The organism is Rhodococcus sp. NS-SX18 (assembly GCF_057367935.1).
On the sequence record NZ_CM170633.1, the window covers coordinates 1,873,716 to 1,929,596 of the forward strand.

54 protein-coding genes and 1 tRNA gene (2 of these 55 running past the window's edge) are annotated in these 55,881 nt (G+C 71.0%); 28 read left to right on the plus strand and 27 right to left on the minus strand.

Going from position 1 to position 55,881, the window contains the following annotated elements:
* Positions 1-625, plus strand: the 3' portion of a protein-coding gene (locus AC2IPW_RS08780) for a carbohydrate ABC transporter permease (RefSeq protein ID WP_054374513.1). The gene continues 200 nt to the left of window position 1, outside the view; the window shows 625 of its 825 coding nt (coding positions 201-825); the start codon falls outside the window, past its left edge; it ends in the stop codon at positions 623-625.
* A gap of 48 nt (positions 626-673) precedes the next feature.
* The gene (locus tag AC2IPW_RS08785) at positions 674-2,323 is read left to right on the plus strand and encodes a glycoside hydrolase family 13 protein (RefSeq protein ID WP_450120946.1); all 1,650 of its coding nucleotides are present in this window, start codon (positions 674-676) and stop codon (positions 2,321-2,323) included.
* Between the two features lie 75 nt (positions 2,324-2,398).
* On the opposite strand, the gene AC2IPW_RS08790 is transcribed toward AC2IPW_RS08785, so the two are convergent.
* Positions 2,399-3,049 (minus strand): hypothetical protein, encoded by a 651-nt coding sequence (locus AC2IPW_RS08790; RefSeq protein WP_450120945.1) that lies wholly within the window; start codon positions 3,047-3,049, stop codon positions 2,399-2,401.
* Positions 3,050-3,496: 447 nt separating this feature from the next.
* Between AC2IPW_RS08790 and AC2IPW_RS08795 the strand changes: the two genes are divergently transcribed.
* Positions 3,497-4,627 (plus strand): hypothetical protein, encoded by a 1,131-nt coding sequence (locus tag AC2IPW_RS08795; protein WP_450120944.1) that lies wholly within the window; start codon positions 3,497-3,499, stop codon positions 4,625-4,627.
* Positions 4,628-4,644: 17 nt separating this feature from the next.
* Complete coding sequence (locus AC2IPW_RS08800; RefSeq protein WP_450120943.1) at positions 4,645-7,479, plus strand: FtsW/RodA/SpoVE family cell cycle protein; 2,835 nt, start codon at positions 4,645-4,647, stop codon at positions 7,477-7,479.
* Here AC2IPW_RS08800 and mreB read toward each other — a convergent pair whose 3' ends face one another.
* From mreB to AC2IPW_RS08815, 3 genes are all read right to left on the minus strand, one after another.
* Complete coding sequence (gene mreB, locus AC2IPW_RS08805) at positions 7,480-8,469, minus strand: rod shape-determining protein (protein ID WP_040781454.1); 990 nt, start codon at positions 8,467-8,469, stop codon at positions 7,480-7,482.
* Between the two features lie 168 nt (positions 8,470-8,637).
* Entirely contained in the window at positions 8,638-8,916 is a 279-nt protein-coding gene (locus tag AC2IPW_RS08810) for a GNAT family N-acetyltransferase (RefSeq protein ID WP_003935193.1), read from the minus strand.
* A 162-nt stretch (positions 8,917-9,078) separates the two neighbouring features.
* Complete coding sequence (locus tag AC2IPW_RS08815; RefSeq protein ID WP_450120942.1) at positions 9,079-9,600, minus strand: hypothetical protein; 522 nt, start codon at positions 9,598-9,600, stop codon at positions 9,079-9,081.
* A gap of 128 nt (positions 9,601-9,728) precedes the next feature.
* Between AC2IPW_RS08815 and AC2IPW_RS08820 the strand changes: the two genes are divergently transcribed.
* On the plus strand, positions 9,729-10,046 hold the full coding sequence (locus AC2IPW_RS08820; protein WP_450120941.1) for a hypothetical protein: 318 nt from the start codon (positions 9,729-9,731) through the stop codon (positions 10,044-10,046).
* Positions 10,047-10,062: 16 nt separating this feature from the next.
* Here AC2IPW_RS08820 and AC2IPW_RS08825 read toward each other — a convergent pair whose 3' ends face one another.
* Genes AC2IPW_RS08825 through AC2IPW_RS08850 form a run of 6 tightly spaced genes read right to left on the minus strand, consistent with a single transcriptional unit; the run spans position 10,063 to position 13,319 of the window.
* Positions 10,063-10,686 (minus strand): Type 1 glutamine amidotransferase-like domain-containing protein, encoded by a 624-nt coding sequence (locus tag AC2IPW_RS08825; protein ID WP_450120940.1) that lies wholly within the window; start codon positions 10,684-10,686, stop codon positions 10,063-10,065.
* Between the two features lie 11 nt (positions 10,687-10,697).
* The gene (locus AC2IPW_RS08830) at positions 10,698-11,570 is read right to left on the minus strand and encodes a maleylpyruvate isomerase family mycothiol-dependent enzyme (protein WP_450120939.1); all 873 of its coding nucleotides are present in this window, start codon (positions 11,568-11,570) and stop codon (positions 10,698-10,700) included.
* Positions 11,567-12,007 carry an HIT family protein gene (locus AC2IPW_RS08835; RefSeq protein WP_450120938.1) on the minus strand — a complete coding sequence of 147 codons (441 nt, stop codon included), beginning with the start codon at positions 12,005-12,007 and terminating at the stop codon, positions 11,567-11,569. The genes AC2IPW_RS08830 and AC2IPW_RS08835 overlap by 4 nt, the downstream gene beginning before the upstream one ends.
* A 4-nt stretch (positions 12,008-12,011) precedes the next feature.
* Positions 12,012-12,782, minus strand: a complete 771-nt coding sequence (locus AC2IPW_RS08840; RefSeq protein ID WP_450120937.1) for an SIR2 family NAD-dependent protein deacylase — start codon at positions 12,780-12,782, stop codon at positions 12,012-12,014.
* A 4-nt stretch (positions 12,783-12,786) separates the two neighbouring features.
* Complete coding sequence (locus AC2IPW_RS08845; protein ID WP_003935200.1) at positions 12,787-12,957, minus strand: hypothetical protein; 171 nt, start codon at positions 12,955-12,957, stop codon at positions 12,787-12,789.
* The gene (locus AC2IPW_RS08850; protein ID WP_003935201.1) at positions 12,954-13,319 is read right to left on the minus strand and encodes a DUF488 domain-containing protein; all 366 of its coding nucleotides are present in this window, start codon (positions 13,317-13,319) and stop codon (positions 12,954-12,956) included. Before AC2IPW_RS08850 ends, AC2IPW_RS08845 begins: the two co-directional genes overlap by 4 nt.
* Positions 13,320-13,596: 277 nt before the next feature.
* Here AC2IPW_RS08850 and AC2IPW_RS08855 point away from each other — a divergent pair, with 277 nt between their 5' ends.
* The 4 genes from AC2IPW_RS08855 to AC2IPW_RS08870 all read left to right on the plus strand — a co-directional run bounded on the left by AC2IPW_RS08855 (position 13,597) and on the right by AC2IPW_RS08870 (position 17,245).
* Positions 13,597-14,691 carry a Re/Si-specific NAD(P)(+) transhydrogenase subunit alpha gene (locus AC2IPW_RS08855; protein ID WP_486376714.1) on the plus strand — a complete coding sequence of 365 codons (1,095 nt, stop codon included), beginning with the start codon at positions 13,597-13,599 and terminating at the stop codon, positions 14,689-14,691.
* Entirely contained in the window at positions 14,692-15,036 is a 345-nt protein-coding gene (locus tag AC2IPW_RS08860) for an NAD(P) transhydrogenase subunit alpha part 2 (RefSeq protein WP_289378465.1), read from the plus strand.
* A complete protein-coding gene (locus AC2IPW_RS08865; RefSeq protein ID WP_486376715.1) occupies positions 15,033-16,463 on the plus strand; it encodes an NAD(P)(+) transhydrogenase (Re/Si-specific) subunit beta in 1,431 nt (476 codons plus the stop codon). The genes AC2IPW_RS08860 and AC2IPW_RS08865 overlap by 4 nt, the downstream gene beginning before the upstream one ends.
* 158 nt (positions 16,464-16,621) lie before the next feature.
* Complete coding sequence (locus tag AC2IPW_RS08870; RefSeq protein WP_054375109.1) at positions 16,622-17,245, plus strand: NADPH-dependent FMN reductase; 624 nt, start codon at positions 16,622-16,624, stop codon at positions 17,243-17,245.
* On the opposite strand, the gene AC2IPW_RS08875 is transcribed toward AC2IPW_RS08870, so the two are convergent.
* The 4 genes from AC2IPW_RS08875 to pdhA form a co-directional block, all read right to left on the minus strand.
* On the minus strand, positions 17,242-18,348 hold the full coding sequence (locus AC2IPW_RS08875; protein WP_486376985.1) for an MFS transporter: 1,107 nt from the start codon (positions 18,346-18,348) through the stop codon (positions 17,242-17,244). The genes AC2IPW_RS08870 and AC2IPW_RS08875 overlap by 4 nt on opposite strands.
* Positions 18,349-18,444: 96 nt before the next feature.
* Positions 18,445-19,722, minus strand: coding sequence for a dihydrolipoamide acetyltransferase family protein (locus AC2IPW_RS08880; RefSeq protein ID WP_486376716.1), 1,278 nt, complete (start codon positions 19,720-19,722; stop codon positions 18,445-18,447).
* A 10-nt stretch (positions 19,723-19,732) separates the two neighbouring features.
* The gene (locus AC2IPW_RS08885; RefSeq protein WP_054375112.1) at positions 19,733-20,716 is read right to left on the minus strand and encodes an alpha-ketoacid dehydrogenase subunit beta; all 984 of its coding nucleotides are present in this window, start codon (positions 20,714-20,716) and stop codon (positions 19,733-19,735) included.
* Positions 20,713-21,816, minus strand: a complete 1,104-nt coding sequence (gene pdhA / locus AC2IPW_RS08890) for a pyruvate dehydrogenase (acetyl-transferring) E1 component subunit alpha (protein WP_486376717.1) — start codon at positions 21,814-21,816, stop codon at positions 20,713-20,715. Before pdhA ends, AC2IPW_RS08885 begins: the two co-directional genes overlap by 4 nt.
* Positions 21,817-21,983: 167 nt before the next feature.
* On the opposite strand from pdhA, the gene AC2IPW_RS08895 reads away from it, so the two are divergent.
* Positions 21,984-22,454, plus strand: coding sequence for an Lrp/AsnC family transcriptional regulator (locus tag AC2IPW_RS08895; RefSeq protein WP_003935210.1), 471 nt, complete (start codon positions 21,984-21,986; stop codon positions 22,452-22,454).
* 91 nt (positions 22,455-22,545) lie between these two features.
* Here AC2IPW_RS08895 and AC2IPW_RS08900 read toward each other — a convergent pair whose 3' ends face one another.
* From AC2IPW_RS08900 to AC2IPW_RS08910, 3 genes are all read right to left on the minus strand, one after another.
* Positions 22,546-23,718: a thiolase family protein gene (locus AC2IPW_RS08900; RefSeq protein WP_486376718.1), complete on the minus strand. Its 1,173-nt coding sequence runs from the start codon at positions 23,716-23,718 to the stop codon at positions 22,546-22,548.
* A 93-nt stretch (positions 23,719-23,811) separates the two neighbouring features.
* Positions 23,812-24,288, minus strand: coding sequence for an acyl-CoA thioesterase (locus AC2IPW_RS08905; RefSeq protein ID WP_003935212.1), 477 nt, complete (start codon positions 24,286-24,288; stop codon positions 23,812-23,814).
* Positions 24,285-25,472: a benzoate/H(+) symporter BenE family transporter gene (locus tag AC2IPW_RS08910; protein ID WP_486376719.1), complete on the minus strand. Its 1,188-nt coding sequence runs from the start codon at positions 25,470-25,472 to the stop codon at positions 24,285-24,287. Before AC2IPW_RS08910 ends, AC2IPW_RS08905 begins: the two co-directional genes overlap by 4 nt.
* 79 nt (positions 25,473-25,551) lie before the next feature.
* Between AC2IPW_RS08910 and AC2IPW_RS08915 the strand changes: the two genes are divergently transcribed.
* Positions 25,552-26,388, plus strand: a complete 837-nt coding sequence (locus tag AC2IPW_RS08915) for a sulfurtransferase (protein WP_486376720.1) — start codon at positions 25,552-25,554, stop codon at positions 26,386-26,388.
* 10 nt (positions 26,389-26,398) lie between these two features.
* Here AC2IPW_RS08915 and AC2IPW_RS08920 read toward each other — a convergent pair whose 3' ends face one another.
* The 3 genes from AC2IPW_RS08920 to AC2IPW_RS08930 are packed head-to-tail and all read right to left on the minus strand — an operon-like array spanning position 26,399 to position 28,346.
* Complete coding sequence (locus AC2IPW_RS08920) at positions 26,399-27,223, minus strand: shikimate 5-dehydrogenase (protein WP_486376721.1); 825 nt, start codon at positions 27,221-27,223, stop codon at positions 26,399-26,401.
* 46 nt (positions 27,224-27,269) lie between these two features.
* Positions 27,270-27,971, minus strand: coding sequence for an HNH endonuclease family protein (locus AC2IPW_RS08925; protein WP_486376722.1), 702 nt, complete (start codon positions 27,969-27,971; stop codon positions 27,270-27,272).
* 48 nt (positions 27,972-28,019) lie between these two features.
* Positions 28,020-28,346: a hypothetical protein gene (locus AC2IPW_RS08930; RefSeq protein ID WP_003935217.1), complete on the minus strand. Its 327-nt coding sequence runs from the start codon at positions 28,344-28,346 to the stop codon at positions 28,020-28,022.
* Positions 28,347-28,482: 136 nt separating this feature from the next.
* Between AC2IPW_RS08930 and AC2IPW_RS08935 the strand changes: the two genes are divergently transcribed.
* The 7 genes from AC2IPW_RS08935 (at position 28,483) to AC2IPW_RS08965 (ending at position 37,655) form a co-directional block, all read left to right on the plus strand.
* On the plus strand, positions 28,483-31,290 hold the full coding sequence (locus AC2IPW_RS08935) for a DEAD/DEAH box helicase (protein ID WP_486376986.1): 2,808 nt from the start codon (positions 28,483-28,485) through the stop codon (positions 31,288-31,290).
* Entirely contained in the window at positions 31,287-32,045 is a 759-nt protein-coding gene (locus AC2IPW_RS08940; RefSeq protein WP_003935219.1) for an SWIM zinc finger family protein, read from the plus strand. The genes AC2IPW_RS08935 and AC2IPW_RS08940 overlap by 4 nt, the downstream gene beginning before the upstream one ends.
* Before the next feature lie 189 nt (positions 32,046-32,234).
* Positions 32,235-33,746 (plus strand): CoA-acylating methylmalonate-semialdehyde dehydrogenase, encoded by a 1,512-nt coding sequence (locus tag AC2IPW_RS08945; protein ID WP_003935220.1) that lies wholly within the window; start codon positions 32,235-32,237, stop codon positions 33,744-33,746.
* Between the two features lie 13 nt (positions 33,747-33,759).
* A complete protein-coding gene (locus AC2IPW_RS08950; protein WP_003935221.1) occupies positions 33,760-34,914 on the plus strand; it encodes an isobutyryl-CoA dehydrogenase in 1,155 nt (384 codons plus the stop codon).
* Entirely contained in the window at positions 34,911-35,972 is a 1,062-nt protein-coding gene (locus tag AC2IPW_RS08955; protein WP_054373245.1) for an enoyl-CoA hydratase/isomerase family protein, read from the plus strand. Before AC2IPW_RS08950 ends, AC2IPW_RS08955 begins: the two co-directional genes overlap by 4 nt.
* 1 nt (position 35,973) lies before the next feature.
* Positions 35,974-36,882, plus strand: a complete 909-nt coding sequence (gene mmsB / locus AC2IPW_RS08960; RefSeq protein ID WP_416063268.1) for a 3-hydroxyisobutyrate dehydrogenase — start codon at positions 35,974-35,976, stop codon at positions 36,880-36,882.
* A complete protein-coding gene (locus AC2IPW_RS08965) occupies positions 36,879-37,655 on the plus strand; it encodes an enoyl-CoA hydratase (RefSeq protein ID WP_003935224.1) in 777 nt (258 codons plus the stop codon). The genes mmsB and AC2IPW_RS08965 overlap by 4 nt, the downstream gene beginning before the upstream one ends.
* 57 nt (positions 37,656-37,712) lie before the next feature.
* On the opposite strand, the gene AC2IPW_RS08970 is transcribed toward AC2IPW_RS08965, so the two are convergent.
* Positions 37,713-38,240: a MarR family winged helix-turn-helix transcriptional regulator gene (locus tag AC2IPW_RS08970; RefSeq protein WP_003935225.1), complete on the minus strand. Its 528-nt coding sequence runs from the start codon at positions 38,238-38,240 to the stop codon at positions 37,713-37,715.
* Positions 38,241-38,416: 176 nt separating this feature from the next.
* Here AC2IPW_RS08970 and AC2IPW_RS08975 point away from each other — a divergent pair, with 176 nt between their 5' ends.
* The gene (locus tag AC2IPW_RS08975; protein WP_040781461.1) at positions 38,417-38,962 is read left to right on the plus strand and encodes an arsenate reductase/protein-tyrosine-phosphatase family protein; all 546 of its coding nucleotides are present in this window, start codon (positions 38,417-38,419) and stop codon (positions 38,960-38,962) included.
* Here AC2IPW_RS08975 and AC2IPW_RS08980 read toward each other — a convergent pair.
* The 3 genes from AC2IPW_RS08980 to AC2IPW_RS08990 form a co-directional block, all read right to left on the minus strand.
* Positions 38,947-40,095: a sulfotransferase family protein gene (locus AC2IPW_RS08980; RefSeq protein WP_003935227.1), complete on the minus strand. Its 1,149-nt coding sequence runs from the start codon at positions 40,093-40,095 to the stop codon at positions 38,947-38,949. The two genes, AC2IPW_RS08975 and AC2IPW_RS08980, sit on opposite strands and share 16 nt — an antisense overlap.
* 61 nt (positions 40,096-40,156) lie before the next feature.
* The gene (locus AC2IPW_RS08985; protein ID WP_003935228.1) at positions 40,157-40,957 is read right to left on the minus strand and encodes an SDR family oxidoreductase; all 801 of its coding nucleotides are present in this window, start codon (positions 40,955-40,957) and stop codon (positions 40,157-40,159) included.
* Positions 40,954-42,120, minus strand: a complete 1,167-nt coding sequence (locus tag AC2IPW_RS08990; protein ID WP_486376723.1) for a hypothetical protein — start codon at positions 42,118-42,120, stop codon at positions 40,954-40,956. Before AC2IPW_RS08990 ends, AC2IPW_RS08985 begins: the two co-directional genes overlap by 4 nt.
* 83 nt (positions 42,121-42,203) lie before the next feature.
* Here AC2IPW_RS08990 and AC2IPW_RS08995 point away from each other — a divergent pair, with 83 nt between their 5' ends.
* From AC2IPW_RS08995 to AC2IPW_RS09025, 7 genes are all read left to right on the plus strand, one after another.
* Positions 42,204-43,118: an IclR family transcriptional regulator gene (locus AC2IPW_RS08995; protein ID WP_486376724.1), complete on the plus strand. Its 915-nt coding sequence runs from the start codon at positions 42,204-42,206 to the stop codon at positions 43,116-43,118.
* A 179-nt stretch (positions 43,119-43,297) separates the two neighbouring features.
* Positions 43,298-44,215: a sulfate adenylyltransferase subunit CysD gene (gene cysD / locus AC2IPW_RS09000; protein WP_450120754.1), complete on the plus strand. Its 918-nt coding sequence runs from the start codon at positions 43,298-43,300 to the stop codon at positions 44,213-44,215.
* Positions 44,215-46,050, plus strand: coding sequence for an adenylyl-sulfate kinase (gene cysC, locus AC2IPW_RS09005; RefSeq protein ID WP_486376725.1), 1,836 nt, complete (start codon positions 44,215-44,217; stop codon positions 46,048-46,050). The genes cysD and cysC overlap by 1 nt, the downstream gene beginning before the upstream one ends.
* The gene (locus AC2IPW_RS09010) at positions 46,047-47,162 is read left to right on the plus strand and encodes a 3'(2'),5'-bisphosphate nucleotidase CysQ (protein ID WP_486376726.1); all 1,116 of its coding nucleotides are present in this window, start codon (positions 46,047-46,049) and stop codon (positions 47,160-47,162) included. The genes cysC and AC2IPW_RS09010 overlap by 4 nt, the downstream gene beginning before the upstream one ends.
* Before the next feature lie 51 nt (positions 47,163-47,213).
* Positions 47,214-48,209, plus strand: a complete 996-nt coding sequence (locus tag AC2IPW_RS09015) for an MBL fold metallo-hydrolase (RefSeq protein ID WP_486376727.1) — start codon at positions 47,214-47,216, stop codon at positions 48,207-48,209.
* Positions 48,210-48,222: 13 nt separating this feature from the next.
* Positions 48,223-48,603 (plus strand): limonene-1,2-epoxide hydrolase family protein, encoded by a 381-nt coding sequence (locus tag AC2IPW_RS09020; protein ID WP_003935235.1) that lies wholly within the window; start codon positions 48,223-48,225, stop codon positions 48,601-48,603.
* Between the two features lie 150 nt (positions 48,604-48,753).
* Positions 48,754-49,923, plus strand: coding sequence for an MFS transporter (locus tag AC2IPW_RS09025; protein ID WP_486376728.1), 1,170 nt, complete (start codon positions 48,754-48,756; stop codon positions 49,921-49,923).
* 148 nt (positions 49,924-50,071) lie between these two features.
* Here the strand turns inward: AC2IPW_RS09025 and AC2IPW_RS09030 are convergent.
* A tRNA-Arg gene (locus AC2IPW_RS09030) sits at positions 50,072-50,147 on the minus strand.
* A 240-nt stretch (positions 50,148-50,387) separates the two neighbouring features.
* Between AC2IPW_RS09030 and AC2IPW_RS09035 the strand changes: the two genes are divergently transcribed.
* Positions 50,388-52,778, plus strand: coding sequence for a phosphoketolase family protein (locus AC2IPW_RS09035; protein WP_054373234.1), 2,391 nt, complete (start codon positions 50,388-50,390; stop codon positions 52,776-52,778).
* A 55-nt stretch (positions 52,779-52,833) separates the two neighbouring features.
* Here AC2IPW_RS09035 and AC2IPW_RS09040 read toward each other — a convergent pair whose 3' ends face one another.
* Positions 52,834-53,538 (minus strand): DUF305 domain-containing protein, encoded by a 705-nt coding sequence (locus AC2IPW_RS09040; protein WP_486376729.1) that lies wholly within the window; start codon positions 53,536-53,538, stop codon positions 52,834-52,836.
* A gap of 1 nt (position 53,539) precedes the next feature.
* Positions 53,540-54,373, minus strand: a complete 834-nt coding sequence (locus AC2IPW_RS09045; protein ID WP_486376730.1) for a thioredoxin-like domain-containing protein — start codon at positions 54,371-54,373, stop codon at positions 53,540-53,542.
* Between the two features lie 180 nt (positions 54,374-54,553).
* Here AC2IPW_RS09045 and argS point away from each other — a divergent pair, with 180 nt between their 5' ends.
* On the plus strand, positions 54,554-55,881 hold the 5' portion of the coding sequence (gene argS / locus AC2IPW_RS09050) for an arginine--tRNA ligase (RefSeq protein ID WP_486376731.1). Its footprint extends 325 nt past the window's final position; 1,328 of the gene's 1,653 nt are visible here — the first part of the coding sequence; the start codon lies at positions 54,554-54,556; the stop codon falls past the right edge of the window.

Genomic DNA, 55,881 nt, shown 5'->3' on the forward strand with positions numbered 1-55,881 from the left:
GATGGTCTCGAGCATCATCCTCGTCGCCGGCGTCGTTCCGGTCGCAGCGCTGTTCGCCGCGATGGCCGGCTACGGGCTCGGGCAGTTGCACGTGCCCGGAGGCACCGTCGTCTTCCTGCTCCTGCTCCTGGGATTGACCCTCCCGAAGGAAGCGACGATCGTGCCGCTCTACTACCAGCTGCGCGAGATGAACCTGCTCGACACCCGCCTCGGGCTCATCCTGGTCCTCATCGGCACGTTCACGCCCTTCGCCGTCTTCTGGATGCGAGCCCACTTCTTGTCCATGCCGAAAGAGCTCACCGAGGCTGCGGCCCTGGACGGGGCGGGCCCCTGGCAGGCCTTCCGTCACATACAGATCCCGCTCGCGGTTCCGGCGCTGGCCTCGCTGTGCCTGCTGCTGTTCCTGTGGACCTGGAACACCTTCCTGCAGGCAATCGTCCTCATCGACGACCCCGGTAAGCGGACCATGGCGGGCGCACTGCAGAACTTCGTCGGCCAATACTCCACCGACGTCGTCCTTCTCAACGCCGGATCCCTGCTGATCATGGCACCGACCATCGTGGTGTTCCTGCTGTTCCAGCGCCACTTCGTCAAGGCGATGATCGCCGGCGCCGTCAAGGGCTGACCCGTGCCGCCCACACAACCCCGCCCACACCGTCCCCAGGGGGAGACCATGCCCACATCCCGTCAGTGGTGGCACGACGCCGTCATCTACCAGGTGTATCTGCGCAGCTTCGCAGACGGCACCGGTGACGGCATCGGCGACCTCGCAGGGCTCGCCGAGCGCCTGCCGTATCTCGTCGACCTCGGCGTCGACGCTGTCTGGATCACCCCCTGGTATCCGTCCCCGATGGCGGACGGCGGCTACGACGTCGCCGACTTCCGCGACATCGATCCGCTCTTCGGCACTCTCGACGACGCGGACACCCTGCTGGCCGCCGCCCACGCCGCCGGACTCCGCGTCATCATCGACCTGCCCGCCAACCACACCTCCGACAGCCACCCCTGGTTTCGGGAGGCCTTGCGCAGCGCCCCCGGTTCGCGAGAGCGCGCCAGATACTTCTTCCGCCCCGGCCGCGGTGACACGGGCGAACTTCCGCCGAACGACTGGATCAGCGCCTTCGGCGGACCGGCCTGGACCCGCACCACCCGAGACGACGGACAGGCGGGCCAGTGGTATCTGCACCTGTTCGCACCCGAACAACCCGACCTCGACTGGACCAACCCCGAGGTCCGCACCGAATTCGCCGACGTTCTGCGCTTCTGGTTCGATCGCGGCGTCGACGGCATACGCATCGACGCCGTGTCGGCAATGGCCAAGGTTCCCGGACTGCCGGATGCCGGCCACGCACCGGGAGCCCGGTTCGAATCGAGCACGTGGGTCGACAATCCGCACTGGGATGTCGACGAACTTCACGACATCCTGCGCGAGTTTCGCGCCATCGCCGACGAATACGGCCCCGATCGCATGTTCGTCGCCGAGGCGATCGTCCGCAGCCCCGAGCGCCTGGCCCGCTATGTGCGCCCCGGCGAGTTGCACACCGCCTTCAACTTCGACTTCCCGAGAGCCGGCTGGGATCCGACAGCGCTGCGCGAGGCCATCGACCGCAGCCGCGAGGCCCTCCGCGAGGTCGGTGCACCGACCACCTGGGTGCTTTCGAGCCACGACGAAACCCGGCACCTCACCCGATTCGGGCGCGCCGAAACCAGCACCCTGCCGATGACCCTGACCGCCGCCACCGACTCCGATCTCACCCTCGGCACCCGGCGCGCCCGCGCCGCGGTCCTGCTCATGCTCGGTCTGCCGGGCGGTGCCTACCTCTACCAGGGCGAGGAGCTCGGCCTCGAGGAGGTCACCGACCTCCCTGCGGAACTGCTGCAGGACCCGACCTGGGAACGGTCCGGGCACACCATCCGTGGCCGCGACGGATGCCGGGTCCCGCTGCCCTGGAGCGGCGACCACCCACCCTTCGGATTCGCCGCCGACGACGTCCGGCCGTGGCTACCCCAACCCGACAGCTGGAAGTCGAAGACCGTCGTCGCCTTGTCCGACGCCCCCGATTCGATGCTCACCCTCTACCGCACCGCACTCCGGCTCCGACGCACACTGCCCGCCCTGCGCGACGACTCCTTCTCCTGGCAGCCGTCGCCCCCCGATACCCTCGCCTTCGACCGCGGGACGGCGTTCCGGTGCGTTGTGAATCTGTCCCGCCACCCGATTGCGATCGACCCGGACGCAACCGTCCTGCTCGCCTCCACCGACCTGAACGATGCACGTTCTCTGCCACCGGACACCGCCGCCTGGTTGCGCACCAGCCGGTAGGGCGGTGGCGCACCCACTCCACCCCGTTCCCGCTCGATCGGCCCGGCTCCGGCGTCCCCCGCAGCGACGGCACCCTCAACGCTTCTCCGGACGCCGTGACCTGCGCTGCGCCGTGACGTTCTCGACGGAGCCGATGGTGGGGGCGAGCCGCCACAATCCGGCGGCGGCGAGAAGGTGCCACAGTGCGTGGCCCTGAAGCGCACTGCTCGGCCGGCAGAGCGATGTCCGGTCGCCGAGGGTGCCGAGCAGGGCACCCGACGCGAGAAGAAGTGCCGCGACGATCGTCGACCGTCGCAGGTGCGGGCGGATGCGGGCGCGGTCGAGGGCCAGTCCGACGGCGACGACGGCCAGCAATGCCTGTACGACGGTGGAGACCGACGGCCCGGCGGCCACGACGGGAACCATCAGGAACGGAACGACGCGCCACCACCACGGTGACAGCCGAGTGCCGAACCGGTCCGAAGCGGCGTCTACGGCGACGAAGGCGAGCAGCGTCGCGAGAGGGAGGTCGTGTGCGTACGCCTGCCACGGCGGGTTCGGTCCGTGCGCGACGAGCGACCCGGCGCCGACCGCGACGACGAGCAGACCGTAGGTGACGCTCGCCGTGTCCCGGCGCGCGAGGACCGCGACACCGGCCACTACGAAGGCCAGGCTGCTGACGGTGGCCGCGGGCTGGCCGACGAGGCCTGTGCCTCGATACAGCTCGCAGGCGTTCGCCAGCATCATGGCTCGAGATTAGCCGCTGCAGGCCGGTCGCAGATGTGCACCGCGGAACCGGGGATGGGATGCCGCCACCGGTGAAGGGAAGCGACGCGGTGCCCGTTTCGAGAGGGCTGCGCGGATCGGGCATGTCCGCGCGGCAGACGGTCGCTCGGACATACAGCCCGCCTGCAGCCGGTGAACGAGACGGACCGGGTCTCGGATGAGTAAACGGCATGTCCGCCAGCGCGAGTCGGAGTTGAATGGATACCCCAGGGGTAGTGGAACTCGACAACAACCAATCCGAAGTCATGGTTCACCGTCGCCCGTCCCGGTTGCGACCTGTGCGGGCGGCGCAGCGGTTCGGGGTGCACGATGAGCGAAGCAGTGACAGAGCTCCGGGGGAGAGGGCGCGAGCCTGTCGAGCCCCGATGGGAACCCTCCCTACTCGACGACGAGACTCCTGGCGACGGTGTGCCGCTCCGGCGTCTGCTCGCGGTGGCCACGTTGACCCGAGCGCAGGCTGCACTGCTCGTCGACGATCTGATCTGCCGGCTCGAACGCCGTCGGCACCGCTGTCCGAGCCGGCTGCGGGACGACGCGGTGACGGTGTCCGAGGTCGGACGGCTCACGATCGCATGGAACGAGAGCGCGACGGACGGGCGCGCAGCGGACGAGTCGGCGGCGAGACTGCTCCGCGGCATCGTGACGAGCTGCCGCTGTCCGGAGTGGGCCGAACAGGTGAACGAATCGATCGACGAAGCAACAGATCTCGCGGACCTGATGCACCGGGTCCGGCACACGATCGCAGCGGACCGCGACCTGGCCGAGGAGTCCCGGGTGCGGTGCCAGCTCGCCGCACTCGTCGCGGTGATGACGGGACGTCCCTTTCCGGACGGCCCGGCGGTGGCGCGGGCGGACGCGCCGCGGAGTCCGGACCGAGGGGCCGGGACGTCTCTCGCCCCGGCCGGATGGTATCCGCCGGTGCGCAGTGGGTGGCATCGCCGGCGGAGACGACCGTCGCGACGGCAGGGGGTGCTCGGCCTCGTCGCGATCCTGATTCTCGTCGGGACGCTGTGGGTGGCGCCGCGGGCGTGGGAGGAGTTGCGCCGCGGCTGGGACGCCGTCCTGAACCCGGTGGATACGGGGGAGCCGAACCGGATCGAGCCGGTCTCGCCTCCGCCACCCGAACCTGAGGGCGGTCAGGACGGGTCGGCAGTGGGCGCGGGCACGACGGCGCCCGGGCCGGTCCAGGTCGGCGCCCCGGCAAGCGCGGGTCCGATCAAGCTGGTCACCGCCACCTTCGCCAACGGTGGATGCGCGCCCGGACGCATGTGCGCCGTCCGGGTGGACGTACACCTCGACTCCACGGCAAGTGCCGGCACCGTGACCTGGGCGCTGAACGTCTACGACAGATGTTCCGGCGCGGTCGGCACGAGCGCCGAGGTCTCGCTGGCCGCCCAGCCGGGCGAGGAGGAGGTGTACGGAATCAGCTGGGCGGATCTGCCACCCGGTAGGGCGCTGGCTGTCGCCGCGGTGACCAGCGCCCCGGCGGCAGCCGCCTCGGAGCCACTGTCGGTGCCCGCCGAGAACGCGACCTGCTGAGACGGCGAGGAGGGGACATGGCCGAGCGCCGGCGGGAATCCGATCCCTGGATCGTCACCGCGGCCGTGGTACTCGTGGTGCTCGGTCTGCTGAATCTCACCGCGATCGGGATGACGTCGAATGCCGTTCGGCACGCATTGTTCGCGGCAGTCGGTCTCGTCCTGATGCGCGTCGTTTCCCGCCTGCGGGCGACTGATCTGCGGGCATTCGGATGGGCGGTGCTCGCCGCGGCGACCGTGCTGCTGGCCGCCGTGCCGCTCGCCGGCGTCGCGACCAAAGGCGCTCAACGCTGGCTGGACTTCGGCGTGTTCACCGTCCAGCCCGCCGAACTCGCCAAACTCGCTGTCGTGCTGGTCCCGGCCGGCATTTTGGCCGGTGGCTTCACCCTCGGCCGGTTCGCGGCAGCCCTGACGGCCACCGGGGTACCGATTGCGCTCGTCGCGCTGCAACCGGACCTGTCGACTGCCCTGGTGCTCGTCGCGACGGTCATGGTCATGCTCATCCTGGCCAGGGTGCCGCTGCTGCCCCTGCTTCCGTTGTTCGCGGTGGGAGTCGCGTCGCTGCCGCTCGCCGTTCTCGTCCTCCGCCCCTATCAACTCGAACGCGTGCACGTGTTCCTGTCGAGCAACGTCGACCCGAGTGGGGCGGGCTGGGCCGCGTTGCAGGCGGATATCGCCATCGGCAGCGGCGGATGGTGGGGTCTGGCGCGAGACCCCCTCTACGAGGTGAGAGCCGACTATCTCCCCGAATCGGAACACGATCTCGCCTTCGCGAGCGTCGTGTACGGATGGGGACTGTTCGCCGGCCTGGCAGTCGTGGTCGCCACCACGGTGATCGTGTGGCGGGCGGTGCTCGCCGCCCGCACCGCCCGGACCCGCGAGGCGGCGCTGGTCGCGGCGGGAATCGGCGCGACGTTCGGGATCCACGCCCTGGTATCGATCGGTGCGAGTCTGTCCCTGATCCCGCACACCGGCATGCCGATTCCGCTGTTCAGCTACGGGGGGACGGCCGCCCTCGTCGCATTCGTTGCTGTCGGACTTGTACTCGCGGTGCGCAGAGACGGCGTCGCGCGGCCGCTCTGGCGTCCGGAACCGAGACGGCGCCGCCGCCTTCGAGGGGTGTCGGCAGGGGCGGTCGGGCTGACAGCCGCGCTCGTCGCGATGTCGATGGTCACCTGGCAGCTGCAACACGTCCGCGGTGCGGAGCTCCGCACCGCGGGTGAGGCGCAGATGATGCGCTGTATCCGGCTGCCCGCCGAGCGCGGTCTCATCGTCGACCGCAACGGCGTGCCGCTCGCGCTGAACGCCGCCGAGTACGCCGTTGCCGTCCTGCCCCAGGTGTTCGGCGAGAACGATGCGGGCTCGCGCAGCCGACTCGCGGCGCTGATCGGCCTCTCCTCGGACGAACTGGCCGAGGTGATGAGTGGACGTTCCGAAGGGGAACCGCAGGTTCTCGTCGGCAGGGTCGCACCCGAACAGGCTCGGCAGGTCGTGAACGAACGTTTTCCCGGGGTCCTCGTCGCTCCGTCCGGCCGCAGGACCTACCCGTACGGGGCGATGCTCGCGTCGGTACTCGGCCATGTCGGGGTCGCCGATCAGCAGGACATGGAGCGCTGGCCGCATCTGGCGCTCGGATCACGGGTCGGCAAGGCCGGAATCGAGAAGCAGTACGACGCGTTGCTGCGCGGCACCGACGGCAGGCAGTGCATGTACGTCGATCCGACCGGACGTCCGGTCGCCCCCGGCACGCGGGTGGATCCGATACGGGGACACGACCTGCGGTTGCACCTCGACATCGGCCTGCAGGACCTGGCGACCACTGCGTTGACCGAAGCCGTCCGCACCAGCGGCGGCGACCTGGGGGCCGCGATCGTGATGGACGCCCGCACCGGAGCGGTACGGGCCATGGCCAGCGTGCCCGGATTCGACAACAACGCCTACGGCCCGCCGGCCGACCTCGTCGCCCTCGCGGCGCAGGCCCAGTCGTCCGGGCCGGGGGCGATGGTCAACCACGTCGCCCAGACCGCCGCACCGCCCGGGTCGACGTTCAAGATCGTCACCGCCGCCGCGAACGCCGAGAACCCGGTTCTGGCACCGGAGACCGTGATCGCCACGGGCGCGGCCTACACCTACGGTGGGCACACCTTCCGGAACTGGCAGCCGATGGGGCCGCACGACCTGCTGCAGGCCATCCAGTGGTCCGACAACGTCTATTTCTACCGCCTGGCCGAACTCCTCGGGCCCGAGCGGATCGCCGCGGTCGCCGAGCAACTCGGCGTGGGGCAGCGATCGGGAATCGACCTGCCGGGCGAGGCCGAAGGTTTCCTCGGCACACCGGAGTCGGTGGCACGTATCGGCGCCACCTGGTATCCGGGCTCGACGCTGCTGATGGGCATCGGCCAGGGCACCGTCAGTGCGACCCCGCTGCAGGTGGCGCGCTGGACGACGGGCATCGCCACCGGTGCGATGGTCACCCCTCGGCTCGCAGCGGCGTACGGGTCGGAGGACGACATTCCGATTCCCACGGCGGAGCCGCGCCGGCTGCCGTTCGCCGACCACCTCGGTCCCGTACGGGCGGGGATGCGGGCGTCGGCGTCGGCCGGTACGGCCGGGCAGCTGGCCGATCTGCCGGTGCAGGCGGGCGCCAAGACCGGCACGGCGGAGGACCCGTCCGCGCCCGGGAAGGGTCTCAATGCGTGGTTCTCCGCGGTCGCACCCATGGACGCGCCCGAGATCGTGGTGTCGGTGCTGGTCCGCGGCGGCGGGTTCGGGTCGGCGACCGCCGGGCCGGTGGTCGAGCAACTCCTCCGGTGGTACTTCCCGTCACAGCCGGCCCCGGAGCCGAACCGGTGATCAGCTGCTGTACGCCGCAACCACCTCGGGGTGCTCCAAGCAGGCCTTGGCGCCTTCCGCGACACAGGTGAGGGGACGCTCCGCGGTCTTCACCGGGAATCCGAAGGACTCCTCGAGCAGCTGCGACAGACCGCGCAGCATAGCCCCGCCACCGATGGCGAGCAGCCCCTCCGACATCACGTCGCCGATCGCCTGGGCGGGGAGGTCCTCGAGGCAATCGGTCAGGGTCTGCACGATCCCCGTCGTCGTCGGCCGCAACGCCTCCACGATCTCCTCGATCTCGAGCGTGACCAGCCGCGCGCGGCCGGTGACGGCATCGCGTCCCTCCACGACGAGGGCCTGCCCGTCGGGCGTTCCGGGCGTGCCCACCTTCGCCCGCTCGGCGGTGAGCTCGCCGACGACGATCTTGTGCTCCGCGCGGAGGTACTGGTACAGCGCGGTGGTCAGTTCGTCCCCGGCGAGTCGGCAACTGCGATGGGAGAGAATGCCGCCGAAACAGATCGCGGTGACTTCCGAAGTGCCGCCGCCGATGTCCACGACGAGGTGCGCACGTGCTTCGAGCGGGTTGATCCCACAGCCCAGGGCGCCGGCGACCGGCTCCGGTACCAGGCCGACCTTGCGAAGACCGGCCTCGTGCCCGACCTCGAGCACCGCGCGGCGCTCGAGGGGCGTGGCCCCCGCGGGAACCGAGATCACGCCGTTCGGGCGTAGACCGTACGACCTGTGCGGGGCGACCCGCTTGATGACGGCCGTGACGAAGGTGCGGGCCGACTCCAGATCCACGATCACGCCGTCGCGTATCGGGCGAACCGGGGTGATGCCGACCGGGGTGCGGCCGACCAGCTCACGCGCATCCTGGCCGATCGCAAGCGCGCGATGCGGGTCCTTCTCGCGCACCAGCAGGAACGACGGCTCGTTGAAGACGACGCCGTCTTCGGGGGTGGCGACGACTGTGTTGGCAGTTCCGAGATCGATTCCGAGTCCACCCATGTCGGCCTCCGAAAGGGTTCGAACCGAGACCGTTTCGATGTTACGCAGCGCCGGCTCCGCAGGGGGCGGATATGACGAGTCGCCGACGAGGCCGTCCGTTCGCCGCCGACCGTGTCCGAGCCCGACACCGCCGACGTCCGGAACACGCGTCCCGGGATCTGCTGCGGATCAGTTGCGGTATTCGGGGTTCGCGTCGAGGAACTTCGCGACGTACCAGCACGAGGCCGCGATCTTGCGGCCCTCCGAGCGCGTCTCGTCGAGGGCGTGGCGGACCACCTCGGCGGCGAATCCGTGGCCGCGGAACTGAGGCTGGGTGACGGTGTGGTCGAAGTCGCGCACCCCGTCCGAGTCGGTGTAGTCGGCGAACGCGGCGAGCGTGTCGCCGGTGTACAACGCGAACCTGGACTGGTCGGGGTGATGTTCGATGCGGTGCTCGTCGTTGGTCACACCATCGACCCTACCGGCCTGCGCGGGGGCCGTGGGATCTGCCCGAGGCGGTAATGGGGCCGGCGTGGGATGCGATGTTCTCTTTGTGGACCTGTGTCGAGGGCGGGCCGGTGTGAGCGGTGACGTGGTGGTGACGCGATGCAGGCGACGGTGGAGACGGGGTCAGGCGGTGACCTGGCCGGCCGGGGGGTGCGCCGCGCGGACGGCGTCGACGAACGCGGTCTTGCGCGCCAGGTAGCGGTCGCGGAACTCGTCGAGATCGTCGGTCCCGTCGCTCGAGACGGCGGTGAGGTACCCGAAGAGGGCGACTGCGGCGGTGAGCACCGGCTCGGGGGCGGACAGCCGCATCTCGTTGACGATCGCGTCGAGGTCGACGATGCCGCGGGCGACGGAACGCAGATGCAGATCGTCGGACTGCAGGGCTTCGGCGAGGTCGGCCTCGGCGAGAGCCGAGTGGTCCGCCTCGAACAGGTGGTTGTAGACGGTGTCGGCGGCATGCAGGAAGCGGACCTGCAACGCGCGATCGGCCGCCCGCAGGGGAGCGGCTGCTGCGGCGGCCCGCCGCGACGGTCGCGCGCCGATCCGGGTGGCGAAGACGCCGAGCAGGACGCCGGCCGCGAGTCCCACCGGTACGGCCCACCAGGGCGCCGCACCGCTCGTGAGCAGGTCGGTCAGGGTCTCCACCGTAGGAATGCTAACAGCGGAAGTCACATCAGTCGCACCAGTCACTCTGTTACCGAATCGTTCCGCCGGTGCGATCGGGTGGTTGTGGCAGGTCACTAACGTCAACGGTCGTTCGAAGGAGGTGCCGTATGACCGCATCCGTGCTGTCGGACGCACGACTCGTGCGCGCCCTGTCCGACGAATTCCTTTCGCGGCGGGTCGATTACAAGGCTCTGGAGAGTCTTCACCGCGGGAACGTGGCGGACTGGGCCGCGGCGGCGAGCCGGTTCGCGGCGCTGTCGGACGAGGAGGAACGGCAACTCGTCCGGCGCTGGGAGGGCAATCCCCGCGAACTGCTCGACATCCTGCTCGCACGCGCCGACGAGGTCACCGCACGCCGGTGCCGCACTGCCTGGGTCTCCCTCGACCGGTTCGCGCCGTTCGTCCGCGCGAGCAGCGGCCCGTGAGCGACGGCGCGCAGTCTCACGCCTCGTCCACGACGATCACCTGGTCGTCGTCGAGTGCCCGGAACGGCAGCCGCTGCTGCGTGAGATATTCCAGCGTGCGCGCCACGCCCGCGTCGGCCAGGGCCGAGTCCCCGGCATGCGGGACGATCGCGTAGTCCACCCACCCGAGACCGTCCCAGCGGGCCGGAACCCCGCAGACGACGTCCACCTCGCCGGGATCGTCGGAGAATTCGAGGCCGCGCAGGGACGGCGTCACCAGGCAGGCCCCCGCGCTGTACCCCGCGTAGGCCAGCCGACCGGACCGGACCAGGTCCGTGAGGATTTCGTCGCCGCCGCACAGCGCGAGCCGCATCCGCAGCACGAACGTGTTGCCACCGCGCACCCACAGCGCCCCGAACCGCGACAGCGCCGCCCGCAGCGACTCGGGCGAGCCGGCGTGGTCCCGCAAGTCCACCTCGACGGGTTCGTATCCCAGTGCGCGCAGCGGCGCGAGCTCGCTCGCCACCGCCGAGCCCCGGGCCCGGGACGGCCACGCGTCGGCCGCGTTGGCGATCACCGCGATCGGGCACGGGCCTCGGGTGACCCCGAGCAGCAACCCGGGATCCGCGCCGAACCGGTAGGACGACAGGAACAGCCGCACGGAGTCGCCGATCAGATGACGAAGGCGAGGTTGTCCACGATCCGCCGGCCGACCGTCGTGTCGCCGCCGAGGGTGATCTCGTCGAGGCGGTCGAATGCGTGCACGCGGCCGCCGGCGAGCCGCACGAACAGCCGCGAATCCATCGCCACGGTGCTCGTCGCCGGACCGGACAGGGCCGGCACGACCGAGGCCCGGCCGTCCACCTCGACGTGAACGGTGCGGGCGAGGGGTCCGCTCAGCTCGAACGTGATCCGTGCCCCGGCGGGAGCCTTACCGAGCTTGCCGACAACGAACGCGAGGGCCCCGAAGATCTCCGCGGACGCGAGTTCGGCTCGCGGGCCGCCCTCGTCGCCCGGGACGCCGAGCGCGTCGCGGAGGTCGAGCTCGTGCATCCAGCAGTCGAAGATGCGGATCCGCATGAACCGGCCGTAGGTCGCCTGGCCTGCCGGCGTCATCGCCGGTGCCTCGAAGTCCTCCTGGGTCATGGCCGCGAGCTGCTCCCGGCGACGGGCGACGATCTCGCGGTAGCGGGCCAGCACCTCGTCACCCGGTGTGCCACGCAGGAACTCGATCCAGCGTTCGTTGAAGGCGCCGATCTCGTTGCGGACGTGGCCGAGGGCGTGCACGTCGATCGCGACGTGCGGCGTCTCGATGCCGGCGAGCATCGACTCGGTTCCGATCAGGTGCGCCGTGATGTCCTTGACGGTCCATCCGGGCAGGGTCGTGGGCGTGTACCAGGTGTCCCCGTGGACGTCGGCGAGCAGCCCGTCGATGGCGGCGAACTGCTCGAGGAGCAGCGTGCGGATCGGTTCGACCGGAAACTCCGGCGCTCCGTCGGGGTCCGGCGTGGTGCTGCCGGGTGCCGGTCTGTTTCCGTGGGTCACAGTGCGTCCTCCGCTTCGAGACGGGCCAGGCCGGCGCGGATCGCCGCGCCGGTGGCCTCCGGGTCGTGGGGTCGGCGCCGCAGCAGTCCTGCCGCAAGGCGCAGCTTGTCGCCGCGCCGTCGCGGCAGCACGTGCAGATGCGCGTGGAAGACGGTCTGGAAGGCGGACCGACCGTCGTTGAACACCAGGTTGGCACCGTCGGCGGCGAGATCCGAGCGTTGCACGCCCCGGGCGATGCACTGCCCGGCGCGGAACAACGCGGCGCCGTGCCCGGGATCGAGATCGTCGAGCCGGGGTGCGTGAACCCGCGGCACCACCAGGGTGTGGCCCCGGGCGATGGGCCGGATGTCGAGAAAGGCCAGTACGTCGTCGTCCTCGTACACCCGCACGGCCGGGGCGTCGCCCCGGACTATGGCGCAGAACACGCAGGAGTTCACCCGCTCACTGTAGGCGGGGCGTCCGTTCCGCGGCGACCGCTGCGACGAGTTGCGGCAGGCCCACCGCCGCGGTGGTGCGCCACACCTCGTCCACCTGATCGGACAGGCCGGTCTGGTCGGGGTTGACCTCTACGACGGGGATGCCGTGCTGCCGAGCCAGCGAGGGCAGGCCGGCTGCGGGGTACACGATCCCCGACGTGCCCACCACGAACACCAGGTCGGCGGTGAGCACGGCTGCGGTGGCGGCCTCCCACGGCCCGGTCGGCAGGGGCTCGCCGAACCACACCACGCCGGGCCGCACGTCGCCGCCGCACGCGCCGCAGTCCGGCGGATCGAGGCGGGCGACCGGCTCGGCGGGGGCCTCCGGAAGGTCGGCGGGGGTGCCGCAGTCGGCGCACCGCGGCGAGAACAGGCTGCCGTGCAGGTGTGAGAGCACGGGACTGCCGGCGCGCTCGTGCAGGTCGTCGACGTTCTGGGTGACTATCGACAGATCCACGGTCCGTCCCCAGTCGGCCAGCGCACGATGGCCGGCGTTCGGCCGCACTCGCCGGACCAGGGCCACGCGCCACTGGTACCAGGCCCACACGGACGCACGGTCGCGGTCCCAGGCCTCCGGGGTCGCCAAGTCGGCCGGGTCGAAGTGTTCCCACAGGCCGGTCTGTGCGTCACGGAACGTGGGCACGCCGCTCTCGGCGGACATCCCGGCGCCCGTGAGCACGGCGATCCGTCGTGCGCGCCGAGCCAGACGGAGGATCCGAGGAGGGGGAGTGGTCATCGGGTCAGGGTAGGGGGCCGGGTCCGGACTCGTCGGTGCCCTCGGCATCGTGGCGGAACACGGCGCCACAGCGCGGGCACGGCGCCTCCGGTTCCTCGAGGAAGAAGCCGCAGTCGGGACAGACCCGGTGCATCCAGCACACCGGGTCGCCGCCGAGGTCGGGCACGTCGTTCACCGCGCACCCCGCATCCGTTCCGCGAGGACGGCGGCGCCGCTGTGCTCGACGTCGCGGGTCGCGGTGAGCAGGACGATCGACCGGCCGTCGGCCAGAGTGTCGACGCGCGCGAGCGCGGCCCGCGCGTCCGGGCCGTCCAGTTCGGCGAGGTACCGGTCCCGGAACTCGGTGAACTGCGACGCGTCGTGCGAGTACCACTTGCGCAGCCCGGTCGACGGCGCCAGGTCCTTGGCCCAGTCGTCGTGATGGAACGCGTCCTTGCGCAGGCCCCGCGGCCACAGTCGGTCGACGAACACCCGGAACGCCTGCTCGTCGCCCGGATGGTCGTACACGCGCTCGACGACGACGCTGCGACGTGCCATGGACTCGTGCCTCCTTCCTCACGGCCGATACGGCAGAATTGTGAAGTGAACTACCTCACATTCTGGCATCGACTCACTGTTCGGACTCGATTCAGACGAAACCGAACGGTTGCGCCCCTGATCGGGGCGCGGTACGTCTGACTGGGCTCATCGCCCATAGTGCACGGCCCGAGTCGGCCGCTCGTCGCACATGACCCGCCGCTCATCGCGGTGAGGTGCCGATTCAACGCAGGAGTCGAAAACTTTGGAAACCGGGGATAGGGATACGGGACGTGCGGTGACAGCGCGCCCCACCGTCGGCGTCGTTCGGGAAACGGGCGACGGCGAGCGGCGGGTCGCGCTGGTGCCGATGATCGTGCCGTCGTTGATCAAGAAGGGCCTCGACGTGGTCGTCGAGGCCGGGGCCGGGCTCGGTGCCTTGATCCCGGACGAGGCCTATGTCGAGGCCGGGGCGCGGATCGGGGATGCCTGGTCGGCGGACGTGGTGCTCAAGGTGGCGCCGCCGTCGGACGCGGAGGTCGCGCGGATGCGGTCGGGGCAGACCCTGATCGGGTTCCTCGCCCCCCGCAATGCGGAGAACCAGATCGGTGCGCTCGCCGCGGCCGGGGTGCAGGCGTTCGCCGTCGAGTCGATCCCGCGGATCTCCCGCGCGCAGGTGATGGACGCGCTGTCGTCGCAGGCGAACGTCGCCGGGTACAAGGCGGTGCTGGTCGCCGCGTCGGAGTCCACCCGGTTCTTCCCGATGCTCACCACCGCCGCGGGCACTGTCAAGCCCGCCACGGTGCTGGTGCTCGGTGTGGGGGTGGCCGGGCTGCAGGCGCTGGCCACGGCCAAGCGCCTCGGTGGGCGCACCACCGGGTACGACGTGCGGCCGGAGGTCGCCGATCAGGTCCGTTCGGTCGGGGCGCAGTGGCTCGATCTCGGGATCGACGCGGCCGGGGAGGGCGGGTACGCCCGCGAGCTCACCGAGGACGAACGCGCGCAGCAGCAGGCGGCGCTCGAGGAGGCCATCAAGGGCTTCGACGTGGTGATCACCACCGCGCTGGTGCCGGGCCGGCCCGCGCCGCGGCTGGTGACCGCCGCCGCCGTGGAGGGCATGAAGCCGGGCTCGGTGGTGGTGGATCTGGCCGGGGAGACCGGCGGCAACTGCGAGCTGACCGAGCCGGGACAGACGGTGGTCAAGCACGCGGTGACGATCGCCAGCCCGCTGAACCTGCCGGCGACCATGCCCGAGCACGCCTCGCAGCTGTATTCGAAGAACGTCGTGGCCCTGCTCGAGCTGATGCTCGACGAGGACGGCGGGCTCGCGCCGGACTTCTCGGACGAGATCCTCGCCGGCGCGTGCGTCACCCGCTCGAAGGAGAACGTCTAGATGTATACGGAACTGTTGGCGAACATCGCGATCCTGGTGCTGGCCGGGTTCGTGGGCTTCGCCGTGATCTCCAAGGTGCCCAACACGCTGCACACCCCGCTGATGTCGGGCACCAACGCCATCCACGGCATCGTGGTGCTCGGTGCGCTGGTGGTGTTCGGGCATCTGCCCGCCGACGCCCCGTGGAGCATCAAGGTCATCTTGTTCGTGGCGCTGGTGTTCGGCACGCTCAACGTCGTCGGCGGATTCGTCGTCACCGACCGCATGCTGGGCATGTTCAAACCGAAGAAGACGGTGACGCCGCAGGCCGCGCCGGTGGTGGAGAAGGGAGCCGACGCGAAATGAGCTACCTCGTCTCCGTCCTGTACATCGTCGCGTTCGCGATGTTCATCTACGGTCTGATGGGCCTGACCGGCCCGAAGACCGCGGTGCGCGGCAACTACATCGCCGCCGCCGGCATGGCCGTCGCGGTGGTGGCGGTGCTGATCGACATCCGCGACACCGACAACTGGATCTGGATCGTCGCCGGCCTGGCCGTCGGTGTGGTGCTCGGCGTGCCGCCGGCGCTGCGCACGAAGATGACCGCGATGCCGCAGCTGGTGGCGTTGTTCAACGGTGTCGGCGGCGGCACCGTCGCGCTGATCGCCTGGGCCGAGTTCCTCGACTCGGACGGGTTCACCACCCTCGACGAGCAACCGACGGTGCACGTCGTGGTCGGCTCGCTGTTCGCCGCGATCGTCGGCTCGGTCTCGTTCTGGGGCTCGCTGGTGGCGTTCGCCAAGCTGCAGGAGCTGCTGAACAAGAACCTCGAACGCCGCCTGGTCGGCGCGGCCAAGGCCTTCCAGGTCGCGAACATCGTGCTCGCGCTGGCCTCGATCGCGATCGCGGTGTACATCGGCCTGAACGCTGACCCGGCGAACGACCCGACGTCGGCGGTGTGGATCGTGGCGCTGCTGGTGGTGGCCGGGCTGATGGGTCTGTTCGTGGTGCTGCCGATCGGCGGCGCGGACATGCCCGTGGTGATCTCGCTGCTCAACGCCCTGACCGGGCTGTCGGCGGCGGCGGCGGGTCTGGCGCTGAACAACCAGGCGATGATCGTCGCGGGCATGATCGTCGGCGCCTCGGGTTCGATCCTGACCAACCTGATGGCCAAGGCGATGAACCGGTCCATCCCGGCGATCGTGTTCGGCTCGTTCGGCGGCGACGGCGGCGCCGGCGCGGGTCCGGCCGGGGCGGGCGGCACCGTCAAGGCCACCTCCGCCTCGGATGCGGCGATCCAGATGGCCTACGCCAACCAGGTCATCGTGGTGCCCGGGTACGGGCTGGCGGTGGCGCAGGCGCAGCACGCGGTCAAGGAGATGGCGGCGCTGCTCGAGGACAAGGGGGTGGAGGTCAAGTACGCCATCCACCCGGTCGCCGGCCGGATGCCCGGGCACATGAACGTCCTGCTCGCCGAGGCCGAGGTGCCCTACGAGGCCCTGAAGGAGATGGACGACATCAACGGGGAGTTCTCCCGCACCGACGTCACCATCGTCATCGGCGCCAACGACGTCACCAACCCGGCCGCCCGGCAGGATTCGTCCTCCCCGATCTACGGCATGCCCATCCTCAACGTCGACCAGTCCAAGTCGGTCATCGTGCTCAAGCGCTCGATGTCCTCCGGGTACGCCGGCATCGACAACCCGCTGTTCACCGCCGACCAGACCTCCATGCTGTTCGGCGACGCGAAGAAGATGGTCTCCGAGGTCACCGAGGAACTCAAGGCGCTGTAAAACTCGAGGCGCTGTAAAAACTCGAGGCGCTGTAAGCAGATCGGCGCGTCCGGGGCGTCCGCACGGAAACACCGTGCGGGCGCCCCGTCCGTGTGCGACCGTCGGAGGGGCAGGCGGGCCGCGCCCGGCCCGTCGCACCGACGGAAAGGACGCGTCCTGTGACCGAGCACCCCGTGACCGAGCCTTCGGGGACCGAACCCCCCCGGACCGGCACCGACAGGACCTACAAGGTCGGCTACTTCGTCGGGAGCCTGTCGTCCACCTCGATCAACCGGATCCTGGCGAAGGCACTGATCCGGCTCGCGCCGTCCGACCTGGACTTCGTCGAGATCCCTATCCGGGACCTGCCGCTCTACAGCCCCGACTACGACGCGAACTACCCGCCGGAGGGGGCGGCGCTCAAGGACGCGATCGGCGCCGTGGATGCCGTGCTGTTCGTCTCACCCGAGTACAACCGGTCGATTCCCGGGGCGTTGAAGAACGCCATCGACTGGGCATCGCGGCCGTGGGGGCAGAACTCGTTCGATCACATCCCGGCGGCCGTGATCGGCGCGTCCATCGGCGCGATCGGCACCGCCGTCGGGCAGCAGAGCCTGCGCGCCGTGCTGAGCTTCTGCAACGCGCGGCAGATGACGTCGCCCGAGGCGTACATCCACTACACGCCCGAGGTCTTCGGCGACGACGGAACCGTGCACAACGCCGGCACCGAGGACTTCCTCCGCAATTACATGCGGGAGTTCCGCGACCACGTCGTGAGGGTGCTGACCGTGCTGCCGCGTTAGCCGACCGATTCGTCCACCCGCTCGAGCGTGCGCCGGCTCCGCTCACTGACGGAGCCGGCGAGGGCGGCCGCAGCGAGCACGCACGCCAGCGGCACCGTCATCGCGACGGTCAGCGACGTCGCCTCCGACAGCCACCCGATGGTGGCGGGTCCGGCCAGGAAACCGATGTACCCCATGCCGACGACGCGGGACATGTTGCGGCCCGGGGCGCCGGCGTCGATGTTCCCGGCGGCGCTGAAGATCTGCGGCACGGCGCCGGACAGGCCCAGCCCGAACAGCGCCCACCCGGCGAGCGTCACCGGCAGCCACGGGGAGGCGATGACGGTGCCCATCCCGAGCGCTGCCAGCAGCGTGCCGTACCGGACGACGGCGACGGCGCCGATGCGGGCGCTGACCCGGTCCGCGACGAAGCGCCCGAGCGTCATCGTCGCGGAGAACGCGCCGAAGGCCAACGCCGCGACCGCATCCGGGCTGCCCAGGTGGTCCTTGACCTGCAGGGCGCTCCAGTCGTTGGCGACGCCTTCGCTGAGCATGAGCACGAACGCGAGCCCGCCGAGCAGCAGCACCCGGCGGGTGTATCCCCCACGCGGGCCGGACCCGCGCGGATGCCCGACCCGGGGCACCCGCACGAGGTGCGGCGCCGCGGCCGCGACGACGAGCATGCCGACGAGGCCGGCGCCGCCGAGGGCCACGGCCGGGGCGAGCCCCGCGGCCAGGGTGCCCGCTCCCACCAGCGACCCGGCCACCCCGCCCACCGAGAACAATCCGTGGAACGCGGCCATGATCGGCCGCCGGTAGCGTTGCTCGACCGCCACGGCCTGCGAGTTCATCGACACGTCCAGGGCGCCGTTGGCGAATCCGAACACCGCGAGCGCGGCGCCCAGCTGCCAGGCCGCGCCGGCCAGACCGGGGCCGACGGTCGCCGCCGCCAGCAGGACGGCCGCGGCGACGGTGGTGCGGTCGCTGCCGAACCGGTCCGCGAGCGGGCCGGTGGCCTGCATCCCTGCGATCGCACCCGCCGCGAGGACCAGCAGCAGGGAACCCAGCGTGGCATGGTCGATGCCGACGCGCTGCTCGATCGCGGGGATGTGCACCACCCACATCGCGAGCAGGAACCCGTTGACACCGAAGGTCGCGAACACGGCCGCACGGGCACGGCGAAGATCCGGAGCGTTCACGTGTCCCGACGCTACCGCCCGTCAGATGCCGGCGAGCAGTTCCGGCACCGGGTCGGTGAGGATCGCCCCGATCCCCGCAAGCGCCCGCGCCGCCTGCTCACCGTCGACGAGACGATGGTCGAACGACAGCGACAGCGTCGTGACCTGCCGGACGGCGAGCTCGCCGTCCACCACCCACGGACGCGGGCCGATCGCACCGAGCGCGAGGATGGCGGTCTCGCCGGGGTTGAGGATGGGGGTGCCGGTGTCGATCCCGAACACGCCCACGTTGGTGATCGACACCGTGCCGCCGGTGAGCTCCGCCGGGGTGGCGCGGCCGGAGCGGGCGGTCTCCGCCGCCCGGGCGATGGCGTCGGCGAGCTCCGGCAGCGACAGGCGGTCGGCGTCGCGGATCACCGGCACCATCAGTCCCGCCTCGGTGGCGGTGGCGATGCCCAGGTTGACGTAGTGACGGGTGACGATCTCCTGGTGCTCCTCGTCCCACGCCGCGTTGAGGATCGGTTGGTGTGCGAGCACCCGGAGCAGCGCCTTGGCCACCACGGTGAGCGGCGTCGGGTGCCGCCCTTCGAAGGCGGGCGCGCCGCGGAGCCGGGCGACGAGCTCGACCGTCGCGGTGACGTCGCAGGTGAGGAACACGGTGACGTGCGGGGCGGTGAAGGCACTGCGCGCCACCGCGGCGGCGGTGCGCTTGCGGATCCCGTGGATCGGGGTGCGGGTCTCGCGCGCCGGCTCGGCCGACGTCGGCTGTGCGTCGCGGACTTCCGCAGCCCGGCGCACGTCGGGCACGGTGACGGCGCCGCCCGCACCGGTGCCGGTCACCTCGGTGAGATCCACGCCGAGCGCCCGGGCCTCGCGGCGGGCCGACGGCTTGGCGTCCGGCCGGTGCCGCTCCCCGGTCGGCGGCTGCGGGGGCTGCGCCGCCGCGGCGCGTGCCGCGCGCCTGCTGGCCGGGGCGGCGCCCGGACCGTAGCCGACGAGCACCTGCACGGGCTCGCCACCGTCGCCCGGTTCCGCCGCGCCGGGGACGGCGAACCGGATCAGGGGGTTTCCGACAGGCACGCTGTCGCCGGGCTCGGCGAGCAGTTCGGCGACCGTCCCGGCGTACGGGGACGGCAGTTCCACGGTCGCCTTGGCGGTCTCGACCTCGGCGATCACCTGGTTGAGCTCGACCCGGTCACCGACGGCCACCGTCCACGACACCAGTTCCGCCTCGGTCAGGCCCTCCCCGAGGTCCGGCAGCCGGAACACCTCGCTGCGTCCGGTCGCCACGTCGCCGCGTTCACTCACGCTCTGTCCCATGTCCCGGTCCTCACGCCGCGAGGCTGCGGTCGACGGCGTCGAGGATGCGGTCCGGGTCGGGCAGGTGGTGCGCCTCGAGTTTCGCCGGGGGATAAGGGATGTCGAATCCGCCGACCCGCAGCACCGGCGCCTCGAGCTGGTAGAAGCAGCGTTCCGAGAGCCGGGCGGCGATCTCGGCGCCGATGCCGCAGAACACCGGTGCCTCCTGCACGACGACCAGGCGCCCGGTGCGCCGCACCGACGCCTCGACGGTGTCGAAGTCGACGGGCGAGACGGACCGCAGGTCGATCACCTCCACCGAATGCCCCTCGGTCTCGGCGATCTGCGCGGCCTGCAGGGCGGTCGCGACCATCGAGCCGAAGGTCACGACGGTGACGTCCGTGCCCGCGCGGGTGACGCGGGCCCGGTCCAGCGGCAGGTCCGGCTCGGCGTCGAGATCGACCTCGGCGCGGTCCCAGTACCGGCGCTTGGGCTCGAGGAAGATCACCGGATCGTCGAGGGCGACGGCCTGCTGGATCATCGTGTAGGCGTCGGCCGGGTTGCTCGGGCTGACGACCCGCAGTCCGGCGGTGTGCGCGAAATACGCCTCGGGTGACTCGGAATGGTGTTCGACCGCCCCGATCCCGCCGCCGTAGGGGATGCGGATGGTCAGGGGAGCGGTGACCTTCCCGGCGGTGCGGTAGTGGATCTTGGCGACCTGCGAGACGATCTGGTCGAACGCGGGGTAGACGAAGCCGTCGAACTGGATCTCGCACACCGGCCGGTAGCCGCGCAGCGCCATGCCGAAAGCCGTTCCCACGATTCCGGATTCGGCGAGGGGGGTGTCGATGACGCGGTTGTCGCCGAAGTCCTTCTGCAGGGTGTCGGTGACCCGGAAGACCCCGCCGAGCCGGCCGACGTCCTCGCCCATGATCACCACCTTGCGGTCGTGTTCGAGGGCCCGGCGCAGGCCGGCCCCGAGGGCGGCGCCGAGGGCCAGGGTGGTGGTGGTCATGACAGCGCCTCCTCGTGGGTCGCGTTCTCGAAACCGGCGAGGTAGTCGCGGTAGCCGCTGCGTTCCTCGGCGATCGTCGGGTGGTCGGTGGCGTAGACGTGGTCGAACATGCTCAGCGGCTCCGGATCCGGGGCGCCGAGGGTGCCGGCGCGCAGCCGGGCCGCGGCCTCGTCCGCGGTTGCGCCGACCTCGTCGAAGAACCCGTCGTCGGCGTGGCCCTCGCGCTCGAGCAGCCGGTGGAACCGGTCGATCGGATCCCGCATCCGCCACAGTTCCGCCTCGGCAGGGGTGCGGTAACGGGTGGGGTCGTCGGAGGTGGTGTGCGGGCCCATCCGGTAGGTGACAGCCTCGACGAACGACGGGCCGCTGCCCTCCCGGGCGTGCCGGGTGGCCTGACGGGTGACGGCGAGCACCGCCAGCGCGTCGTTGCCGTCGACCTGCACCGCCGGCATCCCGTAGCCGGCGGCGCGCTGCGCGATCGGGACGGGACTGTGCGAGTGGACCGGATTGCTGATCGCCCAGTGGTTGTTCTGGCAGAAGAAGACCACGCCCACCCCCCATGCGACGGCGAAGCCGAGCGCCTCGGCGATGTCGCCCTGACTCGTCGCGCCGTCGCCGAAGTAGACGACGGTGGCGATCTCGGCGCCGTCGAAATGGGCGCCCATCGCGTAGCCGGTGGCGTGCAGCCCCTGGGAGCCGACGACGATCGCGGGGTTGGTCATGTTCACAGTGGCCGGGTCCCAGCCGGAGTGGGCGCACCCCCGCCACAACCGGGTCATGTCGGCGGGATCGACGCCGCGGCACCAGGCCACGCCGTGCTCGCGGTAGCTGGTGAACACGTAGTCGTCGCGGTGCAGGGCGTGCGCGGAGCCGACCTGAGCGGCCTCCTGGCCGAGCAGTGGTGCCCACAGTCCGAGTTCGCCCTGCCGTTGCAGCGCGGTGGCCTCGGCATCGAGGCGCCGGACGACGACCATGTCGCGGTAGAGGGCCCGGAGTTCGTCGGGCCCGACGTCGGCGACGAGCGCGGAGTACTCGGGATTGTGGACCCGTCGGCCGTCGGGCTGGATCAGCTGGACCGGGTAGGCAATCTTGTCGACCACCGTGCACCACCTCGCTATGGCGGGACCGGTCGCCCTCGTGAGGCGTTCCGGACAAACCTGTGTTGTACATCACATGATCCACGCGGGGTGCAGGTGCGCAATCGATCGCAGCGTGATTGTGCAACAAGCACGGTTTCGGGGGGTCGCGCGCTGTCATACTGCGAAATATGACCAGTCTCGATGCCACCGACGCCCGGATGCTGCTCGAGCTCGCGCGGACTCCGCGGGCGACCGGAGTGGAGTTGTCCCAGCGTCTGGGGCTGTCCCGCAACACGGTGCAGGCGCGGCTCGCGCGGTGGGATGCGGAGGGGGTTCTCGGCTCGTTCGAGCGCCGGGTGGATCCGCGGGCGCTCGGATACCCGCTGGCCGCGTTCGTCGCGACCCGGGTCGATCAGCACCGGCTCGACTCCGTCGTCGCGGCGCTCGGGCAGATCCCGGAGGTCACGGAGGTGTACGGCATGACAGGGCAGACGGACCTGTCGGTGAAGGTGGTCGCGCGGGACGCCGACGATCTCTACCGGCTGGCCGGGCAGATCCTCGAGATCCCCGGTGTCGAGCGCACCAACATGGCGCTGGTGATGCGCGAACTGGTGGGTCCGCGCACGGCGCCGCTGCTCGAGCGGCTCGCACAGCGTTGAAGCGCCCTCTGCACAGCGCTGAGGCGTCTTCTTCTGCACAGCGCTGAGGCGCCTTCCGGGACCGGACCCGGAAGGCGCCTCGACGTGGGGACTAGAGGATCTCGTAGATCGTGGCGTTGGCGGTGCCCCCGCCCTCGCACATGGTCTGCAGACCGTAGCGGCCGCCGGTGTGGCGCAGGTGATGGATGAGCGTCGCGGCGAGCCGGCCGCCCGAGGCGCCGAGGGGGTGGCCGAGGGCGATCGCGCCGCCCAGGGGGTTCAGCTTCTCGCTCGGCGCGCCGGTCTCGCGCTGCCACGCGAGCGGCACGGAGGCGAAGGCCTCGTTGACCTCGAACGCGTCGATGTCGTCGAGCGAGAGTCCCGACCGCTTCAGCGCCAGGGCGGTGGCCGGGATGGGGCCGGTGAGCATCTTGACCGGATCGTCGCCGGTGACGACGGCGGTGTGCACGCGCGCGAGCGGCGTCAGCCCCAGCGCCTTCGCCTTCTCCGACGTGGTGATCAGCAGCCCGGAGGCGCCGTCGGAGATCTGCGACGCGTTGCCGGCGGTGACCACGCCGTTCTCCCGGAAGGGTGCCTTCAGGCCGGCGAGCTTGTCGACGGTGGAGCCGCGCCGGATGCCCTCGTCGGAGTCGATCACGGTGCCGTCCGCCAGGGTGTAGGGCGCGATCTCGTCCGCGAACCGGCCCTCGTCCTGGGCCCGGGCGGCGCGCTCGTGCGAGCGGACGGAGTATTCGTCGAGTTCGGTGCGCGAGATGCCCCACTGCTCGGCGATCATCTCGGCCCCGACACCCTGGTTGAAGCGGCCGTTGAAGCCGGGCGCGGTGAGCTCGTCGGCGTACCGTTCGCGCGCCGGGCCGCCCATCTGCCCGGTGCCTTCGGGCGCGGAGGAGCCGAGCGGAATCGCCGACATGATCTCCACGCCGCCGGCGACGACGAGGTCGGCCTGGCCGGAGATCACCGCCGCGGCCGCCGTCGAGACGGCCTGCTGGGACGATCCGCACTGCCGGTCGATGGTGAAGCCGGGCACCGACTCCGGCCAGCCCGCGCCGAGCACCGCCATGCGGCCGATGTTCCCGGACTGCATGCCCACGGACTGCACGGTGCCCCAGTGCACGTCGTCGACGAGGCTCGGGTCGATACCGGTGCGCTCGGCGAGGGTGCGCAGGACGTGGGCGGACAGCTCGACGGCATGAACGCCGGACAGGCCACCGTCCCGCTTGCCGATGGGGGTGCGGACGGCTTCGACGATGACTGCATCGCGCATCTTCGGATCACTCTCTGTCGGGGACGTGCGGATGCCCCGGAGTGTAATCCGGTAGATGAATATGATGCCAAGCGGATGCTTGGTGGGTGGGAGCTATTCCGCCGGCGGCGTCACCAGCTGCGCGACCGCCTTCTTGATCTCCTTGGGGATCGCCACGGGACGGCGCGTGCGGGCGTCGACGTACACGTGCACGAACCGGCCGGTCGCAGCCGCCTGCAGACCGCCCTCGCCGTCCTCCCGGAAGATCGCCAGCGAATAGGTCACGCTGCTGGTTCCCAGCCGCTCCACCGCCAGGCCCACGCGCAGCCGGTCCGGGAACGACAACTCCGCCAGATACCGGCACGACGTCTCCGCGACCACACCGATCGCATCGAGTTCCCGGATGTCGACCCCGGTCGTGGCCATCAGCCACCCGTTGACGGCGGAGTCGAAGTACGAGTAATAGGTGACGTTGTTGACGTGGCCGTAGTGGTCGTTGTCCGCCCACCGGGTCTGCATCGGCCACAGGACCGGAAACCGGGCGGGAACGGGTGGGTCGGCGGCGGGCGTCGTCGGCTGGCGGTTCGTCACCGTCCTGACGATAGTCCCACGCGGACGGCAAGTCCGACCATCAACGCCCAGAATGCCGATCCGATACCGAACAGGCTCCAACCGGACGCCGCGACCAGGAACGTCACGACCGCCGCTTCGCGTTCCGGCGCGTCGCGCAGAGCCGAGGCGAGCGCCCCGCCGAGCGTCGCGAGCAGGGCCAACCCGGCCACCGCCTCCACCACACCGTCCGGCGCCGTCGCCACGACCGTCGCGAGCCCGGTCGAGCACAGCGCCAGTGCGAGGTAGGACCAGCCCGCGCACCACGCGACCCGCCATCGGCGCGCCGGGTCGGGCTCGGCCCCGGGTGCCGCCGCCAGCGCGGCGCTGATCGCGGAGAGATTGACGGCGTGCCCACCGGCCGGCGCGCCCACGACGGTGCCGAGCCCCGTGACCGTCATCGCCGCCCGCCACGGCGTGGCGTAACCGAACGAGTCGAGCACGGCCGTGCCCGGAATGTTCTGCGACGCCATCGTCACGATGTAGAGGGGAAGAGCGATGCCGAGCAACGCCTGCCAGGTCCACGTCAGGGCCGTGAGCTCGATCGCCGGCAGCAGCTCCCGCGCCGCCGGCGCGGATCCCGAGCGCAGCAGATGGATCGCGATCACCACGGCCGCGGTCCCGAATGCTCCCGGCACCGCCCAGCGTGGCCGCAGCCGCTGCAGCACCAGCCACGTCGCCACCACCGGCAGGATCGCGGCCGGGGAGTCGATCACGCCTTCGACCGGGGCGAGGCAGAGAGGCACGAGTATCCCGGCGAGCATGGCCTGCGCCAGCGATGCCGGGATCGCCGCGATCAGAGCGCCGAGGCGCGGCCACAGCCCCGTCAGGACGATCGCGGCCCCCACGACGACGAACGCGCCCACCGCCGCAGGCCATCCGCCCGCCACCACGCCGGTGCCCGCGAGCAGCGCGGCGCCCGGCGTGGACCACGCGAGCGTGATCGGCGTGCGGAACCGTCGTGCGAGCCACAGGATGCCCAGGCCCTGCGTCAGGCAGAGCGCCAGCAGCCCCGACGCCGCCTGCGACGGCGACGCCCCCACCGCCTGCAACCCCGTCAGCACCACCGCGAACGAACTGGTGAACCCGACGAGAGCGGTGACGACGCCCGCCCCGAGCGGCCGGACGAGCGAGTCGGGACGGCTGGGTGCGGGAGCATCGGACACGGGCGGCAATTCTGCCGCAGCGGGACGGCCCGGCCCGCGCCACCCGGCACCGCCCGCGCCGGCATGCCAGGATCGGGGCATGGTTGCCGATCCCGTGCTGATGACCGTGGACGAGCTGGCCGACCTCGTCGAGGCGGGCACGCCTCCGGTGCTGCTCGACGTCCGATGGTCGCTCGACGACCCGGACGGCGAGGACCGCTACCGGGAAGGCCACATTCCCGGGGCGGTGTACGTCGACCTCGCCACCGAACTCGCCGATCCGGGATCGCCCGACCGCGGCCGGCACCCGCTGCCCGACGTCGCCCGGCTGCAGGACCATGCCCGCCGGTGGGGGATCGACAACGGCGACACCGTCGTCGTCTACGACGACACCGGGGGCCTCGCCGCCGCCCGCGCCTGGTGGCTGCTGCGCTGGGCGGGTCTGAAGGACGTGCGCCTGCTCGACGGCGGCCTGCCGCTGTGGACGGCGACGGGCCGTGGTCTGGCGGCGGGCCCCGGCGAATTCGTCGAGGCCGGCTCGGTGACCCTGCGCGGCGGCTACCTGCCCACCGTCGACATCGACGAGGCCGGGCAATTCCCGTCGCGGGGAACACTGCTCGACGCCCGTGCCGCCGCGCGCTACCGCGGTGACGAGGAGCCGGTCGATCCGCGCGCCGGGCACATCCCCGGCGCGGTCAGCGCCCCCGCCACGGACAACCTCGGGGCGGACGGCACGTTCCGATCCGCCGAGGAACTCGCCGCACGATTCACCGCACTGTGCGGGGACCGTCCCGTCGCCGTGTACTGCGGCTCCGGGGTCACCGCGACCCACGACATCGCGGCCCTGGCCGTGGCGGGTATCGAGGCCGCCCTGTTCCCGGGGTCGTGGTCGCAGTGGTGCCAGGACCCGGCCCGGGAGGTCGCCACCGGGGCGTGACGACCGAGGGTCACCCGTCCGCGCGGGAGAACTCCGAGGCGCGGCGCACCTGCTCGGGCGTCGGGGTCACCCCGGTGTACAGCGCGAACTGCTGGGCCGCCTGCAGAGCGATGACCTCGGCGCCGGTGATCACCGGCAGTCCGTGCGCGCGGGCCGCACGGATCAGTGGTGTCTCCGGGGGCATCGCCACGACGTCGAACACCGTCGACGCGGCGGCCACCGCGGCCTCGGGAAACGGCAGTTGCTCCGATTCGCGACCACCGGTCATGCCGACCGGGGTGGCATTGACGAGCAACCCCGGCGTGCGTCCGTCGAGTTCGGCACGCCAGTCGAACCCGTACTGCCGCGCCAGGGCGGCTCCCGTCTCCTCGTTGCGGGCGATCACCGACACGTCGCGGAACCCGCTGTCGCGCAGAGCCGCCACGACGGCCTTGGCCATCCCGCCGCTGCCCGCGACGGCCGCCGGCATCGCCGGGTCGACCTCGTGCTCGCGCAGCAGGTCCACCACCGCCTGGTAGTCGGTGTTGTAGGCGTGCAGCACGCCGTCCTCGTTCACGATCGTGTTCACCGACTCGATGGCGCGCGCCGAGTCGTGGAGCTCGTCGATCAGCGGAATCACGGCCTCCTTGAACGGCATCGACACCCCGCACCCCCGGATGCCGAGACCGCGGATCCCCGCCACGGCCGACGGCAGGTCGGTGGTGGTGAACGCCTTGTACACGTAGTCGAGACCGAGCTCGTCGTAGAGGTAGTTGTGGAAGCGGGTGCCGATGTTGCTCGGCCGTCCCGACAGCGAGATGCACAGGCGGGTGTCCTTGGTGATGCGCGAGACCATGCGTGCCACGCTAGTTCCCGTCGCGAGAAGGCGGGGCACGGCGCCCTCAGCACGTGGCGATCGTCGACGCCAGCGCCTCCCGGTCGGCCGCCGTGATCGGCAGCCCGTACCGCACCGCCACCGACAGGTACTTGCCCGCGAACCAGCACCGGTACGCCGCCGCCGGCGGCAGCCACTCGGACGGGGTGTGATCGCGCTTGTCCTGATTTGCCGGCCCGTCCACGGCGATCAGGTTGAAGGCGACGTCGTTGGCGAACTGCCGGCGCAACTCGGCCGGCCACGCCGCCGCGCCGAGGTCCCACGCCGCCGCCAGGGGATAGATGTGGTCGATCTGGACGGCCCGGCCCTCGGAGCGACGGAACTCGAGCTGCGCACCGGTGTACGGGTCGGACAGCGTGCCGGACAGCACGATGCAGTCGCCGGTGCCGGGCCGGAACGCCACGTCGCGCAGGTCCCGGGCGAGCACGTTGTTGCGGGTGTCGCACCCGTCGCGCCCGCCCGGGCCCGGATGATCGTCGGACCACGCCTGCCCGAACACGCAGCCCTCGCCCGGACCGCACCCCCGCTCGTACCCGGGCACCTGCGGCCGGTGCGGCACCACCGCCGCCCGCGCCAGCAGCTGCTCGAGCGCGCCGCGTCCGGGGCTGCCCGGCGCCGGCGGCGCGTGCGATTCGATCCGGTCCCACCCCCACGACACGGCGATCGCGACCGCCACCACCAGCCCCCAGAAGACCGCGCCCCCTCGCACGCGGACATTCTCACCGATCGCCCCGACAGCAGAGGCGCCTGTGCCCTCTCAGCCGTCGGTCGTCAACGGAAACCGGGTCGCACGGATGGACTCGATAGTGCGGCCGTCGTGCCCGACGATCCACGACCCGCCGTGCTGCTTGCACTCGGCGACCCGGTCGAACACGGTCAGCAGGAAGAACACCGCCTGCTCCGCGGTCGTGGTGGCGGCGAGCCGATGGGACTCACCGTGTTTCGTTCCGTCGAGCCACACGCCGCACTGTCCGTCGAGCCGCATCGCGGTGACGTGCTGGGAATCGACGAACGCGTACTTGACCTGCTCCCAAGGGGTGTGGGCGCTGTAGGTCTGCTCGAGGACCTGGATCATGATCGACATCGCAGTCTCCTGGTGGGTGCACCTGCAGCCCAGTCTCCTCCGGGGGCCCGGTCCGATCCAGAGCCGATCGTCCCCGCGCACGCCCGCTACCCGGCCTGCGCCGGCCGTGTCGGGCGCGACTGGCACCATGGTGGGCATGCTGCACGGGTTGTGGTCACCGGGGGCGGGCCTGATGGTGTGGCGCGACGACGACGACCCGGCCGGCGACGCACCGGCTGTCCTGCGCCGATGGATCGACCGGCCGTTCCGGCACCGGGTCGAACTGCGACTGCCCGGCGACGACGCACCGCGTCCGCTCCCTGCGGTGGCGATCGCGCCGGCCGACGCCGCCGAGCTGCTGCTGGCGCTGCCCCGGCACGCCGAGACGGTGGCCGGGGACCTGCGGTATCTCGCGCACGTCGCCCGCGGGATCGAGCGCTGGGCGCAGGCCGGCCGGGTGGCCCCGGAACTGCACCGCGCCGACGGGCAGTGGTGGGCGCGGTGGCGCCTGCTCGGCGGCGACCGGATCCGAGCCTGGACGGCCGAGCTGTCCGCCGCGATGCCGCCCGTGCAGCGGCAGGCCGGGCGGCCCGCGGCGCTGCTCGACGACCTCGTCACCGAACTCACCGATCCGATCACCCGGTCGCTGATCGGCAACGTCGGTACCTCCCTGCACCCGTTGATCGCGGCTCTGGCCGAGGGGCAACCGCACCACAGCGGCACCCAGCGCATGGCCGACGCGCTGGACGAATGGCGGGCCTCGCTCGCCGGAAACGAACCCGACCTGGTGCTGCGGCTCGTCGAACCGGACGACGACGAGGACGAGGCCATCGGCGCCGACACTCTGTGGCGGCTCGAGGTGTGCCTGCGGTCGGAGGGGCAGGCACCGGTTCCGGTGCCGGTGGACGGCTCCGACGCGCAGCTGCTGCAGATCGGGATCCGCAAGCTCGGCGCGGCCCTGAAGGCGTATCCGCGGTTGCAGGACGTGCCGCGCGACCCGGACAGCCTCGACCTGCTGCTGCCGACCGGGGTGGTGACCGACCTCGTCGAGCACGGCGGCCGTGCGCTGGCGGACGCCGGCATCGCGCTGTTGCTGCCGCGCGCGTGGGCGCGGCTCGAGCCGTCGCTGCGGCTGCAGGTGACCTCGCCGGTGGCGCCCGTCGCGGCCGAGGACGACACCGTCGGCATGAACGCGCTCGTCTCGTTCGAGTGGCAGCTCGCCGTGGGCGACATGCTGCTCACCCCCGCCGAGATGGAACGGCTGATCGCGGCCAACAGCGACCTGGTCAAACTGCGCGGCAAGTGGGTGCAGGCCGATCCGGCCGCCCTCGCCCGGGCCGCCCGCTACGTCGCCGGCCAGGGCGCCGCCGATGCGACGCTGGCGACGCTGTTCGGCCGGTTCACCGGCGACGAGCCGCCGCCGGTGGAGGTCACCGACGTCGCCGCGACCGGCTGGGTCGCGACGCTGCTCGACGGGCAGGCCCGCCCTGTCCCGGTGCCGCCCCCACCCGGCCTGCACGCGACCCTGCGCTCGTACCAGCAGCGCGGCCTCGAGTGGCTGGCCTTCATGAGCGGTGTCGGGCTCGGCGCGGTGCTGGCCGACGACATGGGTCTCGGCAAGACCGTGCAGGTGCTCGCGCTGCTCGCCCACGAACGGGCGGGCGACGTCGCCACCGATCCGACGCTGCTGGTGTGCCCGATGTCGGTGGTGGGCAACTGGCAGCGCGAGGCCCAGCGATTCGTGCCGGGCCTGCGCGTGCACGTCCACCACGGCCCGGCGCGGCTGCGCGACGCCGCCCTGGCCGCGACGGTCGCCGACAGCGACCTGGTGATCACGACGTACGCGCTCGTCGCGCGGGACGTGGCGCAGCTGCGGTCGCTGCGCTGGGGCCGGGTGGTGCTCGACGAGGCCCAGCATGTGAAGAACGCCGCGACCGCGCAGTCCCGCGCGACGCGCGCGGTCCCCGCGCGGCACCGCATCGCGCTCACCGGCACCCCCGTGGAGAACCGGCTCGAGGAACTGCGTGCGATCCTCGACTTCGCCAATCCCCGCCTGCTCGGTTCGCCGGCGACGTTCCGCGCCCGGTTCGCCGTCCCGATCGAACGGGAACGCGACGCGGCGGCCGCCGCGCGGTTGCGGGCGCTCACGTCGCCGTTCGTGCTGCGCCGCGTCAAGACCGACCCGTCCGTGATCTCGGATCTGCCGGAGAAGTTCGAGCAGACGGTGCGGGCCAATCTCACCGCCGAGCAGGCAGCGCTCTACCGGGCGGTGGTCGACGAGATGATGCGGAAGATCCGGGACAAGGAGGGAATGGCCCGCAAGGGCGCGGTGCTCGCCGCGCTGACCCGTCTGAAACAGGTGTGCAACCATCCGGCGCACTACCTGGGCGACGGCTCCGGGGTGCTGCGCCGGGGCCGGCACCGGTCGGGCAAGCTCGGGCTGGTGGAGGACATCGTCGAGTCGATCCTCGCCGACGGCGAGAAGGCCCTGCTGTTCACTCAGTTCCGGGAGTTCGGCGACCTGATCGCCCCGTATCTGGCCGAGCGGTTCGACACCACGGTGCCGTTCCTGCACGGCGGTGTGTCCAAGGGACGGCGCGACGCGATGGTCGCCGCGTTCCAGGGCGACGACGGTCCGCCGATGATGCTGCTCTCGCTCAAGGCCGGCGGCACCGGCCTGAATCTGACGGCCGCGAATCATGTGGTGCACCTGGATCGTTGGTGGAATCCGGCGGTGGAGAACCAGGCCACCGACCGGGCGTTCCGCATCGGCCAGCGCCGCGACGTGCAGGTCCGCAAGCTCGTGTGCGTCGGTACCCTGGAGGAACGGATCGACGAAATGATCTCGGGGAAGCAGGAATTGGCGGAACTCGCTGTGGGAGCCGGCGAGAACTGGATCACCGAGCTGTCCACCGAGCAACTGCATTCGCTGCTGTCCCTGGGCGACGAGGCGGTGGGCGAATGAGCCCGGCGGGCGGGTTCGACCGCTACGGCAAGCGCAGGCAGGTCGTCGGCGGCATCGAGGCGCGGACCAAGCGCGGCTCGATCGGCCGCACCTGGTGGTCGAAGGAGCTGGTTGCGGCGATGGAGCAGGTCGCCGACAAGGGCCGGCTCGCGCGGGGCCGGACCTATGCCCGGTCGGGGCAAGTGGTCTCGATGCGGCTCGAGCCCGGCGCGGCGGTGGGGGAGGTGCAGGGCAGCCAGCTGCGCCCGTTCACCTCGACGGTCACCATCCGCACCCTCGACGAGGAGGCGGTCGCGGATCTGATCGACCGGGTGCGTTCCGCTCCGGGCATGCTGGTCCGGCTCGCAGGGGGTGCGCTGCCGGAGGAGCTGGGGCCGCTGCTGCTCCCGCGGCGTGCCGGTGAGCTGGACTTCGACTGCACCTGCCCGGACGACGGGTGGCCGTGCAAGCACGCGGCGGCGGTGGCCTACCTGCTGGCCGAGCACGTCGACGAGCAGCCGCTGGCGGTGCTCACCCTGCGCGGGGTCGACCTGAGCACGGTGATCGGTGGGGTGGACGGGGCGGAGGCCGACGGCGAGGACTTCTACGGGAACGAGATCCGGTTGCCGGATCTGCCGGCCGAGCCGTACCGGCCCGCGCCCGAGGATCTCGATCCGATGCTGCTGCGCCGGGCGCTGCGGGCGGGCGGCACGGACGAGTCGGTCGTCCTCCGCGGCACGTCGGACCTCGAGGAGATGTACCGGCGCCTCCGGTAGGCCGCTCCGCGGCCGGTGCGTCCTTTGGGCGGCGGGGACAGCCCAAAGGACGCACCGGCGGCGAAGCCGGCTATGGACATACATGGACTTCCAACTATAGGATGAGCACACATTGCTGGGGGTGCCGCCCGCTGCCCCCGATCATCCCACCGAAACACGAGAATTCGACCAGTTAGGACGGATCCGGACATGAGCGTTCGAGAACTCACCCACTTCGTCGGAGGCAAGCACATCCCCGGTGCCTCCGACCGGTTCGCCGACGTCTTCGACCCCAACACCGGTGCGGTGCAGGCCCGGGTTCCGCTCGCCGACGTCGCCGAGACCGAGGCCGTGATCGCGAACGCCGTCGAGGCGCAGAAGGAGTGGGCGGCGTTCAACCCGCAGAAGCGCGCCCGCGTGCTGATGAAGTTCCTGCAGCTCGTGCAGGACGACATGGAGAACCTGGCCCGGCTGCTGTCCTCCGAGCACGGCAAGACCGTCGCCGACGCCAAGGGCGACATCCAGCGCGGCCTCGAGGTGATCGAGTTCGCCACCGGCATCCCGCACCTGCTCAAGGGCGAGTTCACCGACTCGGCCGGCACCGGCATCGACGTGTACTCGATGCGCCAGCCGCTCGGCGTCGTCGCCGGCATCACCCCGTTCAACTTCCCCGCGATGATCCCGCTGTGGAAGGCCGGCCCGGCCATCGCGTGCGGAAATGCGTTCGTGCTCAAGCCTTCCGAGCGCGACCCGTCGGTGCCGCTGCGCCTGGCCGAGCTGTTCATCGAGGCCGGGCTGCCCGCCGGCGTGTTCAACGTCGTCAACGGCGACAAGACCGTCGTCGACGTGCTGCTCACCGACGAGCGCATCAAGGCCGTCGGCTTCGTCGGCTCCACCCCGATCGCCCAGTACATCTACGAGACCGCCGCCGCCCACGGCAAGCGCGCCCAGTGCTTCGGCGGCGCCAAGAACCACGCGATCGTCATGCCCGACGCCGACATGGACCAGGTGGCCGACGCCCTCGTCGGCGCCGGCTACGGCTCCGCCGGTGAGCGCTGCATGGCGATCTCCGTCGCCGTGCCGGTCGGCGAGGAGGCCGCCGAGGCGCTCGTCGCCAAGCTGAAGGAGCGGGTCGCCGGCCTGAAGGTCGGCCGCAGCGACGACCCGAACGCCGACTTCGGTCCGCTGGTCACCGCCGAGGCCCGTCAGCGGGTGCACGACTACATCCAGAAGGGCATCGACGAGGGCGCCGAGCTCGCCGTCGACGGGCGCGACTTCGTGCTCGAGGGCCACGAGAACGGCTTCTTCTCCGGCCCCACCCTGTTCGACCGGGTCACCCCGGAGATGACGATCTACCGCGAGGAGATCTTCGGCCCCGTGGTGGTCGTCGTCCGCGCCCACGACTACGAGGAAGCGCTGCGGCTGCCGTCGGAGCACGAATACGGCAACGGCGTGGCGATCTTCACCCGCGACGGCGACACCGCCCGCGACTTCACCAACCGCGTCAACGTCGGCATGGTCGGCGTGAACGTGCCCATCCCGGTGCCGATCGCGTACCACACCTTCGGCGGCTGGAAGCGGTCCGGCTTCGGCGACCTCAACCAGCACGGCCCGGACTCGGTGCGCTTCTACACCAAGACCAAGACGGTCACCCAGCGCTGGTTCTCCGGCGTCAAGGAGCACGCGGAGGCAAACCACTTCGTCATCCCGACGATGGACTAGGGCGAGGTAGCAGATGTTCACCCTCACCGACGACGACCGGGCAATCCGCGACACCGCCCGCGACTTCGCCGCCGAGTTCCTCGCCCCGAACGCGGTCGAATGGGACCAGACCAAGCACTTCCCGGTCGACGTCCTGCGCAAGGCCGCGGCGCTCGGCATGGGCGGCATCTACGTCCGCGAGGACGTCGGCGGGTCGGGCCTGCGCCGTCTCGACTCCGTCCGGATCTTCGAGGAACTCGCCAAGGGCTGCCCGTCGATCGCCGCCTACATCTCCATCCACAACATGGTCACGTGGATGATCGACCGGTTCGGCAACGACGAGCAGCGCCGACGCTGGGTCCCCGGACTCTGCACGATGGACCAGCTCGCCAGCTACTGCCTGACCGAGCCCGGCGCCGGCTCCGACGCGGCGGCCCTGAGCACCAGGGCCGTCCGCGACGGCGACGAGTACGTCCTGACCGGCGGCAAGCAGTTCATCTCCGGCGCCGGCACGTCGGACGTGTACGTGGTGATGGCCCGCACCGGTGAACCCGGCCCGCGGGGCATCTCGGCGATCATCGTCCCGAAGGACACCCCCGGGCTGTCCTTCGGCGCCAACGAGAAGAAGATGGGCTGGAACGCCCAGCCCACCCGTCAGGTGATCTTCGACGGTGCCCGCGTGCCCGCCGAGAACCTCCTCGGCGAGGAGGGCAGCGGCTTCCGGATCGCCATGCACGGGCTCAACGGCGGCCGGCTCAACATCGCCGCGTGCTCGGTCGGCGGCGCCCAGGCCGCGCTCGACAAGACCGTCGGGTATCTCGCCGAGCGCAAGGCGTTCGGCGAGCGGCTGCTCGACTCGCAGGCCCTGCAGTTCCGGCTCGCCGACATGCGCACCGGCATCGAGGCCTCGCGCACCCTGCTCTGGCGCGCCGCCGACGCCCTCGACCGCGGTGCCGACGACGTTGTCGAGCTGTGCGCCATGGCGAAGCGGTTCGCCACCGACGCCTGCTTCGACGCCGCCAACGACGCGCTGCAACTGCACGGCGGTTACGGCTATCTTGCCGAGTACGGACTCGAGAAGATCGTGCGGGATCTGCGGGTACACCAGATCCTCGAAGGAACCAACGAGATCATGCGGGTGGTCGTCGCGCGCAGCGTGGTGGCCGCGGCGCAGAACGGAGCGAAATGACCGAGACGGAAGACGTCCTCGTCCGGGTCTCCGGCGGTATCGGCCGGATCACCCTCAATCGACCGAAGGCCATCAACGCCCTGAACTACGACATGGTGAAGGTGATGGCCGCCGCGCTCGACGAGTGGGCGAAGGACGACTCGGTCCGCGCGGTCGTCGTGGACGGGGCGGGGGAGCGCGGCCTGTGCGCCGGCGGCGACATCGTCTCGATCTACCACGACGCCCGCGACGGCGGCACCGGCTCGCAGGACTTCTGGCGCGACGAGTACATCCTCAACGCCGCCATCGGCCGCTACCCGAAGCCGTACGTGGCGATCATGGACGGCATCGTCATGGGCGGCGGCGTCGGAATTTCCGCCCACGGCAACGTCCGGATCGTGACCGAACGCTCCACGATCGCGATGCCCGAGGTCGGTATCGGCTTCGTTCCCGACGTGGGCGGCACCTGGCTGCTCTCGCGTGCACCGGGCGACCTCGGCACCCACCTCGCGCTGACGACCGGCCGGATGAAGGCCGGTGACGCGATCGCGCTCGGATTCGCCGACCACTTCGTCCCGTCCGAGGCGCTCGACAAGTTCGTCGCCGCCCTCGAATCCGGCACGGTCGACGAGGCCCTGGCCGAATTCGCCCAGCCGGCACCGGAAGCGCCGCTGCTCGCGCAGCGGGCGTGGATCGACGCCGCCTACTCGGCGCCGACCGTCGAAGAGATCGTCGCCCGCCTGCAGGCCGCAGAAGAGCCCGAGGCCCACGCGGCCGCCGAGCAGATCCTCGGCAAGTCGCCCGTCGCGCTGAAGGTGACCCTGCGCTCGGTGCGGCACGCCCGCGAACTCGGCAACCTCGAAGAGGTGCTGAACGAGGAGTACCGGGTCTCGCTGGCGTCGCTGCGCTCGCACGATCTCGTCGAGGGCATCCGCGCCCAGGTGGTCGACAAGGACCGCAACCCGGCATGGTCGCCGGCGACCCTCGCCGACGTCACCGACGCCGACGTCGACGCGTACTTCCAGCCCCTCGGCGAGCTCGAACTCGGGCTCGCCGCACCCGAGAAGGAAACCGCCTGACATGAGCACACTGCCGAACGTCGCCTTCCTCGGTCTCGGTCACATGGGCGGACCGATGGCCGCGAACCTGGTCAAGGCCGGTTACCCGGTCACCGGCTTCGATCCGGTGCCCGCGGCCCAGGAACAGGGCCGCGCCGACGGCCTGACGATTGCCGAGTCCGCGACCGACGCCGTCCGCGACGCCGACGTCGTGATCACCATGCTGCCCAACGGTGGCCTCGTGCTGAAGCTCTACGACGAGGTCCTGGCGGCCGCCCGGCCGAACACCCTGTTCGTCGACAGTTCCACCATCGACGTCGCCGACGCCCGCGCCGCCCACGAGAAGGCTGTGCAGGCCGGGCACCGCGCGATCGATGCGCCCGTCTCCGGCGGCGTCGCGGGCGCCGCTGCCGGCACGCTGGCCTTCATGGTCGGCGGGTCGGAAGAGGACTTCGAGGCTGCGAAGCCGCTGCTCGAGGTCATGGGCCGCAAGGTCGTACACTGCGGCGGTTCCGGCGTCGGCCAGGCCGCCAAGATCTGCAACAACATGATCCTCGGTGTGTCGATGATCGCGATCAGCGAGGCCTTCGTCCTCGGTGAGAAGCTCGGCCTGACCAACCAGGCCCTGTTCGACGTCGCGTCCAACGCCTCCGGCCAGTGCTGGGCGCTGACCAGCAACTGCCCGGTGCCCGGCCCGGTGCCCACCACTCCCGCCAACAACGACTACCAGCCCGGATTCGCCGCCGCGCTCATGGACAAGGACCTCGGGCTGGCCGCGAACGCGTTGCGCGCCAACGGCGTCGACGCCGAGCTGGGGCTGCGGGCGGCGGAGATCTACCACCGGTTCAACACCTCGGGTGGCGGCGGACTGGACTTCTCGGCCATCATCACCGAGATCCGCAACCGCTCGACAGAACAGGAAAACCAGTGACGGACTTCGAGACGATCCTGCTCGACCGCAAGGACCGCGTCGGCATCATCACGCTCAACCGGCCCAAGGCGCTCAACGCCCTCAACAGCCAGCTGATGCGCGAGGTGGTGGCGGCCGTCGAGGAACTCGAGGCCGACACCGGCATCGGTGCCATCCTGCTCACCGGCTCCGAGAAGGCGTTCGCCGCGGGTGCCGACATCAAAGAGATGGCGCCCAAGACGTTCTCCGAGGTGTACGCGGAAGACCTGTTCTCCCAGTGGGATCGGCTCTCCGCGGCCCGCAAGCCGATCGTCGCCGCCGTCTCCGGGTACGCGCTCGGCGGCGGCTGCGAGCTGGCGATGCTGTGCGACTTCATCATCGCCTCGGACACCGCCAAGTTCGGCCAGCCCGAGATCAAGCTGGGTGTCATCCCCGGCATCGGCGGCTCGCAGCGGCTCACCCGCGCCGTGGGCAAGGCCAAGGCGATGGACATGTGCCTGACCGGGCGGAACATGGACGCCGAGGAGGCCGAGCGTGCGGGCCTGGTCTCGCGCGTCGTGCCGGCCGCGGACCTGTTCGACGTGGCGCTCGAGGCGGCGACCACGATCGCGTCGATGTCGCTGCCCGTCGCGATGATGGCCAAGGAAGCGGTGAACCGGTCCTTCGAGACCACCCTCGCCGAGGGCGTGAAGTTCGAGCGGCGGGTGTTCCACTCGACGTTCGCCACCGCCGACCAGAAGGAAGGCATGGCCGCGTTCGTCGAGAAGCGCGCGCCGAAGTTCGAGCACGCTTGATCGTGGTGAAACACACCGGGGCCGTTCCGCACTCGTGCGGAACGGCCCCGGAGTGTTTCACCAGCGGGTGGGCTCGCCTCCGGTGTCGAAGTCGCCGGCATCGTGGCGCAGGCCCGCCAGGATGCGCAGCAGCGTCTCGAGCTGATCGTCGGGCACGCCGGGGCGGGCGAACACCTCGGCGTTGAGCTTCTCGGTGGTCGCGACGGCCAGCGCTCGTCCCTCGTCGGTCAGTTCCACCAACGTCGCGCGACGGTCGCTCGGGTGCGGGGTGCGGCGCACCAGACCGGCGGCCTCGAGCCGGTCCACGGCGTTCGTGACGCTGGTCGGGTGGACCTGCAGGCGGGCGCTGGCCTTCGCCATCGGCAGCGCCCCCGTCCGGGTGAAATGCAGCAGCGTCAGCAGTTCGTATCGGGCGAATGTGAGCCCGAACGGTTTGAGGACCTCCTCGACCCGCGCCATCATGATCTGCTGCGCGCGCATCACCGAGGTCACCGCGGCCATGCCGTCCGCGACCTCGCCCCAGCCGTGGGCCGTCCACTGGCGGTGGGCCTCGGCGATCGGATCGAGCGGTAGGGGTGCGGGCATACGTCGATCATCCCACGTGGTGCCGCGTCGAGGTGACGCGGACACAGCTTCCGTCCCCTGCGGGACCGGGCGCCGGGGTGAACGACACGCAACGGCCGGGACAACGTCGCGTGAACCCGCGACGACATCCAAATGTGTCTGCCCGCCGCTCGATTCGCGACGGCTACAGTGCGCGCGTGCACATCCTGTTCGTCTGCAGCGGCAACGTCTGCCGGTCCGTGATCGCGGAGCGGCTGACGCGGGCGTACGCGTGCGAGTCCGGGTGGGCCGACCTGACCGCCGAGAGCGCGGGTACCCGGGCGCTCGTCGGATATCCCGTCGAACCCCGGGCGGCCGCGGTCATCGCCGGACTCGGCGCGGATGCGAGCGATTTCCGCGCCCGCCGGGTGACCGCGGCGATGGTCGACGGCGCCGACCTGGTCCTGACCATGAGCGAGGAACAGCGCGACCGCGTATCCGGTCTGGTCGCCGGGGCCGCGGCGAAGTCGTTCACCCTCACCGAGGCGCACCGCATCGCGACTGTCACCGGCGCGGCGACGGTCGCCCGGCTCGATGCCTGCCGAGATCCGAGCGGCGCGGCCCGGACCCCGAACATCCCCGACCCGATCGGACTGTCCGCGCAGGTGTTCGTCGAGACCGGGGATCTCGTGGCCGCCGCGCTGTTCCCGTTGCTCGACGTCCTCGCCGGCGCGGCGGTCGCCGCGGGTCAGCGGTGGGCGTAGTCCCCGAATCGCTCGTCCACCTCGGCGGCGCTCAGCCCGAAGTCCTCGAGCCGGTAGCGGTGCGCCGGCCGGCGATCCCCGCTGCGGCTCTCGGCGTGCAGCGCGGCCATCGCCTCTTCGGCGGCGGTCGTGAGCCGGATGCCGAACCGGTCGTAGACCGCGCCCACCGTGCCGAGGGGATCGGCGACGAAGTCGCGGTAGTCCACGTCGACGAACCGGTCCGGGTCGTGCCGGCGCCGGGCCGCCTCGAAGGTGTCGAACCCGCGCGCCCACAGCTCGAGCTGGCTGCGCCCGATGTTCTCGCCGCGGAAGGTGTGCGACCAGCCGTCGGTGGCGTGCGCGGCCAGGCTGCACACCGACGGGATCACGGTGCGCGGGTCGCGGTGGGTGACGACGATCAGCGCGTCCGGGTAGACCGTGAGCAGTTCGTCGAGGGCGAACAGGTGGCTCGGGTTCTTCAGGACCCAGCGCTTGCCGGTGTCCGGCAGCCCGATCAGCTGCAGGTTCCTGCGGTGCCGGGCGTACGCGCCGGTCCAGTCCTGCTGTGCGAGCCACTGCGAGTAGGTAGGCAGATGCGCGAGGCATTCGTACGACACCGACCGGAAGGACTGCCGCAGCAGCTGCCAGCACTCCTCGACCTCGCCCGCGGACATGTAGTGCACGCCCATGAACTCGGGGTGCTCGATGTGGTGCCGGGCGAAGCCCGCCTCGAGCGCGGCGAACGCCGGGTTCTGCGGCCAGGTCTCGCGCGGCGGCCGGGGCTGCGGCATCTCCGTCAGCCACATCTCGAGTCCCTGGTGGGCGGGGTCGGCGGTGAGCAGGCGGTGCAGTGCGGTGGTGCCGGTGCGGGGCAGTCCGGTCACGAAGATCGGGCGTTCGATCGTCACGTCGGCGTGCTCGGGGTGCTCACGCCAGGCCGCCTCGCTCAGCAGTCGGGCGACGAGGGCGCCGCGCAGGAACACCCGCGACATCTTGCTGCCCAGCGGGGTGAGCTGCTCGTCGCGCGCGTACGAGTCGAGCAGGACACCGAGGGCCTCGGTGTAGTCGTCGTCGCCGAAGTCGGTCAGGCCGGTCAGCCGGGACGCGGAGGCGTGCAGGTCCTCGACGGTGCCGACGCTGGTGCGTTCGGTCATGGATCTCCGATCCCCGTGCGTGGTTTCGGTAGCAGTGGCTACCGAAACCACGCACGGCTGTTCAGTGGTGGTATTCGCCGCAGTTGACGTCCAGGCACTGGCCGGTGACGGCCCGGGCCAGTGGGGAGGCGAGGAAGATCACGGTGTCGGCCACCTCCTCGGTGGTGGGCAGGCGCTTGAGATCGGTGCCGGCCGCGGTGTGCTGGTAGATCTGCTCGACGGTGGTGCCGTACTTGTCCGCCTGGTGCTCGAAGTACCCCTTCAGGGTCTCACCCCAGATGTAGCCGGGGGCAACGGAATTGACGCGGATGCCCTGGGGGCCCAGTTCGGTGGCGAGGGACTGCGACACCGCCAGCAGGGCCGACTTGGCCAGCTTGTAGCTGCCGTAGCGTTCCTGCGAATGCCGCAGCACCATCGAATTGATGTTCACCACCGAGCCCTTCGTCGCGGTCAGGGCTTCGGTGAACAACTGCGTCAGGCGCAGTGCGCCGAGGACGGTCAATTCCACGCTGTCGCGGATCTGCTGGAAGTCGGTGCGCGCCAACGGTTTCATCGAGGGCACCGAGAACGCGTTGTTGACCAGGGTGTCGACCCGGCCGAACTCGCGGAGGGCCGTCTCGACGAGCCGGGATGCGGAGTCGGTGTCGGTGATGTCGGTCGGGACCGAAACCGCGCGCCGGCCTCGGGCGGTGACCTCGGCCGCGACGTCCTCGAGGCGGGCGGCGGTGCGGGCGGCGAGCACGACGTCGGCGCCGTGCTCGGCACACCGCAGGGCGAGGGTGCGGCCGAGCCCTGGCCCGACACCGCTGACCACGACGACCTGTCCGGTGAGCAGGGGGCTCGGGGTGGTCACGGCGCTCACCCGAGCATCCGGTCGGCGATCGCGGTCTGACGGGCGGCGATCCGCGTGGCCCACTGCTCGGGCGTGACGCGGTTGCGGTCGAGGAACGGAAGTGCCGCGGGCACGTCGTCGAACGGGAGCACCTCGGCGGTCGGGCCGTCCGCGACCGTGAGTTCGCGGGCGAGCCGCTGCCAGCGGAACTGCAGGAAGCCGTGGCTGCGGCCCAGGGTCTCGACCCAGTTGGCGATGCCGGGATCGCGGGCAGAGACGACCATGCGGATCATCCCGTCCGGATCCACCTGGGCCTGTGCATTGTTCAGCGAGGTCTGGTGGTGGACGTAGTCGAGGGAGATGTACCAGAGGCTGCCCAGCTGGAAGCCCTGGTAGGGCGCATCGGAGGCGGGCACGGTGAGGATCATCGCCTCGTCGTCGCCCAGTTCGAAGTGCCCGACGGACGAGTACTGCGTGGCCAGGCCGCCGGGCGTCGGCCGCGGAGCGGTGACCGTGTTGACCGGCAGGTCGAGGTAGAACCACTGCGGGAACTGCAGCCACGTCTGCACCCGCGACACCAGCGCTTTCCCGGCGCGCCGGTAGCGGGCGGCGGCATCGTCGTGGGTCGGTTCCGGGGGCGGGGTTCCGAGCGCATCGAGCCGGTCGATGCGCAGGGTGCCGCGCCGCTGGGACCAGTCGCTGTAGACCTCCCGGACGACGAGCTGCGACGAACCGGGGGTGAGGGTGAAGTAGTTGTTCCCGGGGTCTGCGGGTCCGGGGCCGAACCGGACCTCGAAGGTGCCGTCGTCGGCGACGTGCAGCTCGCGGTCGTCGAACGCGGTGACATTGCCGGGCACCTGGGCGTCGGTGTAGTTGCCGGCGAGCACCTGGAAGCTCAGGTCGCACGTCGTGCCGCGGCGACCGGTGACGACGTACTCGGCGTCGTCGCGGATACGCGCACCCCAGTAGAGGGTGTCGGGGTTGTCGAGCCCCATCTTCGTGTAGGGGCCGGTGCCGGTGACGAACGTGGGATGGGGCGCTTCGACCGCCCACGCGGAGTGCACGCAGGCGGCGATCCCGCCGGCGAGGTAGCGGTACCCCTCGATCAGGTCCTGCTCGGTACGGATGTGCGGCGCCGTCGCGACGAGCTTTTCGGCCTCGGTGATGGCGGACGTGAGCGGATCGGTGAGCACACGATCTCCTTGCGGTTCAAATATGTACCGGTGCGGTAGGCTCCTGGTGCAGCGACGATAGAACGTGTTCCAAGGAGGCGTCAATGACCGAGGCCGCCGCGCCGTCGTCCGCTCGGCGTTCGCCACCGACCGAGCGGGTCGTGCAGGTCCTCGACCACCTGGTCGCACACCCGGAGGCCCGGTTCGGGCTCTCCGAGCTGGCGCGCCGGCTGGGCATGAGCAAACCGACGTGCCTGGGAATCCTGACCGCGCTGACCGACGCCGGCTACCTGATGCGTCATCCCGCCGACCGGTCGTACGGGCTCGGTCCCGCGCTGATCGTCGCGGGCCGGGCCGCGCAGCGCGGCTTCGCCGTCGGCCCTGTCACCCACCGGCACCTGGCCGCGCTCGGCGCCGAGTTCGGCGCCACCTGCGCCGCGTCGGCCGTCGTGGGCGACCGCATCGCGGTCCTCGACGTCGCCGGGCCCGATCCGGCCGGCGCCGGGGCGAGGGTGGGGGAGGTGTACCCGTTCGCGCCGCCGGTGGGGCTGATGTACGTGCTGTGGGACTCCGACGAGCGGCTCGAGCAGTGGCTGGCGCGCGAGCCGACGCTGCCGGTGCGGCTGGACCGGGAGCGCCTGCGCGACGTGGTCGCCGAGTGCCGCGCCGCGGGGTACCTGGTCGAGTCGCTCACCGCCGGTGGGCGGCGGTTGCATGCGCTGATGGCGGGGGTGGCGGCGCACGACCTCCCGGCGGAGCTGCGCGAACTGCTGGGGGAGATGGTCTCCAGCCTGGGGGAGCGCGTGTTGCTGACCGGGGCGGAACCGGACGACGCCGAGCACCCGGTGAACCTGCTCGCCGCCCCCGTCCACGACGCGGACGGGCGCCAATCGGTGGTGCTCACGCTCCACGTGGGCACGACGTTGACCAATCGGGAGATCGCACGGCGCGGGGCCGCACTCGTGGACACCGCCGAAGCCGTCACGCGCGAGCTCGGCGGGCGTCGCCCGACCCGATGACAGCCGAGGCCTGCACCGGTGCGTCGTTCGGGCTGCCCCCGCCGCCCAAAGGACGCACCGGCGGCGTAGCCGCTGGGCGGGGGCGTTGACCCGGAACTGAAACTCGTTCTATCGTTCGGGGCGAACCTTTCGACCGAGTCGGTACATATTTGGACCGACGCTCGTGAGCTGGAGCCGCGATGACCCTCACGCCGTCGTACGAACTGCCCCTGCAGCGCGCCCTCGAGGCCGAGTCCGTGCACATCTTCCGGGAGGTGGCGGCCACCTTCGAGCGTCCCGTGCTGCTCTTCTCCGGCGGCAAGGACTCCGCGGTCATGCTGCACGTGGCAGCCAAGGCATTCTGGCCGGCGCCGATCCCGTTCCCGGTGCTGCACATCGACACCGGCCACAACTTCCCCGAGGTCCTCGCCTACCGCGACGCCGAGGTGGCCCGCCGCAGGGTGCGGCTGCTGGTCGCGTCGGTGCAGGACGACATCGACGCCGGCCGGGTCGTCGAGGACGTCGGTCCGCATGCGAGCCGCAACCGGCTGCAGACCCGGACGCTGCTGCGTGCCCTCCGCGAAGGCGGTTTCGACGCGGTGTTCGGCGGTGCCCGGCGCGACGAGGAGAAGGCCCGCGCCAAGGAGCGCGTGTTCTCCTTCCGCGACAAATTCGGTCAGTGGGACCCGAAGGCGCAGCGCCCCGAACTGTGGCAGCTGTACAACGGCCGGCACCGCCGCGGCGAGCACATCCGCGTGTTCCCGCTGTCCAACTGGACCGAGCTCGATATCTGGAACTACATCCGCGACGAACACGTCGAGCTGCCGCCGCTCTACTACGCCCATCGACGGCCCGTCGTCGAGCGCGACGGAATGCTGCTGGCGCTCAACGAGTTCCTCACGCTCCTGCCGGGCGACGAGCCGCGCGAGGCGATGGTGCGGTTCCGCACGGTCGGCGACGCGACGTGCACGGGCTGCGTCGAATCCACTGCCGCCACCCCCGACGAGGTGGTCGCCGAGGTCGCGGTCAGCCGCGTCACCGAGCGCGGCGCCACCCGCGCCGACGACCGGATCTCCGAGGCCGGGATGGAAGACCGCAAGAAGGAGGGCTACTTCTGATGACCCGGTTGCTGCGCATCGCCACCGCCGGCAGCGTCGACGACGGCAAGTCCACACTGATCGGCCGGCTGCTACACGACTGCAAGGCCGTGCCCGAGGATCAGCTCGACGCCGTCGCCCGCACCAGCCGCGAGCGCGGCATGGACACCCCCGACCTGGCGCTGCTCACCGACGGGCTGCGGGCGGAGCGGGAACAGGGCATCACCATCGACGTCGCCCACCGCTACTTCTGCACCCCGCACCGCGCCTTCGTCGTCGCCGACACTCCCGGCCACGAGCAGTACACCCGGAACATGGTCACCGGCGCCTCGACGGCCGACCTCGCCCTCATCCTCGTCGACGCCCGCAAGGGCGTCGTCGAGCAGACCCGCAGGCACGCGTTCCTCGCCAGCCTGCTCGGCGTCCCCCATCTCGTGCTGTGCGTCAACAAGATGGACCTGGTCGACTGGTCGCAGCAGCGCTTCGACGAGATCTGCGCCGAATTCTCCACGTTCGCAGCCAAACTCGACATCCACGACCTGACGTTCGTGCCGGTCTCGGCGCTGCTCGGCGACAACGTCGTCGACCGCACCACCGCGATGACCTGGTACGAGGGGGCCTCGCTGCTGCACCGTCTCGAGCAGGTGCACGTCGACTCCGACCGCAACCTCATCGACGCGCGCTTTCCCGTCCAGTACGTGATCCGTCCCGGGCACGGCGAGCACCGCGACTTCCGCGGTTACGCGGGCACCGTCGCGAGCGGGGTCTTCGCTCCTGGCGACGAGGTGCTGGTGCTGCCGTCGGGCTACGGCACGCGGGTGCGCGCCGTCCACGGCCCGGGCGGCGACCCGGTGCCGAGTGCCTTCGCGGGCAGCGCCGTGTGCCTCGAGCTCGAGGACGACCTCGACGTGGGACGCGGCGACATGCTGTGCCGCCCCGGGAACCGGCCGCTCGTCGGGCACGAGCTGGACGCGATGGTGTGCTGGCTCGCCGAGGGCCCGGGTCTCGTGCCCGACGCCACCTACACCCTGCTGCACACCACCAACGCCACCGCCGCCCAGGTGGTCCGGCTCGACTACCGGCTCGACGTGACCACCCTGCACCGAGACGGGGCGGCACGGTCGTTGACCCTCAACGAGATCGGGCGAGTGCAGCTTCGGACCCGCCGTCCCGTGCTGTTCGACCCCTACCGGCGCAACCGGACCACCGGCAGCTTCGTACTCGTCGACGACGCGACCGGCAGCACCGTCGCCGCCGGGATGATCACCGGCCCCACCCTCGCCGCCGCCCCCGTCGTGTGGCACGCGGCGGAGGCGACCCGCGCCGAACGCCTCTCGCGGGGAGCGACGGTGTGGCTGACCGGCCTGTCGGCGTCGGGCAAGTCCAGCGTCGCCGCGGCGCTCGAGCGGCGTCTGCTCGCGGCCGGCGTGCCGGCCTACCGGCTCGACGGGGACAACCTGCGGCACGGCCTCAACTCCGACCTCGGTTTCGGGCCGCAGGACCGCGCGGAGAACGTCCGTCGGGTGGGTGCGGTGGCGCAGCTGATGGCCGACGCGGGTCTGGTGACGATCTGCGCGCTCATCAGCCCGTACCGGTCCGACCGGGACCGGATCCGCGAACAGCACCGGCAGGCCGGGCTGCCCTTCCTCGAGGTGTTCGTCGACACCCCGCTCGCCGACTGCGAGGCCCGCGATCCGAAGGGCATGTATGCGCGGGCCCGAGCCGGGGAGATCACCGGATTCACCGGCATCGACGACCCCTACGAGCCACCTACCGGCCCCGAACTGGTGCTGCGGCCCCAGGACGGCGATCCGGTCGCGCAGGCCGGACTGATCATGGAATTGTTGGCCCCATGACCGATGACGCCGCCCTCGCCGCCGAGATCGCCACCGCTGCAGGAGAACTGTTGCTGACCGTCCGCGCGGCCGAGGCCGACGCGCTCACCGGTCGCGAACTCGGCCGCCACGGCGACCGTGCCGCCGACGCCTTCATCCTCGGGCGGCTCGCCGCCGACCGCCCTGCCGACGCGGTGCTCTCGGAGGAATCCGCCGACGACCCGGCGCGGGTGCACGCGAAGCGGGTGTGGATCGTCGACCCGCTCGACGGATCCAAGGAGTACGGCATGCCGGACCACGAGGACTGGGCCGTGCACATCGCCCTGTGGGAGGCCGGCCGCGGTATCACCGCCGCCGCCGTCGCGCAGCCGGCCGTGGGCGCCGTCTACGGCACCGCGGACGTCGGGCGTGCCGAACTGCGGCCGCTGGCCGGCCGACGGCCCCGCATCGTCGTCAGCGGGAGCCGGCCGCCGGTGTTCGTCGCGGACGTCGCCCGCGCCCTCGGCGCCGACGTGGTGCGGATGGGTTCCGCCGGGGCCAAGGCCATGGCCGTGGTGCGCGGCGACGTCGACGCGTACGTGCACGCCGGCGGGCAGTGGGAGTGGGACTCCGCGGCGCCGGTGGGGGTCGCGCAGGCGGCGGGGCTGTACTGCGCCCGCATCGACGGCAGCGAACTCGAGTACAACCGCCCCCACCCCTACCTGCCGGATCTGGTGATCTGCCGACCGGACTGGGCCCCGGCCCTGATGGCCTCGATCGCCGAGCATGCCGGCGCCCCCACCGACAGCGCACGCGTCGCGATGGCCCGCTCCTACATCCGTTCCCTCGTCAGTCACGACGCGTCGCATGTCCGGCTCGCGGCTGACGCGTGGCGGGTCGAGAACGGCGTGCGCACCGGGGACAGCGGCGTCGAGATCCGGGACCGGCTCGAGCACGGCCCCGAGTACCGCCCGATCCGGCGGGTGCGGGAGCTGACGTTCCGCGAATGGGACGACAACGTCGTCGCGCGGTTCCTGCTCGATCTCGACGCCGGGGACACCGTCCTCACCGTGGCGGTCACCGAGCACTTCGCCATCCCCGCGGGCGAGATCCGCTCGATCGTGGCGATCATCGAGCCGCACGAACCCAAATAGTTTACTGTTTGTGTTCATAGACGAGCTAACGATCTAGTGCCTGGAGGACCCATGGACCACGCCTGCGACATCGGCGACGGCATCTTCCGCATCCCTGTCCCGGTCGGCGACCTGCCGGTCGGCGACACCCAGGTGTACGCGATGGAGTCGCCGCGCGGACTGGTCCTCGTCGACGTCGGCTGGAACGACGACACATCCTGGACCGCGCTGCAGGACGGCCTCGCTTCCGTCGGTGCCTCCGTCGCGGACGTCGAGGGAGTGGTCGTCACGCACTTCCATCCCGACCACGTCGGGCTGACCGGCCGGATCCGGGAGGCGTCGGGCTGCTGGGTCGGCATGCACGAGGACGACTTCGGTCAGCTCGAGCTCATGACCTCCGGCGACGGCAACGCCGAGTGGGAGGCCGAGCAGTGGCGCCGCGCCGGGGCTCCCGACGACCAGATCGTTAGCTATCTCGAGCGGGCGAGTGGGGAACGCGCGACCGGCAAGCCGGACGTTCATCCCGACCGCAAGCTCGCCACCGACGAGCGGATCGCGCTCGCCGGCCGCACCCTGCGCACGGTGTTCACCCCCGGGCACACGCCCGGCCACGCCTGCTTCTACCTGGAGGAACACGACATCCTCTTCAGCGGCGACCACGTCCTGGCCACCACGACCCCGCACGTGGGCGACTTCGACTTCCCGCTTGCCGAACGCGACGCCCTCGGCGAGTTCATCGACTCGCTGCGTGCCGTCGGCACGCTCCCGGCCCGGCGCACCCTGCCCGCGCACCGGCAGCCGATCGACGACCTCGCGGCCCGCACCGGTGCCCTCGTCGAGCATCACGAACGACGCCTCGACGATCTGTACGCCGCCTTCGGCGACGAGGAGCTGACGCTGTGGCAGGCTGCCGAGCGTATGACGTGGTACCGCCCCTGGGACCAGACTCCGCCCACGGGCAAGCAGATGGCGCTGTCCGAGGCCTCGGCGCACGTGCGGCACCTCATCGAGAGAGGCCGCGCGCGCCGGGTCCCGGGCACCGACCCGGCGCGCTTCGCCCGGGCCTGACGGAAGGAACCGCATGACCCCCGACGAGCTCGTCACCGAATTCTGCCGCCGCTGGGCCGATCCCGACCCGGCCGTGCTCGCGTCCTACTTCACCGACGACGCCGTCTACCACAACATTCCGATGGAACCGGTGCGTGGGCGCGCGGCGATCGAGGAGTTCATCGCCGGGTTCGTCGCCTCGTTCGGCGGCATCGATTTCCGCATCCGGCACCAGGCCGTCCACGGCGGCGTGGTGCTCAACGAGCGGGTCGACGTGTTCACGCTCGGGGGACGGACCGTCGAACTGCCGGTGATGGGGGCTTTCGAGGTCGTCGACGGCAGGATCGCCGGCTGGCGTGACTATTTCGACATGGCGCCGATCACCGCGGCCGCCCAGCAGGATCCGGCGGACTGATGCCCGGTCTCGCGGTCGTCGGCCGCAGGTGACCGAGATTGATCCGGCCGTGGGAGGGTCGGTGCATGCACGCAGTGAGAGTCGATGCTCCCGGGAGTCGGGCCGGGGTCCGTGACGTAGCGGGGCCCACGGCGTGAGGGGAATTCATTCATGACCCTCTCCGCAGGCGGGCGGATCGGCCTGGCCGGAGCTGCGGTGGTCGGAGTCGCCTTCGGCATGGCCCGCTACGCCTACGGCCTGACACTGCCCGACATCCGGGAAGACCTGCGGCTCTCCGAGCTGGTGCTCGGCCTCGTCGCCAGCGCAACGTTTGCGGGCTACCTGGCCGGCCTGTTGCTTGCCGGACGGCTCGCCGCTCGCCATGGGTCGCGCGCGCCGACGACAGTGGGCGGGGCCTGCGGCGCCGCGGGGGCGGTGATCGTGACTTTCGCGCAGTCCCCGGGGCTGCTCGCCGTCGGTGTCGTCCTGGCCGGCAGCGCCGGTGGCTGGGTCTGGGCGCCCTACTCCGACATCGTGACCCGATCGGTGCCCTCGCGGCAGCAGCCCCGAGCGTTGGCGATCATCACCACCGGCACCAGCGGCGGACTGGTACTGCTGGGCGCGCTGGCCGTCCTGGCCGCGGTGGGCTCGTGGCGCCTGGTCTGGGCCGGAATCGCCCTCGCCGCCGTGGCCGCCGCACTCGTGAACCTGCGCCTGGTGCCGCGGACCAGGCCGGCCCCGCACCCGGAGGCACGACCCGGAGCCTCCTCGCTGGTGGCAGCGCTGCGGGCCCCGGCAGCCTACTCAGTTGTCTACTTCGCGGTCGTGGTCGTCTACTTCACCTATGCCGCCGACGTCCTGGACAGCGGCACCCTCCCGGCGGCGGCCGTCCCGGCTCTTTACGCGGCCGTCGGTCTCACCGGCATGGTGGGGGTGGCGACCGGAACCCTCGCGCAGCGACTGGGAAGCGTCCGGGTCGCCGCGCTGTGCCTCGCAACGGTCGGTGCGGCGCTGGGGCTGCTCGGGCTGTCCAGTGGCTCCGTGGCCGCGACCGCAGCCTCGGCGTGCATCTTCGGCATGGGGTACATGACAGGATCCGCGGTGCTCGCGGTCTGGACCGCCGAACTGGTACCCGAGCGCGCGGGTGCGGCGTTCACAGCCTGCCTGGTCGTGGGAGCCCTCAGCTCGGTCGCAGCACCGGCTCTCGCCGGTGCCGTGATACCCGCCCTCGGTCTGGGGTCGCTGCTCGTCGTCACCGCGGCGGTGTCACTGCTCGGCGCGGTGGCGCTGATGCTGTACGGGTTCTCACAAGGGGTGGCAGTCGGTGACATCGGACGATGAACACAGAATCCCTGGGCGTGGCCGATGCGCATATCCTGCTTCGTGACGAGTCCGCGTTTCACAACACCTGGTCTCAACGTCCTGCGCCAGGTTCGGGCCGCAGAACGGGAACGGCCCCGCGTCGCACTGCGACGCGGGGCCGTTCCCGTGGTGCCCTCGGCAGGATTCGAACCTGCGACTTCTTGCTCCGGAGGCAAGCGCTCTATCCCCTGAGCTACGAGGGCGTTCCGGACTCCACCGGTTGCTCGGTGGGGCGGGAGTTAGCGTAGCGCATTGTCGGCGATACGCCACATCGCCTGGTCGGAGGGGGTTTCTCCGGCGCTCCTCGGGTATCCGGCAGGCACGGATGCGCCGTCCGGGAGGAACTCTTCGGCGAGTGTTTCCCGGAACGGCCGGCGTGGGCCACCCGCGCGGGGCAGGCTCGAACACGAAACCGGACGCACACCTGCAGGAGAGGACCGTACGTGGACGCAGGACCCGACACGGCAACCCGCACCGGACCGCTGAGCCGCGAGGAGCTCGCCGCGCTCGACACCTGGTGGCGAGCCGCGAACTACCTGTCGGTGGGGCAGATCTACCTCATGGGCAACCCCCTGCTGCGCGAGCCGTTGCGTCCCGAGCACATCAAGCCCCGGCTGCTCGGACACTGGGGCACCACCCCGGGGCTGAACTTCGTCTATGCCCACCTCAACCGCGCGATCGCCGCCCGCGAGCTGGACATGATGTACGTGATGGGTCCCGGGCACGGCGGTCCCGGGCCCGTCGCCGCGGCCTGGCTCGAGGGCACCTACAGCGAGATCTATCCGGACATCTCCCGGGACGCGGACGGCATGGCGCGCCTGTTCACCCAGTTCTCGTTCCCCGGGGGGATCCCCAGCCACGTCGCTCCCGAGACACCCGGATCCATCCACGAGGGCGGCGAGCTCGGGTACGCCCTGTCGCACGCCTACGGGGCCGCGTTCGACAACCCGGACCTGATCGTCGCTGCCGTGGTGGGCGACGGCGAGGCCGAGACCGGGCCGCTGGCCGCCAGCTGGCACTCCACCAAGTTCGTCGACCCGCGCCGGGACGGCGCCGTGCTGCCGATCCTGCACCTGAACGGGTACAAGATCGCCAATCCGACCGTCCTCGCCCGCATCGAACACGAGGAACTCGAGCACCTGCTCCGCGGCTACGGCCACGATCCGGTATTCGTCGAGGGCTCCGATCCCGAGCGCATGCACCAGGCGTTCGCGGCGGCCCTGGACCACTGCCTCGATGCGATCCTCGAGATCCGGCGCCGCGCCCGCCACGACGGGGTCACCGAGCGACCGCGCTGGCCGATGATCGTGCTGCGTTCCCCGAAGGGCTGGACCGGACCGAAGGAGGTCGACGGTCTCCCGGTCGAAGGGTACTGGCGCTCGCACCAGGTGCCCTTCGCCAATGCCCGCGACGACGACAGCCACCGCAAGATTCTCGAGGAGTGGCTGCGCAGTTACCGGCCCGAGGAACTGTTCGACGACCACGGTGCCCCCGTGCCCGCGATCCGCGACCTGCACCCGGCGGGCGAGCGGCGGATGAGCGCCAACCCCCATGCCAACGGCGGACCGCTCGTACGAGACCTGGCGTTGCCGGACTTCCGCGACTACGCCGTGCCGGTCGAGGCGCCCGGCACCGGCAGCGTCGAATCGACCCGCGTGCTCGGCACCTTCCTGCGCGACGTCATGCGCGAGAACACGAGCACCTTCCGCGTGTTCTCCCCGGACGAGAACAACTCCAACCGGCTCGGTCCGGTCCTCGAGGCCACCGCACGCACCTGGAACGCCCGCATCCTGCCCGACGACGACCGTCTGGCCCCCGACGGACGGGTGATGGAGATTCTCTCCGAGCACACCTGCCAGGGCTGGCTCGAGGGCTATCTGCTGACCGGCCGGCACGGCTTCTTCTCCTGCTACGAGGCCTTCGTCCACATCGTCGACTCGATGTTCAACCAGCACGCCAAGTGGCTGCGCACCACCAACGGCATCGACTGGCGCCGGCCGATCCCGTCGCTGAACTACCTGCTCACCTCGCACGTGTGGCGGCAGGACCACAACGGCTTCTCGCACCAGGACCCGGGCTTCATCGACCATGTCGTCAACAAGAAGGCCGACGTGATCCGCGTGTACCTGCCGCCGGACGCGAACACCCTGCTGTCGGTGGCCGATCACTGCCTGCGCACCCGGCAGTACGTCAACGTGATCGTCGCCGGCAAGCAACCGCAGCTGCAGTACCTCGACATGGACGCGGCAATCGTGCATTGCACCAAGGGAATCGGGATCTGGGACTGGGCCGGCACCGACCAGGGGGCCGAACCCGACGTGGTGCTCGGCTGCGCGGGCGACGTGCCCACCATGGAAACCCTCGCCGCCGTCGAGATCCTGCTCGAGTGGTTCCCCGATCTGAGGATCCGCGTCGTGAACGTCGTCGACCTGATGCGGCTGCAGGATCACACCGAACACCCGCACGGGCTGTCCGACCGCGAATTCGACTCGCTGTTCACCACCGACAAGCCGGTGATCTTCGCGTACCACGGCTACCCGTGGCTGATCCACCGACTGACCTACCGGCGTACCAACCACGACAACATCCACGTGCGCGGGTACAAGGAGGAGGGCACCACCACCACACCGTTCGACATGTGCGTGCTCAACCAGATCGACCGGTTCGATCTCGCCATGGACGTCGTCGACCGGGTGCCGCGCCTGCATCCGATCTCCGCGTATGCGCGCGAGTACCTGAAGAACCGGCTCGTCGAGCATCACCAGTACATCCGCACCCACGGTGAGGACATGCCCGACATCCGCGACTGGGAGTGGGGCCGGTCCGGACGGTAGACGCGGACGGGGGACGACCCGGATGGGCCGTCCCCCGTCGTGCGGGTCCGCACTGTCAGTTCATGGGCAGCGGTTGCGCACCGCGCTCCGCGAGCATCGCCGTCATGAGCTCCGACTCGCTGGTCTGGGTGTCGACCATCGTCTGCGCCAGGGTTCGCACCGCCGGCTGGCCCGCGTACTGCGCGCCGTACTCCATCATCGGCAGCCCGCCCTCGTGGTGGCGCAGCATCAACTGCAGGAACAGCACGTCGAGTTCCGGGCCGGTGGCGCCGCGCAGGTTCGCCAGGTCCTCGGACGTCGCCATACCGGGCATCCGGGCGGTCCCTGCCCCGGCCGTGTGCCCATCGCCGCTCGCGTGGCTCGCGTCGCCGTGGCCGTGGCCGGAGTCCTCGGTCATCCACGTCATGTAGTCCCCGGCAGGCAGCAGCGGCTGCCCCCACAGCGACAGCCAGCCCTGCATCTGGCCGACCTGGTTCTGCTGGGTGGTGAGGATGTCGTACGCCAGGTTGCGTACCCGCTGGTCGTCCGACGTCGTCAGCGCCACAGCGGACATCTCGATGGCCTGGTTGTGATGGACGGTCATGTCCTGCGCGAACCCGACGTCCACGGAGCCGGCGTCCGGTGCCGCCGGCTGGGAGTCCTCCAGCGGGATACGTGCGAGGAATCCGAGCAGGAACCCGATCGCGACCGCCGCGACCAGGCCCAGGACCAGGCCGGTCGTGCGCCGGCCCGTGCCGCCCGTGACGGTGCCGTCCGTCATGTCAGCTCCCCGCCGGGGCCTGCATGTCGGCCGGCACCTGCTCGGTGCCGTCCACCGTGCCGCCGTTCATCGGCACCGCGTCCGGACCCGGCGCGGCGGGATCGAACGGCGGGGGATTGCTCGGGTCGAACGAGCCGGGCAGGGTGGAGCAGCTCGCGCCGACCTCCGGGTAGGTGTAGCGGTTGAGCCGCAGCGACGCGATGAAGTGATCGATTCGCTCGTCGTCGGCGGAGTCCACCTTCAGCTGATGCCCCCACGACTGCAGGGCGATCGGGGAGTCGAGCCCCGGGTAGGGCGACATCATCAGGTAGGACTTGCCGTCCACCTTCGCCGCGAGCGCATCGACGCCGGCCTGATCGACCAGGTCGGGGTTGTAGGTGATCCATACCGCGCCGTGCTCGAGAGAGTGCACGGCGTTCTCGGTGCGGATCGCCTCGGGGTACACGGTGCCGGTGCACGTGGCCCAGATCGCGTCGTGCGGCCCACCGAACGGCGGGCTCTGGTCGTACGCCACGCGCTGCGTGGACCCGATGTGCTGACCGGCGGGGTAGTCGACCGTCACGACCCCCTCGATCGCGGTCGACGGATCCTGATTCGACTCGGACGGCGTCCACGCCGCCAGCGCCTGGGAATCCTGGTACTTCGGGATGATGCTGGCGGCGATCACCGCGACCAGCGCGACCACCGCGACCACGCCACCGATCAGAAGCCACGGGATCTGCCGCTGCTTGGGCAGACCGCGACCGCCGCTCTTCTTCTGGGCGGCCTTGATCGCCTTCGCAGACTTGGCACCGGACTTCTTGCCGGAACCGCCACTTACCGAACCGCTGGGCATCGTTGGGTGCTCTTTCGACGGATGGACAACAGGGGGCGCACGACGCTCGGTCCGCGCGTGCTCTGTCAACTCTACGGGCGGACGGTGCACGGACGTCCCCGCGGCGGCCGGGCGGTGACCGCGGCAACAGGCCGGACCGGCGTCACGGCAGGGAAGGCGGAGCCAATAGGATAGAGACCCGTGACTCCTGCCGACCTTGCCGAACTGCTCCACGGAACCGCTGCGAGGGTGCTCGCCGAGCGTGACCTCGACGTGTCCGTCCTGCCCGAGACCCTGACGGTCGAGCGGCCCCGCAACCCGGAGCACGGCGACTACGCGACCAACGTCGCGATGCAGGTCGCGAAGAAGGCCGGCGTCAACCCGCGCGAACTCGCGGGCTGGCTGGCCGAGGCCCTCACCGCCGCCGACGGCATCGAGTCGGCCGAGGTGGCCGGACCGGGCTTCCTGAACATCCGTCTCGCCGCCGATGCCCAGGGCGCGATCGTCGCCCAGGTGCTCACCCAGGCGGCCGCGTACGGCAACGCGGACACGCTGGCCGGAACCCGCATCAACCTCGAGTTCGTCTCCGCGAACCCCACGGGCCCGATCCACCTCGGCGGCACCCGCTGGGCCGCGGTCGGGGACGCGCTCGGCCGGATCCTCACCACCCAGGGCGGCGACGTCACCCGGGAGTACTACTTCAACGACCACGGCGCCCAGATCGACCGGTTCACCCGCTCGCTCGTCGCCGCGGCGCAGGGGCAGCCCGCGCCGGAGGACGGTTACGCCGGCGCGTACATCGTCGACATCGCGCAGGCCGTGCTGCAGCAGCGCCCGGACGCGCTCGCGCTGCCCGAGGCCGAACGGCACGAGGTGTTCCGCTCGATCGGCGTGGACCTGATGTTCGCCCACATCAAGCGCACCCTGCACGAGTTCGGTGTCGACTTCGACGTGTACTTCCACGAGAACTCCCTGTTCGAGTCGGGCGCCGTGGAGAAGGCCGTCGAGACGCTCAAGACCTCGGGGAGCCTCTACCACCAGGACGGCGCCTGGTGGCTCAAGAGCACCGACTTCGGTGACGACAAGGACCGCGTCGTCATCAAGAGCGACGGCAACGCCGCCTACATCGCCGGGGACATCGCCTACTTCCAGGACAAGCGGTCGCGCGGCTTCGACCTGTGCATCTACATGCTCGGCGCGGACCACCACGGCTACATCGGCCGCCTCAAGGCCGCCGCCGCCGCGTTCGGTGACGACCCGGACACCGTCGAGGTGATGATCGGGCAGATGGTCAACCTCGTGCGCGGCGGCGTCGCCGTGAAGATGAGCAAACGCGCCGGCACGGTCATCACCCTCGACGACCTCGTCGAGGCGATCGGCGTCGACGCGGCTCGCTACGCGCTGGTGCGGTCGTCGGTGGATCAGAGCATCGACATCGACCTCGAGCTGTGGGCCAGCACCACCAACGAGAACCCGGTCTACTACGTCCAGTACGCGCACGCCCGGCTCTCGTCCATCGGGCGCGGCGC

Excerpts from the sequence above, each read along its gene's own strand:
- cysC (WP_486376725.1), top strand. The coding sequence starts at position 44,215 with ATGACCCGGTTGCTGCGCATCGCCACCGCCGGCAGCGTCGACGACGGC.
- AC2IPW_RS09025 (WP_486376728.1), top strand. The coding sequence starts at position 48,754 with ATGACCCTCTCCGCAGGCGGGCGGATCGGCCTGGCCGGAGCTGCGGTG.
- AC2IPW_RS08820 (WP_450120941.1), top strand. The coding sequence starts at position 9,729 with ATGACCGCATCCGTGCTGTCGGACGCACGACTCGTGCGCGCCCTGTCC.
- AC2IPW_RS09045 (WP_486376730.1), bottom strand. The coding sequence starts at position 54,373 with ATGCCCAGCGGTTCGGTAAGTGGCGGTTCCGGCAAGAAGTCCGGTGCC.
- AC2IPW_RS08875 (WP_486376985.1), bottom strand. The coding sequence starts at position 18,348 with ATGTGGGTGGTGCACATCCCCGCGATCGAGCAGCGCGTCGGCATCGAC.
- mmsB (WP_416063268.1), top strand. The coding sequence starts at position 35,974 with ATGAGCACACTGCCGAACGTCGCCTTCCTCGGTCTCGGTCACATGGGC.
- AC2IPW_RS08840 (WP_450120937.1), bottom strand. The coding sequence starts at position 12,782 with ATGACCACTCCCCCTCCTCGGATCCTCCGTCTGGCTCGGCGCGCACGA.
- AC2IPW_RS09010 (WP_486376726.1), top strand. The coding sequence starts at position 46,047 with ATGACCGATGACGCCGCCCTCGCCGCCGAGATCGCCACCGCTGCAGGA.
- AC2IPW_RS08950 (WP_003935221.1), top strand. The coding sequence starts at position 33,760 with ATGTTCACCCTCACCGACGACGACCGGGCAATCCGCGACACCGCCCGC.
- AC2IPW_RS08940 (WP_003935219.1), top strand. The coding sequence starts at position 31,287 with ATGAGCCCGGCGGGCGGGTTCGACCGCTACGGCAAGCGCAGGCAGGTC.
- AC2IPW_RS08915 (WP_486376720.1), top strand. The coding sequence starts at position 25,552 with ATGGTTGCCGATCCCGTGCTGATGACCGTGGACGAGCTGGCCGACCTC.
- AC2IPW_RS08790 (WP_450120945.1), bottom strand. The coding sequence starts at position 3,049 with ATGATGCTGGCGAACGCCTGCGAGCTGTATCGAGGCACAGGCCTCGTC.
- AC2IPW_RS08995 (WP_486376724.1), top strand. The coding sequence starts at position 42,204 with ATGACCGAGGCCGCCGCGCCGTCGTCCGCTCGGCGTTCGCCACCGACC.
- AC2IPW_RS08885 (WP_054375112.1), bottom strand. The coding sequence starts at position 20,716 with ATGACCACCACCACCCTGGCCCTCGGCGCCGCCCTCGGGGCCGGCCTG.
- AC2IPW_RS08970 (WP_003935225.1), bottom strand. The coding sequence starts at position 38,240 with ATGCCCGCACCCCTACCGCTCGATCCGATCGCCGAGGCCCACCGCCAG.
- AC2IPW_RS08945 (WP_003935220.1), top strand. The coding sequence starts at position 32,235 with ATGAGCGTTCGAGAACTCACCCACTTCGTCGGAGGCAAGCACATCCCC.
- AC2IPW_RS08935 (WP_486376986.1), top strand. The coding sequence starts at position 28,483 with ATGCTGCACGGGTTGTGGTCACCGGGGGCGGGCCTGATGGTGTGGCGC.
- AC2IPW_RS08850 (WP_003935201.1), bottom strand. The coding sequence starts at position 13,319 with ATGGCACGTCGCAGCGTCGTCGTCGAGCGCGTGTACGACCATCCGGGC.
- mreB (WP_040781454.1), bottom strand. The coding sequence starts at position 8,469 with ATGGGTGGACTCGGAATCGATCTCGGAACTGCCAACACAGTCGTCGCC.
- AC2IPW_RS08880 (WP_486376716.1), bottom strand. The coding sequence starts at position 19,722 with ATGGGACAGAGCGTGAGTGAACGCGGCGACGTGGCGACCGGACGCAGC.
- AC2IPW_RS09040 (WP_486376729.1), bottom strand. The coding sequence starts at position 53,538 with ATGACGGACGGCACCGTCACGGGCGGCACGGGCCGGCGCACGACCGGC.
- AC2IPW_RS08955 (WP_054373245.1), top strand. The coding sequence starts at position 34,911 with ATGACCGAGACGGAAGACGTCCTCGTCCGGGTCTCCGGCGGTATCGGC.
- AC2IPW_RS08900 (WP_486376718.1), bottom strand. The coding sequence starts at position 23,718 with ATGCGCGATGCAGTCATCGTCGAAGCCGTCCGCACCCCCATCGGCAAG.
- AC2IPW_RS08800 (WP_450120943.1), top strand. The coding sequence starts at position 4,645 with ATGGCCGAGCGCCGGCGGGAATCCGATCCCTGGATCGTCACCGCGGCC.
- AC2IPW_RS08785 (WP_450120946.1), top strand. The coding sequence starts at position 674 with ATGCCCACATCCCGTCAGTGGTGGCACGACGCCGTCATCTACCAGGTG.
- AC2IPW_RS09020 (WP_003935235.1), top strand. The coding sequence starts at position 48,223 with ATGACCCCCGACGAGCTCGTCACCGAATTCTGCCGCCGCTGGGCCGAT.
- AC2IPW_RS08920 (WP_486376721.1), bottom strand. The coding sequence starts at position 27,223 with ATGGTCTCGCGCATCACCAAGGACACCCGCCTGTGCATCTCGCTGTCG.
- AC2IPW_RS08865 (WP_486376715.1), top strand. The coding sequence starts at position 15,033 with ATGAGCTACCTCGTCTCCGTCCTGTACATCGTCGCGTTCGCGATGTTC.
- AC2IPW_RS08930 (WP_003935217.1), bottom strand. The coding sequence starts at position 28,346 with ATGTCGATCATGATCCAGGTCCTCGAGCAGACCTACAGCGCCCACACC.
- AC2IPW_RS08980 (WP_003935227.1), bottom strand. The coding sequence starts at position 40,095 with ATGACCGAACGCACCAGCGTCGGCACCGTCGAGGACCTGCACGCCTCC.
- AC2IPW_RS08860 (WP_289378465.1), top strand. The coding sequence starts at position 14,692 with ATGTATACGGAACTGTTGGCGAACATCGCGATCCTGGTGCTGGCCGGG.
- AC2IPW_RS09015 (WP_486376727.1), top strand. The coding sequence starts at position 47,214 with ATGGACCACGCCTGCGACATCGGCGACGGCATCTTCCGCATCCCTGTC.
- AC2IPW_RS08895 (WP_003935210.1), top strand. The coding sequence starts at position 21,984 with ATGACCAGTCTCGATGCCACCGACGCCCGGATGCTGCTCGAGCTCGCG.
- cysD (WP_450120754.1), top strand. The coding sequence starts at position 43,298 with ATGACCCTCACGCCGTCGTACGAACTGCCCCTGCAGCGCGCCCTCGAG.